Origin of the sequence: Dasania sp. GY-MA-18, from assembly GCF_024734385.1 — a bacterium.
Lineage (GTDB): Bacteria > Pseudomonadota > Gammaproteobacteria > Pseudomonadales > Dasaniaceae > Dasania > Dasania phycosphaerae.
The window spans coordinates 115,343-173,013 of the sequence record NZ_JANHAP010000005.1 but is presented as its reverse complement, the minus strand read 5'-3'; the positions used below and the strand labels follow the sequence as shown (position 1 = coordinate 173,013).

Genomic DNA, 57,671 nt, shown 5'->3' with positions numbered 1-57,671 from the left:
CGCCTCTAATAAATCCTGCGGCGTACCTACCCCCATCAAGTAGCGAGGCTTATCGGCGGGCAAGTCTTCGGTGATGCAATTTAACACCTTGATCATTTCATTTTTAGGTTCACCTACTGACAGCCCGCCTATGGCATAACCGTCAAAACCTATATCTTTTAAGCCGCCTATAGAAACCTTACGCAAGTCTTCATACATGCCACCCTGCACTATGCCAAACAAGGCCGAAGGGCTATCGCCGTGCGCCACTTTGCTGCGCTGCGCCCAGCGCAGGGATAACTCCATGGAGTCTTTGGCTTCTTTATGCGTGGCTGGGTAAGGGGTACACTCATCAAAAATCATGACTATGTCAGAGCCTAAATCGCGTTGCACTTGTATAGATTTTTCTGGATCTAAAAATATTTTTGAACCATCGATAGGTGATTTAAAAGACACACCCTCTTCGGTAATTTTACGCAACTTACCCAAGCTAAATACCTGAAAGCCGCCGGAGTCGGTTAGGATAGGCTTACTCCAACCCATAAAGTCATGCAGGTCACCATGGGCTTTTACCACCTCGGTACCAGGGCGCAGCATGAGGTGAAAGGTGTTGCCCAAAATAATCTCTGCGCCTATAGCCTCTACATCTTTAGGCAGCATGCCTTTAACTGTGCCGTAAGTACCCACCGGCATAAAGGCAGGCGTTTCCACCACTCCACGTGGAAATTTTAGGCGGCCGCGGCGCGCCTTACCGTCAGTGTTATCCAGCTCAAATTCCATAAAGGTTTTACGTTGGGGCTTATCACTCATAAGTCTTTCTCAATTGGGCTGGCCTGCGGCAATACAAACATGGCATCACCATAGCTAAAAAATCGGTATTGTTGAGCCACCGCCTCGCGGTAGGCGTTAAATACATTATCTTGGCCGGCAAAGGCACTTACCAACATAATGAGGGTGGATTCTGGCAGGTGAAAATTAGTTACCATGGCATCCACTGATTTAAATTGATAACCGGGGTAAATAAAAATTTCGCTATCACCGCTAAAGGGTTTTAACTCACCACTTTGCGAAGCGCTTTCTAAGCTGCGTACGGCAGTGGTACCCACAGCAACAACACGGCCGCCGCGCGCTCTAGTGGCCGCCACCTGCTCGCATACCGCTGCGCTAACCTCTATAGTTTCGGCATGCATCTTATGCTCGGTAATATTCTCTACCCGCACCGGTTGGAAGGTGCCTGCCCCTACATGCAGTGTTACAAAGCTAGTCGCCACGCCCTTATCTTTACACTGCTGTAAAAAGGCCTCACTAAAATGCAGCCCGGCGGTAGGCGCTGCTACCGCACCTTCGTTACGACCGAACACAGTTTGATAACGCTCGCGATCGCCAAGCTCATCCTTACGATCGATATAAGGGGGCAACGGCATATGACCTATGGCGTTCATCACCGTAACGGCATCACCGCCCTCAATAAAGCGCAGCTCGAACAAAGCGTCATGGCGGCCTAGCACCTCTACCTTAGCCAACACCTCGTCGCTGTCGGCCAAGGCTGTTAAGTGCAGCTCGGCACCCGCCTTAGGGGACTTGCTGGCGCGCACATGAGCCAACACCCGGTCTTGGTCCAGCATACGTTCTACCAATATCTCTATGCGGCCACCACTGGCCTTGCGGCCCCATAAACGGGCGGCCAACACCTTGGTATCGTTAAGCACCAGTAAATCGCCAGCCTGTAGCTGATCGAGTAAGTCGGTAAACTGGCCATGCACGATCTCGCCACTAGCGCCATAAAGCATCAGCAAGCGGCTGGCAGTGCGCTCAGCAGTGGGATAGCGAGCAATAAGCTCATCGGGTAAATCGTAGCTAAAATCAGATAACTTCATAATGAAAAGAATAAGCGGCAGCAGGCTGTGAATCAGGCGCGCAAGGGTACCGCAAAATCAGCCTGCAGACCAGAAAGCCGACCCTAACAGAGCCAGCCTATGGGAACATAGCTAAATAAACTTACTCACATACCAGCAACTACTGCTAATAGTGTAAGCCTGCTCTTTAGCCCACGCTAAACCGGCCCTGACTATAGCCTCAGCCAAACCCAGCCCGCGCAAACTCTCAGGCACAAAAGTGCGAGTAAACTCTACCTGCTCAGCGCCTAGCATACGATACTCCAGCACCGCCTCTTGGCCCTGCACAACAATGACAAAACGCTCAGCCGATGACTGATGCTCTATAGTAAACGGCTTTTCGCCTACAGCATTCTGGTTCAAAATAATTACTCCCACTCATTACAACAACTACACACTAGCTACTAAGCTGCAATATACACCAAGCACGGCAAACCCATCTATGGACCGCAGCGTAAACTAAAAAACAGCCCGCTCAAAAAACGCACACACAATAAATACTTTGACCTTTGAAAAAGCATTGTTATAATGCGCGGCTCAAAATGCAGTGCCAGTGTGATGAAATTGGTAAACATACCGCATTCAAAATGCGGCGCCTAACGGCTTGGCGGTTCGAGTCCGCCCACTGGTACCAATCTCTGTTACTATGAACCATTTTATCCCCGGATGCGGAAACCAACGCTTCGGGGTTGTAAATGATCTCTATATTATCCTCGTGCAACACCACTTCGTTTATAAAAGTTGAAAACATCCCGCGAATTTTATCGGGGGTAGTTGTGTTTTTTATAACGTCTACCAGCAAATCCCTAATAGCGTCGGCGTCATCAACTGACAACTGAACCTCGGGGGGGCGCTGTTCGTCCAACAACTGCAGTTGGCGCTCTAATTTCTTTATGCTGTCGTTGTTGGATCTAAGGCGCGGGGATATATCGCCCAGATTAAGCTCGCTATCTGGGGATTCCAATATAGCGTAGAGATTGTTGTTTTTTGCGCGGTAAGAGTTCAAGGAGTTAATTATAACTTGGCGCTTTTCGTTGCGCTCTTTGGCCCATGTGCCCGCCAATTGATTGGTGTCGTTAATTAGCTCTGTTAGATTCTCGGAACTAAAAATTCTATCCACCACAACATCGACCAGCCAGCTGTCTAAATCTGGGGCGGCGATTCTGCGATTTTCACACCCGCCTTTACGTTGAGCTGATCGGCAATTGTAATAATGATAGGTTTTGCTGCGACCTGTAGCGGTTTCAATTTGCAGGGATGAGTTACACACACCGCAGCGCAAAAGGCCTGTAAATAACCAGGTACTTTTTGGCGAGCCGTTGTTGTCTTGAGCGGGCTTTGCCTTGCTCATTAACTGCTGCACCTTCTCCCACAATTCGAGGCTGATTATGGGCTCGTGGCTATCAACTATAGTCCACTCGTCACGCGGTTTTTTAACGCCTTTATGATTTTTTCGTCCAAAAATAGTGCGGCCAATATTTTTTTCGTTACGAAGCAAGCCCAAAATGCTGGTTTTGTTCCACTCCCTGCCGCGATTTAAAAGCCCCTCGCTGTTTAAGCGCACAGCTATTGATTTACCGCCCAGCCCCTTGACGCGAAGGTCGTATATGTACTTAACAACTTTTGCTTCGTTGGGGTCGTGAACAAGTTTTTTTCGCCTAGGGTTATCGGCGGCAGGTACTGCCTTAAACCCATAGGGCATTGCCCCACCATTCCAGTAACCCTCTTGCACTATTTTTACCATTGAGCGGCGCGTATCGGCCGCTGTTTGCATGGCATAATATTCGTCTATTAGCTCTAAAAAGCCCTCTTGCAACATGCCTGCGCTGGTTTCGCTATCGATTGAGCCTGAGGCGTATTCCATGCGTGTTCCAACGTGCTCAAGACGGCGCTTATTGAGTTGTGCATCTAATCGATTGCGGGCAAAACGACTGGTTGACCAGGTAATAAAGTAATCAATAGGGAAGGTTTCGCAATAGGCAATAGCCGCTTGAAACTGGGGGCGGCTATCACTCTTGCCCGACAATCCTCGGTCTTCAAAAATTTTAACTACATCAGCGCCCAAGACTAGGGCTTTATTCTCGCACTCCGACAGCTGAGACTCCATAGGGAGCTCTTTATCTGCTTGTTTTCCGGTTGATACCCGAACATAAATAACTGCTGTTTTTCTATTCTCCACAAGCGCTTTCCTTTTCTTTTAAGCTCCTCCTTAGGCGTTGTATGTGCCTAATAGATATGCTCATTTTTAAGTTGTCGGCCACATGGGCCTGAATAAACTTGTTGCTTTTCCCTTCTAGTACCAGGGTTCTAATAACTTGGTTTCTCTGAAACCTGAGGATGAAGGAGTAGCGGGGAAAGTTAACGTGAATACGACCATTTTCCTCGTCCTCGGTGCAGTCCAGTGCCTGCCACACGGTAAGCAGCTGTTTTACCCCTACATCCTCAGCAAGCTCTATAAGCCTGCGTGATAACTGAGTGCGTTTTAACTCATCTAAAAGCTGATTTTCAGAAAGGGAGGTTTCAAATCTGGTGTAGTTATCTGGGCACACTCCCTTGGCATTTGGGGGGGGGGTGTTTCTATGCCGACCCCCCACCCCTAGTGAATTCTGCCTTATATCCCTACATCCGTTAACCGAACTGCGCTTTTGAATAGGATCAATGCTCATAAGCTCGCATTCCTGCTGGTGTCCAATGGTGTGAACTGCGCATAAAGATATTACACGCAGTTCGTTTAAAGGATGCTGCCACACCCCTTGTTTGTTTTAGGCTGCAATTAAGGCCAGTTTCGATATCACGTTGCCCCCTCCAAATACGTCCACTGTAGAGGTGTAGTAAAGTACCAGTATACTGTTTTCGTATCGCTGCGCACCTAAAGACAAAGGCCTGTGGCTGTTGTTTGTGTGTATAAAAACAGGACTAGCTTAAAAGGCCTTGGGCTTTCATCTCATCAACCAGGTGGCTAACAGGTGTTCTCATCTTGCCTAGCGGGTTAGCTTTATCTATAGCGCTGGTCAGTTTGCCCATAGCCAGGTGTGTGTATATCTCAGTAGTTTTAGGGTCGGCGTGACCAAACAGGGCCTGCATTTGCAATAAGGGTATATCATCCTCGGCAAGCTCAGTGCCGAGTAAATGGCGGGCGGCATGTGGGTGTGCTTGATCCATAGGTATGCCCACTTGGTCGGCGTATGCCTGGATTATGCGCCAACATGAGCCCCTGCGCAGGCGCCTATGTTCGCCTCGGTACTCATGTGCAGGGATAGACCTATTACGGGAGCTGATAAACAGCACTTTGTCACCATCTTCTAGTAGCCGGTCTACAGCCTGCAACTCATCATGGCCCAGATAAGCCATTAGCAAAATCGTGGCCTCATAAGGCACTGGCACTAAACGTTGGCGGCCCCCTTTTTCGGTCACTTGAATTGCGAGGCGGTCTAAGCCTTTATAAGTAAACCACTGTAGGTGCCCTTCATTTAGCGAAACCAAACCACTCACGCGAACGCCGCAGCCGACCATAATGGCAATCATAGTGGCATCACGCAGACCTATAAATGTAGAGATATCCGGCTGCATTATTAGCTTCTCGGCGCTGCCAAGAGTCATAGCTGTTGGCAGGCGGCGGCCAGCCTTTGGGTAAACAAGTTCACTTGCGGGGTTACTGTTAACTAGGCTTTTCTCTTTAGCCCAGCGGTAAAACTCCTTTACAGCCGCAACAATAGCGCGGCGGCTCCTGGGACTTATGCCTTCCTCGTGCAAGTGCAGGCCGGTAAAGGCCTCAAGCTGACTTTTACTAGCGCTTAGCAGGTCAGTCTGGTGGTTGTGAGCTAAAAACTCGCTCAAACGGGCAATATTGGCGCGGTATTTTGCCGCAGTGGATTTTGCCCGGCCTTCACTGGCGAGCTTATACGATAGCCAGTCATCAATAATGACCGGAATGTGAGAGGAAACCAATATTTCACACCTCAATAAGTACCCAGGGGAATATTTTTATGTGGAACCGTGGATAGGCCCCAATTATAACCTAACTCTTTGATTTATAAAACAATAGTTATCCACGCTTTTACTGTGGATCGCTCTAAAAAGTGTGGATACTATAACCCTTTGCAAAAAAAAGTGTGGATTTTTGGCCAAAAAGTGTGGATGCGAAAATCAATATATTTTGCCCTTTATATTTATAGTTATTCTTTTCTTTTCAATAAGTTATATATAAATATATAAAGAGAAAGGCGCGCAAAGCAAAAACGCATCCACATATTTTAAAAAAAACTGTGGATGTCAAAAACCGCCACAGGCCGCAAAAATCAAGGGCTTAGCTGACAAATCCACAAATCCACGACTTTTGGGAGTTACCCCCCCACACCTTATAAGAAAATACCCACCAAAAGATCAATAAACGTACAAGCCTAGCCAGCCACGCAACGGCAGCCGGCAGGCATAGCTAGCAGGAATAGACAGATAGAAGCCCGACCAAGCCGCGCAGGGTGAGTTAGTGAGGTGTAACGGATTTAAAGGGACGCGCTCTCAGGCTCATACTTTTGTTTTTTCGGCGCTAACCCTGCTCTTTTGCGGCGGATACCAGCGCAACTGTGTACCCTTAGCGCGGGCTCGGTAAGCACGCTGCCTGCAGGCCCCACAGCAATACACACGGCCGTTACTCACAGGCACCTTACAGCACTTATTTGCACAGATTTTTTCCATGGTTGCGCCTCCTTAGTGGTGGATGGCTATTTTGCCCCCCGCTATTTCTAGTTTCGGTTTTATCGCTTTTCGCGGATCGCGTTACTTCTCAGGGGGTGCGGGGGATTGCTAAAGCGGCAGACAAGCCTTTTTATTGCAGCAAAACAACGGTAACAGCAGCCACAGCAGGCGCTGTGGCGCTATTAATAATAAAGGCTGGTAAATGGGCGGGCAGCTCAACAACCGCCGCCCAGGGGCCAGCCAGCCCCGTTAACCTGTCGCTGCAGTGGGTGTGGTAATCATACTAACCTTGCCGCTAGAGTCAGGCATCGAAACGCTCAAACCAAACTCACGCATAACCGTTAGGCTCAGGCCCTGCATGTGCGCCACCCTGCGCTGGTGTATGGCCTTCTCAGCGTCATCAACCACCACTACGCCAGCACGGCGCAAGGCATGGCCTAAGACCTTGGATGATTTAACCGGTAGGCTATTAAACTTATCGCGCAGCGCTGGTGAGGTAGAAAAGTGGTGCATGATGTGCGTGGTGCGGATAAATATCACCTCATGAGCCTGGTCGCCATCAATAGTCACCTGCTCAAACTTATAGGGGTTGCTGTACCGGTTGGCGTCTATCTCGCCTAGTATGGTGCCCATAATCCACACCCATGGCTCGCGGTCGGCCTTGGTATCTAGCACATGGGTATTCATTTGCTTAGTTAAGTCATCCACAAAACGGCCGTGGTTGCTCTCTATACCACCAAACTCACACAGCAGGCCCCAAGCGCACATCACCGCCGCATAGTTGCGCGTCATACGCTGCGCGCCGTTATCCTCCATGTTACCGGCATTATGATTTTCACAATAAGTCAGGCATTTTTCGTACAATTCCATCACCCGCATACGGGTTAGCCCTGCCAAAAACTGCAGCCATTGCCGCACGGGGAAGCGTGGGAGCGTTTCGGGCAGCATAGGGCCTTTCTCAGCCAGCTCGGTGCGCACCACCTTGCCTAATAGCGAGTCTACCGGCACATCCTCACCCGCTAGCAGTACCGGCGCGCAAATCAAATACTCGGTCATATCTGAGCCCCGGCGGGTAACGGTGTGCTGGTAGCTCTCTTGCAGCATGGCCACCGCCTTGTCGATAACGTCCTGCTTGCGTGCTGATAGCTCTTCCCAACCTACAGGGTGGGAAGTATGGCTGACCGAGGTTAGCAACCTAAACTCGGTTTGCAGGCTCTGCCCCGACAACATAGTAAACCCTATGCTGCGCTCCAGGCGTTTAACCAATACCGACTTACCGCTGCCCTTGTCGGCCTGCAATATCATGTGCGGCCAAAACCCTAAAAAGGCCTTTAAATGCGCGCCCAGCGCCCACACCAACAGCTGTGAGGCCGCGTTGTGTTTAAAGGTCTGCTGATAGGCTGATACCAGTTTAAACGCATCAGCCGACGAGCCGCTGGGAAAAGTGAGGTTATGGTAGGGGCATTGCTTATCGGGCTCAGTAAAAAAACAATCCTTGCCTTCATTAACAATGGGCTTACAGTTTTGCCATGCCAAACCCACAAAATTTACCGCCTCACGAGCGCCTATTTCAGTAGTGCGCTCTAGTATATTGAGCATGCGTGAAAACTGCGCCGGTTTATAAATAGGGCCAAACTTTTTCCAGCGGTCGGGGTTGTGCAATTCGTCATCGTCAAACACGCGGCGCACCAGCTTAGGGCCATGCCGTGGGATCTGCACCGAAGCAGAAAAAATTGTATGTGGGCTAGTGTCTTTTTCGCCGCTCATCGTAGCCATGGCGCTGGCAATATTAATGCTAGAAAGCGCCGCCACCCTAAACCCGCACAAATCCTCGAATGACTCTTTAGTTTCGTTGGTGTCCTCGTCCCGTGTTAGCTTCACATAGGATGTAAAATCCTCCTTAACGCGGTATAGCCAATACTTACTAAAATCATGCACGGGTAAATACACGCGGCGTTTGCCACCGGGAAACTCTGGCTTATCATCGCCGCCTGGCAGCCCTGGTATTAACCAATGCTCCAACTGTTTAATAGCCCTACCCAACTCCTCGCGGCCGTGTGTCTTTAAATAATCGTTAGCGTCTTTTTGATCTATCCACTGCTCGCGCTGTATATCAACAAACAGGCAACTAATGTTTTGTGAGGTTAAGTGCTCGTGCAGCTGCCAAGCGCCGCTCATGCCGGGGCGTACGCCTTTATCGTCGGGCTGATCGTTATCAGGCAGCACAATAACCTTTTTCCCTTCCGCAAAAGACCAATCAAACAGTATATTAGTGGTTTTTCTCAGCGCGATAGCGGCATAACCTTTTAGGCCTGCAGCCTCAATACTGAGCGCATCTAGCGGCCCCTCTACAACAACAATGGTATGTGCATGTTTTAAGGCGTTATAGTTAATCGTCCAAATATGGCCGGCCTTAGGGCCTAAAGTTTTGGTTTTCATACCGCCGTTTAGGGCTTTATCTTCATAGCGGTGGTCTAGCGCTACCACCTCGCGGGTGGCAAGGTCTTTGACCACAAACACTACCGAGTCACCGCCAAAAAACTTTTCACCGGCGCTGTATTTGGGGTTGGTGTAATCACTAAAGCCCAGGGTTTTGGCTTTGATGGCAGCCATTACCACCGCCTCCGGTATCTTGCGCTCATTCATTAAATACTTTTTGGCGCGCTCGGCTTTTTCTATAGCGGCATCGGCCCAGCCCTCCAGTTGGGTGCGGGCCTTTTTTTGCTCTGGCTGCTCTACTTTATCAAACGGTATATCGAACAGTTTATGTAAACGCTGCATAGCCTCGGCTACGTCAGTAATATCTTTTTCAACGTACATTATTAGGTCTATGCACGAACCGGCTGCACCGATAGCGCCGTGGTCGACCCATTTGCGGCCGTTATCATAAACCGATAGCGAGGGTGTATTGTCATCGCGGTGCGGGCTCTTAAAATTGCCCGTGTTGCCAGGCCTCTCTAAACCCAATCGCTCGGCTAAATCCTCACAACTAATGCGCTGTTTTAACTGCTCAATGCTCGCCATCTACTTGTCCTATATCTTGTTTTAATACGCTAATCTTGCCCCCCATTGCCTTAAGCTCTGCAAAAAACGGGTCGTTTTGCAAAAGCCCGGCTAATGGGGGATTGTTTTTTTGAATCGCTGCCCAGTACGCCTGGCGCTTGTGAATGGGTAAGTCGGAAAGCACCACGCGCTCACCTTTCTGGGCCTCATGGGGGTTATAGGGTGGATGTTGTTCTAAACGGGGGAAGGGGTCTAAATCTTTTAGCCAATAGGGTCGCCTATCAGCTAGATAGTGAGAATAATTCGCCGCCCAAGCCATGGTGTTGCCTCGTTATTATGCGCTGCTGCCACAGCGTTTTTGTTTGTTGGTGGTAAACCACTTATTTACGGGTTTTGTTTATTATCAATGAGTTAGCTTGTAAATAAGTGGATCTAATCCGCTTAATAAAGTGTTATGTGCCTAACTCATCTAACCGTTTAGCTTCACTTTTTGCGTGTTCTTTTGTCTCAAACGGGCCTGCGTAGTATTCCATTGTTAGCCCACTAGAGTTGCGCTTGTAAACACACCAGCCCATTCTATCTATTGAATATTCGTATGAGTATTTCATAAATCACCTAACTATCAATTACTTAAACTATGGTGCCGTAATCAGTTACGGCACCAAAAGCACATAACAAAAACGGCCATTGGACAAAACATAAGGCGTTTTGCCTATGCAATCATGGTTATGTGCCCCGATTGTGGCAGGGCAATTTGCTGCATTCTTCACACAACTGAACAGCGCTAGAGAAAATGCTTTCAAATCTGCATCCGCAACTTGGCCTCCAATCGTTCTGTATTCTGTCTTTCGCCCATGCAATAAGATCACCAGAGTCTACTGGCGTATCGTTACACAGCCTTGCAATTTTCTGCGCATCGGCTTTTGTAATTCCTTTCAGGCTAATGTCGTGGCCAACAAACAAATGCAGGCCGCCAACACCGTAAAATTTACCATCGCTTTGTGGTGGTAGCGGCTGGTACACATACGCTTTTTGTGCTTCTGTTTCCACCTTAATCACTCCTATCGGCGCATAACAACGCCATTAAAAATCGCCCTGTGGGCTGGACTCGCTGCGCTCGCCTTTTATGGCAACGTTATGTGTCACTGGGCGGGTTAGGCAAGCACCACCAGATATTGCCCTTGCCTATAGCCACCTCAACTTTCCAGCCATTTACCAGCCCGTATGCGCTGAAATAGTATTTATCGAAAACAAAATCACCGTTGCTGTCATAGCCCCCAAACAAATACCACTTGTCAGGCTCGGGCGGTAATTCGTCTGCCAATCGTTTCCATTCACACATAACAACACGCTGTTGTTCGCCCTTCGGACCGGACTGGCCGTGTGTTTGTTCATTTGTGTCGGTCACTTTAAAATCTCCCACTTGGTTATTCCGTCATTTGCCAGCCGCAAAGCTCAGGGTTATGCCTCTAATATCGTGAATACATCGCCGCACACAGCTACGCGAGGTATGTGACCGCCAAGCGCTTCGGCATCAAACTTGGAATGCGCCCCATCTCTAAACGGCGTTTCAACTTTTCCATCCTCCCAAATTGGAGGCTGACCATTGCCGCCCGTTACAGCTGTTCTTCCAAGCTCGGCCTTGGTTTCATTTCTAGCTTTCTCGCCGTCTTTGCTTTCTCTGCGAATATCATATTCACCAAGAGGCAAAACAAGCGAGTAAACACATTCTCTTTTTCGCCAGTCTGCGCCAGTTTTAATCCATTCAAGCTCAAGCCGAGGGCAAGGCATAACAACGGCATCAAAACCGCTCCTGTCGTCGCTCGGACTCACTACATTCGCTTTGCTCATTTCGTTCTCCGTTTATGCCAAGGTTATGCGCCCAAAGGTGCCAGCGCGGGATAAATGTTGTACGCACCTTTATCGCTCGCCTTTGGTGTGCCAAACTCTTTGAACTCGTACCATCTTGCGCCATCGTCATAGCTAACTTTGTATTTGTTGCCATCAACATCAATTACCTGCGAGCAATACCAGCTAATGCCTTGCTTAAAATCAGTTGGGTTTTGACCATCCCAATCCAATGCAATAAAGTCACCTTCAAGCGGGTCATCCGGCAGAAGTATCATCGCGTTCACTTCGTTTAGTAAGTTTTTGGCTGCATTAATATTCATAGTCTTTCCTGTTCGTTCGGCGCATAACAACACACGCCATGATCACTCGTTTCACTCGCTGGACTTCGCAGCTAAAGCTGCTCGCCCATGCGTTCTCGGTTAGTGTGCTGGGTCTTGAGGCAAATCCATCCAGTGCGTAACCGTTACAACTTCATCACCGGCATCGCCGATATTTTGCAGCCACTCGCAGGTGTTGGGGTTGTAAACAACAATGTCTTTCATAGGTTCGCCGTATTTTGCAAATCCCCCATCAACTACATACGCCAGTACTGAGTAAATATGTGTTGGCAACCGGTCGTTAACGCTAACCCAGGCGGGAGTAATTACCGATTTCACCACATCAACAATATCTGTCATTTCACTTTCGAGCAGTGAGAGTTCGTGATTATCAGCAAAAAAATCAAATAGCTTCTGGTTTTTCAAATTCATTAATATCTCCAAATCGCACACTAACAATGGCCAGCAATATGACCTCGGTTCCCTCGGCATTTGTGGCCAAGGGTTATGTTTTACATCGCCACACGCTGCGCTTATAATTGCTGGCATAGAACGTGCGCGTTGCGCCAAAAGGGCGAGCGTTTCGGGTTGGGTGCGCCAAAGGAGCCATCGTAGGCCAGACCTCTCTGAGGGCGGGTTGTCCGCAAGGCAATCAAACCGATGACAGCCGGGAAAGACCGGCACCACTCAATAACAATAAAACCCTTTTTCCCTTTCATGTTCACCTCTTCTTGATTAAATGCCCTGAGCGTTATTTGACGCGGGCCACGCCCAGCAGTTTCGATACGCTCTGACCGTACAAAAAAACTAGGTATCTGCTAAACCTAGCGGGGCCTATATGTGTTCGGGGCAACTCAAGTATTGCTGTGATAGTGTTCTTAGCACTCAGTCATCCACCAAACACACAGTATCCTCATCACTGGGCGCGGTGACTTCAACGCCACCAAACATATCCATTTGCTCCTCGGTTATTTCTAAAAAGCATTCCGCGCCTGAGTCGTAATCGTGCCAAACCTGCATAGTTACAGAGTCGCCAAAGCCTGTTTTTAGCGGGGTGTCGGGGTTAAGGCCTTCTAAAACCTCAATCATTTCACCTACGGTACGCACGCCTGCGGTAGCGTCGGTATTTTTATAAATGGTCATGGTATTACCCTCGTGGTTACGCTGTGTTAGTTGTGCTAACAACATTAAAAAACCGGCTAATAACAACAGGGCTATTATTGTGCCGGGGTTAATCATTAGTGCCGCCGCTCGCTGCCTGGGTAAGGCTCGGTTTCACACCTGTCTAGCAACAGTTGCAGCCTATCGGCTAGCGCCTGTAAGTCCTCATTAGGCTGGCGCCGGTTGGCACTGCTCACCCAGCCTTTTAAAAAGGCCAGGCTGTTACGGCAGCTAACACAACCAGGTGTGGCAATAGCGGCGTCTAGCCCGCTTAGTACCTCGGCAATGGCGGCATTGTTAGCCATTAGGGGGTTGCCTCTGGCTGGCGCTCATCTTGTATGCGCTGGTAAATTTCCTCCCTATGTACTTGCACATCTTTGGGTGCATCAATACCAATTCTAATTTGGTTACCTTTGCTGGCCAGCACAGTAACGGTTACATCGTCGCCAATTTTTAATGATTCGTTTATGCGTCGGGTTAATATCAACATGCTCACTATCCTTTTTGTTTAATCGTTAGGGTTAAAATCCACACAAGCCGCCTCGCGGCTTGTGCTCGGGTCACCTCGCTATTTTCAGGCATCCCACCCGAGGAGTAGCTTGGCCCCTGTGCCGGTGTTATATCCCCACCGCCGGCTGGGGTAATGAGTTAATGCTCTAATGGGTAGGTTTCTACTTCGCTAGTATGCAGCTCTGGCGGCTGCTGTAACTGCTGTTGTGCTTGTTGTAACTCTTGGTAAGTGGGTGCTGTTAGCCACCAAGGGGTCTGGCCCATGTTGCCAAAGCGGTTGGTATAGGTAACGCCATCGCTGCGCTCTTCAAAAAAACCCCAGCCTTTAAAATGCTTGCCGGTAATAAACAGCGTCCAGGTATTGGGCTCAGGCTCTATTATTTGGTGGGCCTTGTCGGCGGGTATCCAGTTAAAAAACTGCACAAATCGTGTTGTGGTGTGCATACAGGGCCAATCCATACGCACCAGCACCCGCTCAAAATAACTGCCCGCTAGCACTAGCGATAGGCCGTGAAAGGGGTGATCATGCACCGCCCTATCGCCATCGCCACTAACAAAATGGTGCAGGTATATTGGGCACGACAACACACTGCCCAAATAAATACGGTACAAGTAGGGGCGGTCGTTAATCTCAATTAAACGCGCTGGTTTGTTAGCACAAAAACGCTGTAAAAAATTTCGCATAATATTGGCCTTAGTGGATAAGTTCGGCGCGCATAACCACATGTAATTGTGGCCAGCGGTCGCGTATGGTTTTAAAAATTTCTTTGCCGTTTCGTAACAGCTTGTACGGCTCACTCAAAAACTGCACACGGCCACTAATCACTTGCAGGGCCGCCAGATAGTTAAACTCGTCTAACAGGCAAAGGTCAGTCACCGCCAGTGGGTACTGCTCGCCCTCACAGGCGCTTAGTAGCACTTGCGCCGCAGCGCGCGAGCCCTGGGTGTTTTTTTGTTCCAAGGCAACTAAGGTGCTAACTGCATTGAGGTATTGTTCTGCTGTTACTAATTTCATTGTGCTAGCCTCGCTGTATTAAGCCATGTGCAACCAAAAATTTTCCATTTCTTCACGGTCGGGTTTTACATAAACCTCAGTCGTGGCAATACTTTTGTGTTGTAAATGCGCCTTTATGCGGCGCAGGGTTACCAATTGGTCGCCCTCACAATTGGCCAGCTGGCGCTTAGCCCAGGTGTGGCGCCACCAGTGCGGGCTACCGGTAAAATTAAACCCCGCTACCCTGCACCAATAAGCCATGCGGTCTTGCAAGTTGCGCACACTAATACCTTGGTGTTTGCGGCTTAAAATTAATGGCCTATCAGCCAGCGGGGTATCGCTCCAATCAACCCACTGGCTCATCGCTTTGTTGACTCGTAATAACTCACGCAAAGCCTTTGCCACTTTTTTAGTGACTAAAATTGGCTGTGTTTTTTTGCGTTTGTTGTGCTCGGGGTCTAGCGAGTAATAACCTACTCGCAACGACTCCTTAGCCCAGCCCACAGTTAAATTGGCCAGCACACTTACTCGCATCCCTGTGTGCCTGAGTAGCAACATCCACCAATGATCACGGTCGGCAAATATATCGGCGCTAAGCGCCTTGCTTACCCTTAGCAGGGTTTTTTCCTCTTCTACCGTAAAATAGGTACAGAAATAGTCTTTGCTTAATTGATCATTCATGGCATACCTCTCGCGGCTTGGCCTGTAACTGAATTACTCGTTAAAAATGCCTAATACTGCATCTATATCAACAATGCGTACTGTTTCATCATCTACGGTGAGCTCGTCACCGGCATAGCTGTTGACTAGCACAACATCACCTACCTTAATGGCAGGCTCTATTAGCAAGCCTGCATCGCTTAGGCGACCAGGGCCAACAGCTAGCACCTGCATCTGATTAGCTTGCTGCTTAACGCCTGGCGATAAAATAATGCCGCCTGGTGATGTTTCTGGCTCAGGTAAGGCTTTAACAACGGCTAAGTTGCCTAGGGGTTTAAAACGCATTGTCGGTTCCTTTTTTGGGGTAATGGTTGAGTTTGATGTTTTGCAGCGCTCGTAGTTGGTCGCGGCTGGCAAGTGCTAACGTGGGTATAAACGCCACCTGATAACTAACCACCCGGCCATTTTTTATAATGCGGGTCTGTGGCTCTATGCGCAGCGGCAGCCATTGCTTTAAATCAACGGCGTGGCGTGGTGGCAGGCTGGCCTCTACAATATTGTTGCCTGCTCTTATGGTCATTAGCGGGGGTTGAGGGTCGCCAGTAAATGACAACGTAAACTCTAAATCGTGGCTAAGACTAACCACCTCGTTGCTACGCAAGCTCATAGCCTTAATAGGTAGCTGGGCTTTTTGATACTGCCGCGCAATACCGTTAAACGATAAAATCTCTGTGTGTTGCATGCTTCATTCCTTGTCTATTATTTTCAATCAATCCACTAGTTTTGTGGCGCATGAATTAACAACCTTTATGACCACCAACTACAAAGGCGTAATTACCGGCGGCAGTTTCGCCAGTTACCTAACCTTTTGCAACATAGCTGTTGTGTTAGATCCGTTTTTAACACTGGTTTTATCATTTATTTCTAGCGCGCGGTCGTAAAGTTCTTGTGCTAAAAACTCAGCTAACAAACCTGGCCGCAACTGCACTGGCTTGCCCTGCAGGTTGTCGGTAACCGCTGTAATACCGTGCTTAGTCAGGCAGGCAGGTAGTGGCTTACTCATCTTCAACCACCGAAGCTAAGCGGTTTAAAAACTCAAGGCCGGTGCGCAGTGATTGGTGCAAGCGCTGCTTAATGGCTAGAAATTCGGTGGGTTCTATACGCCTATCGGCTAATGCACGGCTCACCTCGGCGGCAGTTAGACCTATATCGGCATGCCAGTCGGCGTAGGCTTCTAATAGTTCGGTGTCGCTAATGCCGCTAAAGTCGCCCAGGTACACCACGCTGTGGTTTAGCGCGGCGGCATACTGTTGCAGGGTGCGGTAATCCTGGGTAATGGTTTGCACATAAACAGAGTCTACCAAGCCATATTTATGGTTAGTGCAAAGCGGGTTAACTTCGTTTAATAAGGTGTGCGCAGCTTTGCTTATATGATTGGTTTGCAGTTGCTGCGCGATAGCGTCGGCTTTGCCGGGGTATTCATGCACGGTAGCCTGGGCGGCGCTCATTAAGCCAAAAACCTCGGGCATAAATAAATTAAGGCTATAAGTTGCTGCGGTTTCGCTAACAACGGTGGGGTGTAATGTGCCCATGTGATGCTCTCCTTTTACGTCACGTTGTAACTAGGAGGCGGTGCGGTAGGCTTAACTCGCGGCTAGGGGTTGTGTTACCCTTCGCCGCGAGGTGTTGGTGTCCAAGCCTGTTGTATGCGCCTGCCAGCGCGTGCATCGCCTCAGGTTGGTGGCCCCTTGCTGGGGGCTGCCAACCACCTATCTATTTAACGGGCTGCTACCTGCAGCTCATCACCAATGGGCGGTAAGCCCAGTTCCTTTTCTTTTCTCGCCAAACCATCCTCTACCAAAACACGGGCCATTTGTGAGGGCTTGCGCCGCTCTCGCGTGGCAATGCGTGCTAGGCGCTGGTTTAATTCAGCACTAGCCGGGCGAAAAGACACGACATTGGGCTGTTGCTTAGTTTCATTTTTCACGGTTTAATCTCCCAAGAATGTAAACATTACATTCAAAAGTTTATATTTGTAAACTTTGTTTATTAATATAAACATAAATACAAGGATGTCAAACAAAAAGTTCAAAAAAATGAATATTTATTCTCGCATAGAACATATCCTAGGGCCTAGAAAAATTACCCCTTGGGCTAAATCGCTAGGCCTGTCATCTGGCATGGCCACAAAAATTCAAAATAACGAGCTGCCCGGCACCGATATACTCACCCTAATCTCACGGGCCGAAAACGCCTCTATAACCTGGTTAACCACCGGCCGTGGAGCCCCTTTTATTGTGAGTAACAACGACACTCCACCCGAGCTGATAGACAGCCTGAATGCACACCTAGCTGATAGCGACAACTGGCAATTAACCCTGCTTTACAGTAACAACCTCGACCAGGGCGCGGCCATACTGCTAACACAACCCATGCAGTACCTTTACAAAAAAAAGACCTTACAACTGCAACAGCTAGAAATACTGCACGGCCCCTGGTGTGCTGAGCTGATCAATTGGTTAGAAAAATACCCTAACCAGGTTTGCGGGCTTAATGTGCCCGCCGAGGTTCTGCAGGCCATAAAGGCTGGGCGTATGGGTAGCTACGCGCTGCTAGGTGGCAGCAAAAGCGAGGGCCTTATTACCCGCTATAAGCCCGACCAAGGGGCATGGCGAACGCGACCATTAGTTGTAAGCGTGAGCGGCGATAATGCTATTTGTGATAGCCCCAACGAGGTGCAGCTAATGCGCCAAATTATTGAGGGAGTAGAGATTGCCAGCGAAAAAGAAGGGAAAAAACTAAGCGCCGAACAACGGGCCAGGGTTATTACCAGCGCCTGGCGTAACGCTATTAAAAAACAACAGGGCGGCCAGCCCTTTGATGTGCAGCTAATTGATAGTTTAATAGAGGTTTTATAATTACCGAGGGTTAATAGATGGAGTTAATTAATTCCAGTTGCGGCGCCAAGCGCGCCTCGCTAAGCAAAACACTGTTAGGCAAGGATGTTATCAAGGTGGGTAAACAAAAGTATGTGTTGGCCGAGGATATAATAAAATCAAAAATAACCCACAGCCAAAACGAAATATCAGCCCTAAGAATGCTGGTAATTATTCTACTAAGTATTACTGTGGTGGGCCTATTGCTAGCCATACCCCTGTATTTTATGGGCAAAAAAAAGCGCGCCACCGCTGCTTTTAAAGCAAAAGATGGCACCAGCTTTTCGGTGATGTCGAATAGTAGTAAGGAAACCGCCGTGTTGAATAAATACTCTGCCCTAGGGGTATTTGATTAATCCCCTAGCGCGGTTATCTCGGCCTCGGTAACCACTGCAAACTCCTGCCCTACCCCGGCCATTAATTCGGCAGGTATAGGGGTGCTTTTGGTGGCTATTTCCGTTTCCCAGTCGGCCTGGTAGCCATCGTTACCCTTAATAATCTCCTTGCGCACCTCGGCAAACATTAATGCCTGGGTTGGCTGGGTGATAATTTCTTGCAGCCGGGTGGGGCCAATAAAAACGCTCACAAACAGCGAGGTGGCATGCGCTTGGTTTTGCGGCATCAATTCAACTTGTATGGTGCTGCGCTTTAAATCTATTGCTAAAACTTTGTGTGTATATTCAATCATTGTTAAACCTCTTTTAGCCCTCGGCACGCAAACCATGCGCTGGGCTTGCTGCTATGGCCTTGGTTGTTATCGTAGTTAATAGTTAGCTCTTCGCCTGCGGCTATAGGGCACAGTGCGTAAAAACGAATGACCCCGGCGGCTATGTCGTTGCTGTAGCGCATATTGGCTTGCTGGCTGTGGTTGTAAAAGGCGCCGTGGCCACTGGGTAGCGCATAATTATCATCCCAGCCAAAAACTTTATTGGCGTAATCAGGGTTGGCCATCAGCTGCCGCATGGTAAGCAGCTTAACGCTGCAGGCCTCAACACAATCGCCCGCTGAGTACGTTTGCCTGGCCATAACCCCTAAACCTTTGTCTGGCAGGGGGATTAGTTGGTTAACCTTCATATTCTAGCGTCATGGTGCGGGTGCCTGAGGCATCCCAGCTAGATGGTGTAACGCCAGCAAACCAAAAGTCAGTTACCGAGGAGCTATACGTACCTGCAGGGGCAGTAACCCAACCCCAGCCTTGAAAGTAAGCGCGTTTAATCCAACCAACTCTATTTCCTGAAAGCGATATATTCATGCCACCCCCGGTTCCATAACGGCGCCACACCGCTTTTATGGTCACTCCTCTATAAGTTGTATCGTTAATGCCGCCAAAGCCATTTGATGAGTCGGTGCTGCCATCAGAGTAGCCGTAAAGCGTGGCGTTTTTGGCAACGGCATACTGTCCCAAGGTAACGGTGAAATTCTCTTGAATAATATTAGGGGCCACCACTAGGCCACCACCGGTTTTATAACTACTGCTGCCACCACTATTGTTAGCTTTAACTCTAAAGGTATACGTAGCAACCGTGTTAACGGTAACGCTGGTGCTTGTGCCCGCAAACGTGCCAACTGTTGTCCAGCTGCCGCTATTAATTTTTTGCTCTAAGGTGTAGTTTGCTGCCCGCAACGCTGCCGCCCAACTAACCGTCACATTATTGCCTACGGTTGTTGCGCTAGGGTAGCTAATAGTAGCTGGCGTGTCGGGCGTGCGCAGCCACACCTCCACCCCATTAGCGGTAACCTTTGAAAATTGCTGGGCTGCGTCGGTAACATTCCAGGCGCTGGTCGCTATGGCTACGCCGTCGGCTTTTAGTGTCATACGCTGGTATCTATATCCAATTCGCTGCCGTTAACGGTAAAGCGGTTGTTTATTAGCTCGTTAATTTTGGCAATAATGGCGGCATGGCCCGCTATGCCATTCATGTCTAGGCGGCTGGTACCAAAAGTGCCGCTGGTTATTTTGCCTGCATCTAAATTGGGTATGCGCCCGGTGCTAAACGAACCAGTGGTTACTTTGCCAGCATCTAAATTAGGTATGCGGCCAGTGGCCAACGTGCCGGTAAAATTAGCGCAATCTAGGTAGTAGCTAGGCAGCTGATTGTTAAGTTTGTCAGCGGTAACGGCGTTGGCAACCTTAATAGCAAACTCGGCTTCAAGCTCGGCCCACGCAGTGCCGTTCCACTCCTCCCAGCGTTTATTAGTGCGGTTATACTGAATAAAACCGGCGGGTAAGTTGGTGGCGCCGGTAAAGTCCATTTTGCCCAGTTCTTCATCCCGTGATTTAAATAAGTCTTTAAAGTTGGCGTATGCGCTGCTGAGTGATGGTAATGACCAATCCATATTAGTACCCCTTAACCGACCAGGCACAATCGCCAGAAACGCGATTGCCTTGGTTGTCGAATAAATAAATAAAAAATTCTGTGGGGTATGGTGCATCCACAAAATCATAAATAGCAGTGATGGCTGTAGTGCCCTTGGCGGTTAGTGTTATTGATTGCACATCAATAAATGATTGTTCAAAGCTCACCTGGGTACCGTTGGCATCGCCAGCCAAACAGCTTGCCGTGCCAGCATCATTAATGAGTTTTTTATCTAGCCGGGTTTCTATGTCGATAAGCTCCACCAGGTCGTCACCGCCAGCGCCAGCAATATCAATATGCACTTTTATATACCTAAAGTTGCTGGCAAATACCTGCTCTGCACCGGGTGGCGCATCGGTATAGCTCACGCCGTCGCTAGAATAAGATAACTGCATAGTGAGCGTTGCCGAACCGCTAACCATTACATAAGTGGGTGAGGCGGTAACTAATGAGCCCTCGATAATAGAGCCGTAATCGATAACTTTTTCGTAGCTGCCTGTGTTAGTAGATGGCTGCATATAATAAGGGTAACCCGCATCCACTTGAGCCTGCGGCGAGGCCCAGCTGCGGCTATCAAAGTGGGCTTGGTACGTTTCGCTGGCATCCACAGGCATTATAAGGTTGCCGTTATCCATCACTATGCCGTTAGTAATACTGCCATCCCAGCTGTTTGCGTTTTCAGTGTAGCGGGCAAATAAAATGTAATCAGGGGGTTGGCTAACAAAGGCTGCGGTGCTGGCCTCGGCGCTGGCATTACCCGCCGAATCTACCGCCAATAACCAATAAATATAATTACCCTTAACGCTTTCAAACAAAGTGGTAAACGTGCTGTTGCCAGCCTTTTCAGCAAAATTTACAGCGGTAGCAAACGTGGCACCTTTTAGTAAGCGGTAGTGGTCTATAGGTAGTGAGCCAGCTACCGAGCTGTACTTTAATAACACGTTATTATCAATAACCTGGTTGCTCACCGAGGGTTTGTTGGGCGGTGTTGGGTTAACCTCTACTGCACCGGCGGCGCTAGCGTTTTTGGCTATATCTATAGCCTCAACAGTAAAACTCTTAGCCCCCTGCCAATTAACTACTTGGCTAAAGGTGGTCGATGTAATTTCGGCTATCACCGAGCCCCCGCTTTTTATGCGATAGGCCGATAGCGCAAAATCGCTGCTTACTTCCAACCAATCAAACACCACGTTGCGGTCGTCGTAACGGCTGGTCACTACCGGTTGATCGGGCGGGTTAATCGTTAGCGTAGTGCTAACGGGGGTAGAGTCGTTGCCCGAGGTGTCGCTAGCTACCACCCAAAATGTATGCTCGCCAGCGGCTGCAGTTTTCCACACATATTCCGTGGCCTTGGCACGGATTAATAACACGGCATCGGCAAACGTGTCGCCCACATAAAAAGCGTATTCGTCGCGGTCTAGGTCGGGTATAGGGTCTATAGTCAGCACCACACCGGTGTCGGGGCGAATAGCAGCGGCAAAGTTTTCGGGGGCGCTGGGTGGCGCTGTTTTGCCTAACACTTGGTACAAGTTTGACTCAAACCAAGGGCTAACTAACCCTAGGCTGCTAATAGTGCGCGTGCGCGCTTGGTACGCGCCGGGGCGCACATCGTAAACATCTATGGTAGGCGAGCTGCTGGGGTTGCCTGCGCTAACATAATCGGCGTCATTAGGCCCCTTAACCTGCATTTCAATTAGCGCTATGCGCGGCTCGTTGGGCAGTTCTGCCGATATGGTCAGGGCTGCTTTTACCACTACGCCATCGTGGTACAAGTATTCTTGTAGCACACAATCTATGGGGGGCAGCATTTCACCGGTGGGCAATAAAGTCTCGGGGGCGGGGTCAAATAATATACCCTGCTCTACGCGCAAATATTTATTAGGGTCATGGCGGGTGGCGGTAACACTAAAAATATTGGCGCTATTTTCAACCACCAAGTTAACCCGGTACTGGCGCGGCTCTATAGCTGGTGATGAAAGCATCCAAATAGCGCCTACTTGCGGCAGTTGGCTAAAGCTGCCGTCTACCGTCATCACACCGCTACTAAAACTTTGGCAGGGCAGCTGCTCTATACTGCCATCGGGCAGCACCACAGCTAGCGTGTAGGTGGCCACCGCAAAAAACAATATGGGCGGGCTATCAAAGGTAACCGTGTTACTAGTGGCCAGCTTTATACGGCCGCCCAGGCGCTCGCCGACTATTGAGGGGTCGGAAACTTTGATAATAGCACCGGGGCGCAGGTCGGCGTGATCATACGAGCAACGGTAGTTTAAAGTTTCTATTTCATTTTTTTGGGTGTCCAAGTGCCAGCGGCCAAAGCGCTGAGCCTGGCCCCGCGAGGTGCAGCCATAGGCCACAATATCGGCCGTGCGCCAACCCAGTTGCGCTATGCCCTCGGCATCTTGCACCACCTCTATGGTGGCACGGCCGCCGTCAGCTGGGTCGTTCCAGGTAACCAGGGCTACGGTTGCTCTATCGTTTAGCGGTTTGCCTGAGTATTTAAACTCGCCCCCAATTACATTAGCTGGGGCAACCAATTTAACCGCATCGGCGGGGGCATCCTGAGTGGCGACTACTACACCCGCCCCCCAATACACCATGCCCCTAAAGGTAGAGGCTAAATTGTTAAGCACGGCGTAGGCCTCACGACGGGTGTTTAGTACACCATTAAACGTAAAGCGCGGCTCCTGGCCGCCAAAGCCATCGTCGACCAGCTCGTCGCAATACTGGGCAATTTGATACAGGCCCCACTTATCAACGCGGGCGCTATCCACATAATCACCCAGGCCGTAGCGCTCGTTGGTGAGTAAATCGTAAAACACCCAGGCGGGGTTATCAGACCAGGCTAATTTAAAGGTGCCATCCCACAAGCCGGTATAGGCTCGGGTAGCGGTGTTGTAATTGCTAGGCACCTTAATGATTAGGCCGTAAACGTCATAGCTGCGTTTGGGTATACTAGTGCCAAACTGTTCGGCATCTATGGCTATGCCTATCACAGCGCAATCAGGGTATGAAAGCTTGGCGTAGGTTAATTCTGTGTAGCTACTAAAAAAGGTTTTGTCGTTAATGTGGGCCTCGGGGTGGTCATCCGAAACTCGCTCTAACCGCACATTCCACGGCGCCCCACCCACGGGCAAGTCGACCACATATTGCGTTTCGTAGGGCGCAACCGTTTTGCCGGTAATCGTGTCGTTGAATACCTCAACCCAGCCACCGCCACTAGATTGGATTTTTATTTTTATTTCAACACTATAGCCTTTTAAGTCGCCTGTGCCTTTGTCTTGGTAAGTTAGCTGCGGTATGCGCAATTTTACCCTTACCGCATCTAGGTCGGGGTCGGTAATAGTGCGCGTAACCGCCGTGGCCTTTGTTACCTCGGCCTCTACTGCTATCTCGTTTTCTACTGCCCCAAAACCAGGCATATAAGCCTGGTCTGGTGTGCCGTCGCGGGTTTGCACAGTTACCCCGCTAAAGTTGTAGCTGCCATTGCTATTTTGCAAAGGGGTGTCGTTTAGGTAAATGCTTTTAGCGCCGTTAACCAGGCCTTGTATTTCACCCTCGCCAATCAGGTCAATAACCTTGGCTATTGAATTGCTAAACAAGGTGTTGGGGGCCTCTTTGGCTACATTGCCAGAGCCGCCCCCTTTGCCTTTTTCACCAACAATTAACATCGCTTTGCCCATTAGGATGTAAGCCCCGCTGAAATAGGTATAGAGCCAACACGTATGCGGCCGTAAATAATGGGTATAGCCTGGCCTTGCTCGGTTGAGTTAAGGGCGCCGTTAAATATATGCGATTGGCGGCCCTCTTCGTTGCGCTCTTCATAATTGGCTACTTTGGGTATATTGGTAGCTGCATAAACAGCTACTAATAAAATAACACCGTACACCACCCACTCAGCAGCGCCTTGCACCTCGGGCACTATGTGAAACTCTTTTTGCTGGCCAAAGCTAATGTCTAAGCTGCTGCCGGTAATGGGTAGGCCATTATTTTTGTCGCCGCGTAGCAGCACAAAACTGCCATCGCGCAGGGCTTGCTCAAAACCTTTAACCTGGCTACATAAAGCCCTTATGGCCTCCGCGGGTGAGCTAACAGCCAACTTAAGGCTGTCGTGGCCCAACTTTTTAAGCGCGCCATGCAGGTAAATAGTAATCATGCGTGCTTATGCCTTAACCATAGGGTGATATATTTGCGCCATGGGTACAGAGGTACGCGGCAGCTTAGCCGGCTAGGGTCGTAACCCTGCGGCCCGCCAAGCTGGTGTAAAATGATACCGCCCCCCATATACACCCCACCGTGGTTGATAACAGGCGACTTTACTTGTGCTAAAAACACATCGCCGGGTTGCAGTTCGTCCTCGTCGGGGTTGATTACAAAAAAGTTTTCATCGCCAAAATACTGGGCATACATATCGGCCTGGCCATCCAGCCACCACTCCCACTGGCGGGGGTAGTCTTTTAATACAATGCTTTTTTCTAGGCGGTAATAATCTCGAATAATGGAATAGCAATCGGTAACCCCATGACGAAACGGCCGCCCCAGCAAAGGTGGGATTTCATCTGTGCCCCACCAAAACGGCTCTAACGCTACACCGCCCTCACTAACAATAATGCCCCAAGGCACGCCCATACTTTGCTGGCCACGCATATCGGCCTCGCTGGGGCAAGCTGGCCCATTGGGGTGGCTGTGTATTACCGCTTGCACATCGCTGGCCGCCATGGCGCTGCGTTTAATTTTAAAAGCGCGCTCAGGGGTAGGTGATAGGTTTTTTTGCGGCACATAGTGACCGCCAATAACTAGCCCGCACGACTCCTGTGGGTAGCAAGCCTCGGCATGTTGTTTGGCGGTTTCAATCACAAAAGCAGAAAACATTAGCGCACCTTAGCCACGCCTGGCATGGCTCTAGTAGGTAGTGTGGCGGTATTGCCAAAACGCTTGCGGCAGTCGCTTAAACGCTGGCCGCATTTGTCATCGGCAGGGTTGCTGGTGGTAGCGCCCTGCTCGTTAAAATAACTGGTGCCCGCATAGGGGCAGGTGGCTTTGGAATAATCAAAAACATTATTTACCCAGCGGCGGTAGCGGTGGGTGCAGGTTTCGCGCAACACTTGCCGCCGGGGTAGCTTTACGCCCTCTTGGTCTAACACTGAGGCTAATTGCCAGTTAACCTCGGTACTGGTTTGTAGGGTTTTGCGCTCTATGCGGTACTCTTCTATAGGAAACACTGCAGTGGGGTCGGGGTTGCTGCCATTATCTAAAAATTGGGCAAAGGTGCGCAGGCGCCTAACAATAGCCCCGCGTAAATCGTCTAACCCTATTAGCATGGTGACAAACTGTGAATCAATATTGCTGGCTTTGAGTTGCGGGGTGGGCAGTGAGCCGCCACCACTCCACTGAAAACCGCTAGCCTCTATGGGCAAAGGCAAATAGGTGTTGCTATCAAAAACAACGGCAGTGCCGTTAAAGGTGCCCGAAACAAACCGCATTAACGAACCACCCAGCTCTGTGGCGTCAATTTCAAATAGCGTCACTATCACGCCGGGTGAGGGCTGCTGGCTAGTAGAGGCAATAATGTCGCTCATAAGTCGAACACCTCCCGAATGCTAATAGACAAGGTGTAAAGGTTGCCCTTTTCAGGCTTGGGGCCATTAAGACCTTTACACACCCATTTGCGGCTGTTGAGCTCGCCAGGGGGCGTCCACGCAAAAGCGGTATGGCCACCGCGCTCGTCCAAAAAATCCTTCAATTGGTCGGCCTCGGCTTTGCTAATAGCGACCCAAACTAGCTGCCAGTGTGTTTTGTGGCTGTTGAGCCCTGCGCCGGCTCGCTGTTCGTAGCCATCGCCAAAGTCTGCCACTAGGGTTTCGTATTCTGTTCTGGGCGCGCTGCTATAGCTGGGGTCTATGGCGGGTAATGGATCGGCCATTTATAGCTCCTCCTGCCTGTTGAGCATGCCGCCAGGGCGTTGCTGTTGGCGCACAAATTCTGCAAACAGGGGCTCTACTTGCGCCTTAACCTCGCGGCCTATATCACCACCCGCTTGTTGGCTGTCGTTGCTGCTGCCCTCAACGGTTACATTAATCTCGGGAGCAAATACCACTTTGCTGCTGCCGCCTTGGATTGTGGGTTGGGAACTTAAAAACTGGGTTAAATCTTTGTTTTGCCTAGGCGACAAAACCCGTTCGCCCTCATCTAGCAGGAAGGTGGATTCACTAGGCACATAATCCAACCCGCCATGCGCAATGCCCGCAACGGCCAAGCCTTGGGCCACGCTATTGGTGGCGGTTATACCTGCGGTTGCCGGCGCAGAGTTTGCCCCATAAGAGGCCAGCGATACCATCGCCGCGGGGGTTGCCCAAGCAGAGGCCACAACACCAGCAGCCGCAACTGAGGCGGCGGTTTCGGCAGCCAAAGCGGCCTCGCCAAGGGTGGAAAGAAGCAGTTTTTTAACCCCAATTTCTACCAGGGTAGAAATAATGGTTTTGCCTAAATCGACAACGAGGCCACGCATAGCCTCGCCAAAATCCTTTTGGTCGATAATGGCTGTGGCAAAGGCATCACCCACGCCAGCGCTAAACCGGTCTAGGGTGCGACCCCAAAGCTGGGCAAACTCACTAGCCGATTGCTGCTGAATCTCGGCCAGTTTGGCGGCGTGATCTAGTTTTAATTGGGTTTCTAGCTCGTCATAGCCTCTAATCGTTTCGATTTTTGCCTCACGGGCGGCTTGTAAAATGGCCAGCTCGTTGGCGTAGCGGTCGCGCTCTTTCTGCTCGGCGCTACGGTGGGCTAAGGCTATGTCGTCTATTTCGGTTTTTAGCTCGTCACGCTTGCGTTGCAACCTGGCTTCGGCGGCCGCTTTTTCGCGCTGTAGCCTGGCCTCGGCCAGACGCGATTCGCGCGCTTGGGCGGCGGTGGCGGCGGCGTTGTCGCGGGCGGCGGCGGCTGATTGGCGGCGCACATCGGTTAACTGTATTAGCTCGTTGCGCTCTAGCTGTGCCGATTTAACCGCTGACTCTGAGGCGCTGATAGCTATTTGCTCACGGGCGGTGATCGCGTCTATTTCATTGTTAATATTTTGCAGCGTTTCTTTGCTGCCGGCGCCAAACTTTATTTTTAAACTTTCCATGCCAGCAAGTAAGTGCTGGCCCAGGCGCTCGCTACTAGCAATTACCTTAATCACCATTTGGTCAAAAAAGGCTATCACTTGGGTAAAGCCCGCTTTGGCGTTAGCGGGGAAATAAGCGAAGGTTTCTTTGGTAATATCAATAATTGCGCGCAGGCCAGAATCTATAGCGCTAAGGCTTTCATCGGCAGCATAGGCTACACCACCTACTTGGGTTTGGCTTAGGCCTAGGGCCTCTATCCACATTTCGGTTTGTATAACCAGCTCGTCCATTAGCCCACCCTGGCCAACCAGGTCGGTTAGCTCTTCTAGGGATTCGGTAATGGAGTGGATCAGGCTTACAGCCAGGTCGGAACCACCCGCCTCGCCTAAAGTAAAAAATAGTTGATCCCAGCTATCCTTAAGGTTTGAGATTGCGCCACCCAGGGTTTCCATTTGCCTATCCATGCCGCCAGCAAAAGCGGTATCACCTATATTTTTTAAGTAGGCTTGTATGGCATCGCTATCTTTTTTTACTTCGGTGGTAATGCCTTTAAAGGTAAATTTTATGTTTTCGCCTTGGGCATTACTTTTAATGCCAAACTCTTTTAAGCGCTCAAATTCACCCACCGAGGCATCGGCTACGGCCTCTATTAACTGATCAATATTTTTGCCCATGGCGGCGGCGGTGTTGCCGTAAGAGGTAAGCGATTCTTTGGAGGGGTTAAGGCCAAGGTTATCTAGCTTAATAAATGCGCTAACCACCTCTTGTAGCTGGAAAGGGGTTTCTTTGGCAAAGTCGCGCAAAAACTCAAACTCATCGTTGGCCGCTTGTTGTGAGCCGGTAACCGTAACCAGTTGAGCATTTAATTTTTGAAACTCTTTATTAACGCTGATTAGCTGTTGCGCAAATAAACCCAAACCGGCCGCGCGCAAAACAGTGTTTAAGCCGCCCATGCGGCCAATCAATGAGCTTGAGGCGCTGCCTAGCTGATTAGCCTCGCGCCTGGCTACGCCCGCATGGCGACTAAATACTTGGGCACCGCCGCCAGCCAGTACAAAGCGACCTCGGGTTTCGCCTAGGTTGCTGTTAATGTCTTTAAACACCTTGTTTGAACGGCGGCCACCTTGCACTAGCTCGGTGTCGTCATAATCTATGCGTATACGGTAAGCTTGTTCACCCACGGCACAACCCTCTAATGGCGTTAACGGCGGCCTCTTCCATTATTTTCATATCACTCCACAATGTTTGGCGCTGCTCATCAGTAAGCCCTGGCTGCATTTGTAAATCATGCCAGGCGGCGGTGTAATCTAAGCCTATGGGGCCGGTAAATTTACCTATGGCGCCGCGCCGCCACTGGGTTTTTAGACCCTCAAAAAACAACAGTGAGGGCACCGTACCTGGCCACATTAAATAGGGCTTGCTGGGCTCATCGTTTAGCGTTGCGGCATCACTAGGGCTAACCCCAAAAGCTAATAAGTCATCGTTTAATAAGTCGGGCGACGAATCTTCACCTACTAAAAGAGCCGCCGCCTTGCTTAGTTTTTTGCGCGGGCCAGCCCATTCATTGCCCGGTAATAATCGGTAACTATGGCTGTACGAATAAACGGCACTTTTAGCACTTTGTTAAGGTTGGTTTTATTAAAGGCCATAGGCTTGCCGTTTTTGTCGTCAACGCCATCCCAACCTTTTAGTATTTTTTTACAAAAGGCTATGTCGCTATCAACAGTGCCAGCGGCGGCCCGCTCTTTGTCGATTTCGTCCTGGTCTAGCACGGCAAAGGTGGCGGTAAAGCCTACCCCCTCTTTAAAACCACCCTTGTAGGGCTGTTTTATCACTACTGGCCACTCAAAATCTGAACATACTTCGTCTAGCTGAAATTTCATGCACACCTCTAGGGCTTAAAAGTAAAACGGCTAATTGTTAGTGATAACGGTTATTTTGTGGTTAATACAAATTCGTCATCACCGGCGCTGTCGGGTATTAACGACAAACTCATTTCTAGTGTCACGGTGCCCTTATCATCACCATATTTGGGTTGCAGCAGCTGCACTTTTGGCGCATCTATCTGCAGAATATTACCCGCTACCGTGCCGTGGATGAGCTGCAAGGCATCGGCAACATTATTTTTAGCTTTGGCAAACCAGTCGTAAGTGCTCACCACGGGCGAATCGATAACCACAGAGCCGGCTGGCTTGCGGTCAACAATGTCTACGCTCTCGCCATTCAATGCGGGGCGGTGGGCAACGTCGTTGGCCAAGTCTATGGTTAACTTGCTCATAACCGCTGATTGACCATGCAAGGTAAAGGCGGTGTTGCCATCCTCTATAGAGATAGGATTAGGTACGGCTGAAAAATCAGGTGAGCCTTGAGGCGCTGCGCTAACATCTACAAACAAACCGGTAAACGAAAACTTAGCGACGGGGTAGCCTTGCGAATCTAAGGTAAACTCTACTGTACCGCGGGCGCCCAGTAAGGCATGAAGGTTGCCATCTTGGTTAAAGTATAAGGTTGCCGACTCGTGGCCATCGCTAGCCAGGTTATAAGTTACATCGCTAACGCCAATCGTTTCTGCCATGCCGCAAGCGCGCGCCAATACCCCCCAGTTGGGCGGCGTGGTGGCGGTACCTGAGCCAGCCAGCGCCACCTCTACTTCTAGCTTTACATGAGTGCCTACATGAATTTGCGCATAGTTACCGAAGTTGGGGCGTATAATTGGGTTTTCTAACAGCGCGCCCTCTATGGGTGTTACCTCAATGCTGCGGCATACCACTGCATCAGTGGCCACCACAGGCAGAGCATCATTACCATAAGTGCTTTCAATTTTAGCGAGTAGTAATCGCTTTCTAGTCTTTTGTCCCATGTTGCTCTCCCGCCTTGTCGGCTATTGTTGGCTGCTGCGGCTTTTCGGTTTTTTTAACAGCGGGCTTAGTGCGGTGCAGCAGTTTAATGCTGTCACTTTTGCCTTTGCCGTCGTCCTGGTAACGTCCACCTTGGCGCATAATAAAATCCTCAATACTCTGTATAAAAATCTCAAAAAAATAGCTGTGTTAGTCTGCAGGCATTAACCCGCCCTGCAGGCGGTGCTGCCACAACACATCAATAACGTCACCGGTACCGCCCACTACCCGCGCCTCAACTTCGGCGCCAGGGAATAAATTAATATTGACCTTGCCCGGCGAAGTGAACGACTGCAGTACCTCCTCGGTGGCGCTGCTTACATCAACCAGATTAACGGTGTGGCCGTTAAAGGCACCCTCGGTGCGAAAGTGGGCAGCGCCGGTTTTAAGGGTGGCCAGTTTGCTGTCACCGGGGCCAGCATTATTGAGTAATGATTTTAAGCTCATAGCGATATCCTTAATGTAAAACCACATCGGTAACGATGGGGCTTAGCCATTCGTTTGCGTTAGCAACAGCAAAGTTGGTTTCGGTTATGGGGGTAATGCGGGTGTTAGTCAGCACGGCTGCTATTACTGTAAATGTAATGTTTTGGCTGGCATCAGGGGTGGTGCCGTTGCTGGCGGTAATGGTGATGTTAATAACATCACTTAACACGGCCGCATCAACTAGGCTAAGCGCGCCGGTGTTTGCATCCAGTGTGCATTTTGCTGCATCAGCGCCGCTTAGCGTGTAGGTGATAGGCTCGGCGCCGCTTAATGCAGTGAAATAGCCTAGGGATATAACACCCTCAATGATGTTTACAGCCGCATCGGCTGGCATGGTGGGAGCTGTACCGGGGGCGTTTATGTCATACGGCACAAGGCTGATATCACCCCATGAAACGCCGTCAAAAATAGCAATCTGTAATATATGGTTGCCGATTGATAAATCATGCACCGAGCCATCAGGGTTTAATAATTTACCATCGCCGCCTTGCGTCCACTCGCAAGCGAACCAATCGCCATCGACTGCACCAGAACCGTATAAAACCGATACGCCCTGTTGCCAAGGTTCACCCGCTGCCTGGGTATATTGGTGTGCTGGGGTTATCTGCAAACTGACGCTATCAGCAACGCTATTAGCATCGGTAATCACAAAATTATAGGCAGTGTTAAACGTCCGTGTTTTGTCATCCCATACCATGGGGTTTGGCGTTACAAATGTGTATTGCGCATCCGCAACGACCTCGGTTAGCGTTACTGCAACGCCGTCTAGGGTTGCGGTATACGGGCCAGTGCCGTTGCTTATATTTAGCGTTACTACGTCACTAGGTGCGGGGGCTGAATCGCTAATTGAACCTATTATGCTGACCGGCGTAGAGACTGTGCCTATGGCGAAAAATAAACCCAACAACGATGTAATCGTGTCACCGTTCGCATCAATTGTAGCCGTGTAGCTCTCACTATTTGATGCAATCACATAGTCTTTAAACGACCACGCCCGAATATTCGTGTTTAACTGATTGTCATAATAGCTGTCAAAATTTGCAGAGTGCGCGGATACACCTATGTTAGGCATACTACTATTGCCCGCAGCGGCCACTAAACTAATCCCTAATGCGCCCGACGCGTTTAAAATATTGCCGGATGCTACAACACTGCTCGCGCTAGGCGCTGGTAAATCATAAACATTGATTACGGAGCCATAAGGGCTTGCTTGCGGCGCGCCTTCCATTTCAGCAACGTATAGCAGAGCATTGCTTGCGGGATACGATGTTGTAAACGTTGTAGCCCCAGCGCTTAATTGCGAGCCATTAAAAACACCCACTGTAATATTTGCCCGCTGGCCGCCTTGTGTACTACCCGCTGAATAAATGATGTCGGCATTTTCAGCGCCTACGGCGATAATGCCGCCACTATTTGCATTAGGGTGCCGTGCAATAATGACGCACAAGTATAACCTGTTAGCTCCCGCTGCTGTTAGCGTAATCGCTGGGAACGCATCAGCACCGTAGTCGTAAACAATATGCTCATCAATTAGTGTTGGCATCAGGGCCCCCCTACATTGTAGGCGTGGCCTATAGGCTGTGTACTAACAACCAAGTCATTAACATCTATATACCCATCCACATCAACATTGCCAAAATGCTCATTCCAGTCAGCCATGTTGTCAAAAAATGAAATCCAATTTATGCCGCTACCCATTTTAGCAACCGGCATACCTATATTGCCGTTTACATCATTAAAGTGATCAGCGGGTACGGGAACACCTGGTGATAGGTTGCCGTGGATGCTCTTATTAGGGAAGTCGGTTTCTTGTTTTACGCCATCAAACCATACCTCAAACACTCCATCATTTGAGGTAGCGTTTGTTGCTAACTTAACTCGGTATTCCAGCGTATGCCATGGCCTTGCTGTTGAAACAAAACGCCCAGGATTTGTGATCCAGTCTATATCTCCTACCAGTGCCTGCATATAGCCTGCTTGCGCAGTATGCGGCAACGGATTTCCGTCGATATACGCGCCATAATTTAATCGCGGTCCACCAGCGCTGCCATTATCACGCTCTGTTGCATCGCCATCGTTGGCCCCAAAAACGGCATTTACATGTATGCCATACGTCGGCGAGCCAGCAAAATTGGCAACAATATAATGGGAGTTAGGTCTATTCTCTGACCAGTTTCCCGTCACATGATCAGACTGCGTAGGGTGAGTATTTTGCCACAGCCTGAGCCACTTCCAATATGGAAGGGATAAAGCGCCATCACCAAATTTCCAGTTGTCAGGAAACTTAAACCGATAACGAATATACAGTTCAGTAAAGCCTGTAAGCATATTCCCGGTTAAATGCTTAGCCATTGTTATTGTGGGGTTTGATGTAGGTGTTGGATCATACGTTAACCGCATGGCATTAGATCCAGCAACGCCAGCGCCTGCTATAACATCAAGCGAGCCAGAGCCGCCCACGTTTACAGCTGTCATTCCTGGGGGGGCGTTGCTGCTATTCCAATATGGCACGCCGCCTTGCGAATACCCTGTCGCGTCAGAAAAATCAGTTTCAAAAACTATTACCGGTAAAGTTGGGCAAGCCTGCCCCACAGCAACCAGTGTTCCACCTTGGCAGCGGATCAGACTCATCGATGTTACTGCTATGTTTTTTGCAGAAAAAACTGAGCTGGCAGATAAAAACAGAGTGAACAACACAAAAAATTTAAAATGACGATAAATATTAATCATTCTTACGCCCCCTCAAACTTAAGCGTAAAACCAACCCAGCCCACGGGTACATCGGCTTGTGATGATTGGGTAAAATCGACGAGCTGCATGCCATCTAATGTGGCGGGTAAATCGCTGCGGCGAACCATGCTAACCACTTCGGCTAGCATATCGAACTCGCCATCTTCTACAGCCTGGCCAGGGGTTTCGCTGTTTACTTCAAGGCGACCTACAACCATGCAAAAATGCCGGCCATCGGCAACAGGGCGGCCTAGTGGGTAGCGATAGTCGCCACCTTTTTGGCTGATAACAACAAAAATACCAGCAGCCAACTGGGCAGGGTTTGCGCTGTGTATCAAAGTGCTGTCGCGGCTAACTGTGCGGCCTGGTGCTGCAGCACTTAGGGCTACCACTAAATCGTTCATGCGCTGTTTTAAATCAACGTCCATGGGCAGCCTCTCTAAAACCGGCAGCTATGCCCTGGGCGGCCAACTCCTGTAAGCGTGATTTTTTTTGCTCTAGGGCTGGTTCCATGTGTGGTTGTGCGGGCGTGCCATGGCGCAAGATTTTTCGTTGAATTAAAAAGGCTACTGATTCGGGCGTATCGCTGTGTATGCCTTTAACCTTCATCCAATCAAGTATGCTTTGCAGGGGGGCAAAGCCGCCTGGGCCAGTGCCTTTTTCTACCGCGGTGGCATGTGTAACGGGCGAAACAACCTCATATAATGACGGGCCTAAATGCTCTGGATGAATGGCGTTGGTTAGCGTACTTTCGGCCTTAGGTGCCAATTGCTTTGCAAGGTTGGCAACTTCTAAAACACCGCGAGCCAGCTTAGCGTCAACGTGCTTGGCTATCGCTGCCCTAACATTGCCAAAAGTGTTGGCTAGCTCGGGGGTATTGTGGGCTATGCGCGCCTTCATGCTGCTAAAAACTCAATCATTAGATTTTGGTAAATCTCGGCGGGTGAGCCTTGGCGGTCGCGGCCCACCCCTGGTTTAACGCTAACGGCTGTTTTTAAGCGTTTAATGGCTAGTTGCTTCATGGCCTCGGCGGTGGCGCGCAGTATTAATAGCTCCCGGTCGCTTTCGTTAATACTGCTACTGCCATCATCGGGCAAGGTGTGCTGGCCGTAATAAAAAAAGCCATAAGTTGCGCCCAAAACTGTAATCATGGGGCTGGTAGGTGCAAAACTTAGCTCTAAGGTTTTGCCGTTGCTGTCACCTATCACAGTTACGGTAGGTAAGCGCCGCGGGTAAGCACCATCCCAAGGGTTATACCTTGCTCTGGCATCCATGCCCCAGTTTGACAGTTTAAAATCTTCTAGGTCAGCTGGCGCCGGGTAGCTGGCTACCCCTGCTATTAATGCAAGTGAGCCCGACAAGGTTCTAGGCCTAGCACGGTGCATATCGCTAGCAGCAATGGTTAGCATGCGCCAAAAAACATCCTCGGTTTGGTTAGCGTCAGCTGTAGAAAAAAAACTCTCAGCATCACTTAATGCCAACCGTAAGTCGGCAACAAGCTGAGTTTTTGTCATAGAATCTGGCATTAGCCGTTACCTAAAAGATTGACCACAAGGGCCATTGATCCAGAAATAAACGCACTGAGTAGTAACACCCGGCCATTTTGGTTTTCACTAACCGAAACCTTGGTGCTTGCCTGCGAAATAGCGTTAGAGTTTGAGCGCGCAAAAAGGGTGTTAACATGTTTGCTTAGCGCTTCGTTTTGTTTTAATAAATGCTTAATGTCTGTTTCTGATCGTGCTAGCGACTTCTCAACATCCATAAGCTTGTCGCTCAAATGAGTAACATGGCTGCTAAGCCTGTCTACTGCTGCCGCTACCGGGTCGCTCACTGTGCTCTCCCTAGGCGTTAGTGTCTCTGCTGGCTAACTCGGCCTGTAATATCGAAAGGGCGTCGGCATCTTCGCCGTAAATAATAAGCGATTCGGCTAACTCTTCGTCGTCAAAGTCTTTGGCATCAATGGCTATTGATTGTAAAAATGCCTGGCGGTCACGGGCCGCTTTTTCTTGCTCTAGTACGACCAATACAATCTCGTTAGCGGCGTGATCTAGTAGCTGTGCTTGCAGCTGCTCGTCGCTCATGCCTACAACACTTTCGCGCAGGGTGTCGGCCAGCGCTATAGAGTCACGACGGGTTTTTTCTGCCACTAGCGCGGGCGCTAATTTTTGCGGTGGTTTGTTGCTTTGGTAGTGCGCAAACACGGCTTCAAATTGCTCAGGGCTTAAGCCGGGCAATTGTTCAATTTCTAAATCTTGTTTTTGTTTAACAAAATCGGCCACAAAGTCGGCAATGCTTAAGTTGTCGGCCTGCGCTTTTGGGGTGGGTTTTTCGCCCAGGTAATGAGACTCTACAAAGCGCCCTTGACCTGGGTAAATGGTGTACGGGCCACAGTGCATAGTTGCTGTAGTGTTATTAACAACGTGTTTTTTAGTCACGGCGCAAACCTCTGCTTGTCAAAAAGTCGTGTGTAAAAAAGCCAGCCCCTAAGGGCTGGCAACCCTAGCGCTGTTAACGGCCTGCGGCTGAGTAATACAAAATTGACATAAAGCGGTTGCGTAAAGGCTCGGGTACTTTTAAGGCGTTGTACTCTTCGCCATACTGCTCTTTTGCACCTATAAGCTGGCCTTGGCTGTTGCGAGCCTCTTGCACTTCACCCATAGAGAAGGGTTTGGCAATGGTGTAAGCCAAGGTGTTGGTTTGGCCTAAAATAATACGTTCATCGCCCAGGTCTATGCCGGGTGCATTTGTGCCTACCGCTGGAATATTTTTAACCGCTTCCAGGTCACCCGCTACAGATACGCGGCTGTCGTTACGCTGGCCGGCTGCTGTGTACTGCTCGGCGTCAGTACATTCGTTGTTGAGTATTGAGCTCATCAACAAAAACTCAGGCTGCACAAAACGCTGCTGGCTCATTTGCGCCTTAGCCGCGCCCACAGCCTGAATTAGCGTATTTAGGTGCTTGGTGCGGGTAGTGTTGGCGGGTAAATCCGAATCAACTTTTAATAAGTTGGTCGCGTAGCTATAACCCACCGTATTAGTGCCTGTGTTGGCGGGAGTGGCTGGGTCACCTAATTGGTCGACCAGCTCTATATAGCCTAAGTTGTAGTTAGCTATGCGATAGTAGGTACCCGCCGATTGGGTGCCGGTACCATCCCAGGGCTCAACAGGTACGGAATTTATGGTAATGGCAATGGGGTTTTCTGTATTGCCTATTGTATTGCCCTGCAAGTCCACCGTGGTGTGTTGGCGAACAATAGGGAAATTAGCTGTTGTGATTAGCGAGTTACTGCCATCTAGCTGGCTACTAACATTCTCAGCAGGTACGTCAATTGCTTGGTAGGCATCGGCGTTGCGCTGAATCTCATTGGCCAGGCGCTGGCAAATAAGCTCACGCATAAAGCGTGAGGCTGTTGCTAAGCTTTCGGCAAAGGCATCGAAATTAATGCCGGATGAGCGGGTAAAGTGCATTACCTCGTTGCTCACATCAATGGCGATTTTCATGGCCTGAATATAAGCATACGCCATTTTTTGGCTAATACCGGCCTTGGCTATAGCGCCGCGCTCGGGGGTAATGGCGTAGTTGGTAATATTGCTAACATCGCGTACCGTGTAAGGTATTTGTGTGGTAGCGGTTGCAGATGGGTCAACAAAAGTGGCCACCAACTGCAGTATGTTTAAGTCTGATAGTGTTTCGCGTATGACTTCGCGCTGATAGCCCACCGGTAAATCGGTATCAGAAATATTAGAGGCACCGCCTGCTGATAAGGTTTTAGCCATACTGTGCATAGCACCGGCGTGCTGGGCGTCATACAGTGCTAGCACATCACTAACAAAAGGGCTGACCTTTTCACTAAGCTTGATCTGGTTGGATTGATAAGCGCGGGTATGTTTAAGCTTTTCGCGTAAAAAGGTTTCCACCTTGCTGCCGCTATCGCCGGCCGCATCAGCCAGCTGCACCGAGCCCATAGGGCCGCTACCTAAGGTAACGCCCATTTCACTCAGTTTGCGCGCAGCCACTAAGGCGTTGCGCTGGGTAATTTGCAGCTCGGCTAGCGAGGTAATTTGGCCCTCGGTCATTTCGGCGGTGATGAGGTCTTTAACCGCGTCTTTTAGCTCTTTGCGGTCTGACTCTTCCAAACCTTCGGCGGCGTCCACTAGCTCGCTAAAGCGTTTAATATTACCTGCGGTGGTGTCGGCCAGCTTTTTGGCGGCCTGCTCGCGCTCTTTGTCGCGCCTATCCAATAGGTCGTTTAAGCTCTCCTCGGTTAAAGCCTTGCTATCACCTGCTTTACCTAGTGCGCTAATTGCATTGGTAAGCTCTGATAGGTCTACCGATTCAGCATTGCTGCCTCCCAGTTTTTTGCCATTATCGACAAAAGCATCAACCAATAATAAAGCTTGGGCCTCTTCGGTGCAGTGGCTAAGCGACAGCTCGGCTAGGGCATAAACTGCCGACAAAACAGGTTCTGATAAATTAAAACCCATTAACTTGGTTTTTAGCTCCGCGAGTAATTTTGCGAATTTCATGGTGCTGCCCTCTTGCAGGTGTTGTAAACAATTATCTAAAACAGTTAGGTGGTTGCCCTCGGCCTCGGCCAATTGCACTTTTTGTAGGTTTTTAATATGGCCGCGCACTACTAGTGCTGCGCCCAGCATGGTGGGGCCGTGCTCTTGTTCAAACTCGGCGTCTATATAGTTGTCGATATATTCTATGGATAAATATTTGTAGCCCTTGTTAGTAACAGCATCGATACCATTGGCCAGCCATTCAACCTCGCCCTGTAGCACATGCCCTGCGCCCCTAGGGCTAATAAATAAGCGGGTAAATGTGCCGCCAGCGCCTTTGCCGTTACCGTCGTGGGCAACGTCCAGCATGATATCCTGGCCAAAAGTGCGGGCTTCAAAGTTTTTAACCATGCTTTGCAGCATGGCTAAAGTAATAGAAAAACGACCATACCTAGGATGGCTAAAAGTACCTGTGCGGGTTATATCTACCACCGAATTGCTGGCGCCTTCGGCCAGCTGTATCTCGGTTGAAATAACGCGGCGCGACTTGCGATTGCTGCCGTCTGATAGTGCAATTACAGTATGGTTTTTACGCAAAACTATATCCCTTAAACAAAAAAGCCGGGCAGCAAAGTACATGCTGGCCCGGCTTTTTTAATACACCATGATTGGGTAGGCTGAATTATTTATTATTTAATGGCGACAAAACAAGGGTGGGGTTTGTCGCTAAAGGCGATTAAAGGCTATCACTATTCTTTATATTAACGGCTGTAGCTGATTGGGGCGGGCGTCCATTTTTTGCAGTGTCTGCACAATACTTCACCTGTAAGCAGATTGGCTATTCTGCCTCGTAAGTGCTCGCCATCAAAAATAACATACTGGCAATGGGTGCAATTTACCTCGGGTAAGGGCTGCTTTATAGGGGTAATATTATTGCCCTGTTGTTTCATCCTTCACCTCTTTGTATTCGTCTGCTAACTCAAAACGGATGCCGTTATCACCAGGATACTCGCTACTGTGATCAACTTGGCCGGTAAATATCTCATCGGGTATGCGCTGGGTAAACGCATCACAGGCGTGTGCACCCCAATAGTGTTTGCATGTTCGGCACTGGTTGCTTTGGCTCATTCATCCCACCGCTGGTAGTTTTTGAGGGTTTCAGTATACGCTTTTACAATACTGGCGGGTAACAGATTTTCGCGGCCCATAGCCATAAAAGCGGTGACCTCGGCAAATAGTTCGCTGTGGTTAGTGGCGCCGTACTCTGATACGGCAAACCAGTCTACATCGGTAGCGCCCTGCGCTATGAGTTGGCGCTGCCAAAGCTCGGGAATGTTTCGCCCCTGGTAATATAAAACATGCCCTGCCTCGTGGGCGGCAACGGCAAACACGGGGTTGTCGGCTATAGATGAGGCTGACCAGCGTGTGGCCGCGGCTAATTTCTCTCTGTTTTTTATTGCTACATTGCGTAAGTGGCCATCATTGCTAGCTATACGTTTGTCGTAAGCTGCTAGCTCTTTGTCGCGCTTAGCCAAGTAGGCCAAATGCTCTGCTGGCTCGTTTTTGTAACCCTTAGTAATATAAGATTTTTTAAAAAACAACTCATCACTTTTGGGTGTCCACTGCGTCCGTGGGTGAGCATACCCCCCTACAGCACCTTTGGGTGCGCGAGCAAACCACTGTATGCGCCCCACGCTGTTATTGAATAAGCCCAGCACTTTGTCTATGCCTGCAGCTAACGAATAAGCTGAGGCTGAGGTGATGCCGTCGACATTAACCAACCCTAGCGCATACTGGCTCAAATGGCTGCGCAATTGTTCGAGGCTATTTTTGAACGGAAGCGTGGCCCTGGCTGAAAAAGGGTTAATGCTGGCGGCGTCGATAACTTTGCGCGCCACCGCGCCCACCTCACGCGGTATGTTGGTAAAGGTGGTGGTGTTTACCCCTTTGCCTAGGTAGCGGTTTTTCAATACGCGCCACGGCGTTTTAATTTCGTTGTTAGCAAGCACGCCTGCTGCAAAGGCGCGCTGCTTATTAACACCCAGCACACCCGCTTGTACGTTGTAAGGTTGTGTAGCTAGCCACTCGCTAGCACTCTGCTTGCCAGCCTTGTCGGCCTCGCTCACTTCGTCCTCAAACACGGCCACCTCATAGCTTATGGTGTTGGGGTGGGCGGGCCATGGGCTTTTTCCCTTGGGGTAAACGCCAGCACCTAAGCCGTAAATATTAGCCTTGGCGTGTAAATCACAAATATCGGTTTCGGGGTGGTTGGGGCTAAGTAAAAAACGAGTGCCTATAACTCCCTCAACATCAAAGGCGGCATTTTTAAACGCGGTGCCATGAGCGCGGTTAATTTCGGTGCGGAATACGCGGCGAGCATTATGGTAGGCGCTGCCCTCACCGGTCATTAATTGTTGGCCTAATACCCGGTTAATTTTACCAGCCTGGGCCTGCTCCATTTTGCTGTTTAGGGCGGCTGGTACCGGCTCACCCGTGCGCAAAAACTCCTGTGCGGCTTCGCTGGCGCTTTGCCCTTGTATGACGGCGTTTTGAATGGCGCGGCCTACCGCCTCTTTGGCGCTATTGTTAACGCGCCATAGGCGGTCAGATAGTTGTAATCCATCGGCGGCCACAAAGTTGCGTGCCACCTTTACCGCCTCTTTTGCGGCTGCGCTTACCCGTCTAACGCCTAGCTGCTCGGCAAATGGATCTACCCCTAAAGCGGCTACCTCTTCCATGCGCTCAAATAGGGCTGTGTCTTGTGCCTGGCGCAACTGTTTTAATATCCGCTCACTATCAGCTAAAAGGTTGCGCATAGCGGTTAAACGAACACTGCCGCTGCCGTCGGCATAGCTATTAACTTTTGCGCGCAACTCGTCCACGGCACGCTGATAAATGTTTTTTAGGTCGTTTAGCGCTGCGCCATCAGCAATGGTGGTTTGCGCTTGAGCGGCTTGGGTGGCGCGTTTTATTTTTGCCTTGGTGGCGAGTCTTATGGCCATTAGCTACTAATCACCCACAGAACTTCCTCGCCTTTATCCAGGGCGCGCTTAACCAGCTTAAATAAATCGTCACTGGCGCGCCCCCACACCTTGCCCTGGTGGTTGGAGTGGTACGCACAAAGTGGGCAGCCGGCAGTGTCGTCTACATCATTACCCCCGTGGGGGCGCACACCGGTGAAGCGCACGCCGTCACGCACTATGCTGAGGTCGTCCTGGTTGTGCAATAGCAGCATGTCTTTTTGCCAGCGTGTACTGCGAGTAATTGATACGTTATAGGCGCCCTCAGGTATGCAGGTTTGCCCTGGCACTTTAATACCAAAGGGCTGTTTTTTATCCTCTAACACCCAGCAAAAACGCTTACCGCCATTAATAAATAGGCGGCTCTCGGTATAGTTGGGGGGGTAGGATCTCAGCTGGGTAATTATCATCTAGCGCCCTCCCATAAACCCTTTAAGTATACCGGCAGGTGCCACAGAGCCTAACGGCTGGCCGATAGAGGCCGCATATCGCGCTTTTTTCTCGTCTGTGCGCAAGCCAAAATAGCCGCGCAATAATATGGTAGGCGTGGCTATAAGGGCGGTGACCAACTCCCAGTTATCACCCGCGCTTTTTAAGGGGTTGTCGCTCATAGCAACAGCCCACGCAACCGAAAGTGAAATAGGGATAATTGAAACCACCACCGCCCAGGCCATCATTAAAGCTATGCGCGGACGTAGTGTGCTGCCTTTGGCGTCGGCTTCGGCGTTGGCTTGCTGCACGCTAGACCAGGCGTTAACCTCGGAAATCTTAAAATCAATTTCTTTTTCGTAAATGCTAGCCTGCACCTCGGCTGGTAGGGTATCAACCGCCGCTATAACGTCGCGGCCTGTAGCTTGGTTGCCTAACTTTTTATCGTCGGGCAAAAACTTGTTAACCAGGCCTACCGCAGCACCAACACCAGGGTTAACGGTGGCGGCCACATCCAGCGCGGCAGAGAGTATTGTCTTTAGGTTCATGGCTTACGTCCTCGTGTTAATGGTGGTGGCGCTTTCACCCTTGCGGCCGTTGCCGGGCGTAACATTTACAGTGGCGTTGCCGCTTTTGGTTTGGTCGTCGTCCTCTTTGTCATCGTAAATATCGGGGTAAGGATCAGCTTTGTTGAATTGCTCTTCTAGTTTGGCTCTTACCTCTACCGGGTCAGCCCCGGCGGCGGTAAACACCATATCTTGAGGAAAGCCCAGGGCTTGTAATTTAAGGGCGTAATCAGCGCGCTGGTTACGGGTTTCTGTTTTGCGCTCGGCAAACACTACGCTAAAGTCGTAAGCCAAGGGGTTTACACCGTGTAATAGCAGGTCTAAATAAAAACCACGCTGGTAAACACCAGATTGCACATCCTGTGCGCCGTCTATCTCTTCGTAGTAGTCACGCTTTAAATCCTCTAATACATCGCGCGGCAGGTCACCCACATAGCCAAATAGGCCTTTAGGTGCTGGGGAGCCCGAAAAAAAGGAATCTATTAATAGCTCCACATCGGCTATTTGCTCTAAATTGGCATCGCCGCTAATGGCTGTTACTGTGCCCTCGCCCGATACAAAAAAATCTGTGGGTATTTCGCCCGATTCGTTGCGCACTTTTTCCTCGTAACTTTTTGCAGCCTCGGGCGTCATGCCGCGCAAATTGTGCGATAACTTCTGGGGCGCGCGCACCCGCCGCCTAATAACTAGATCCTCTTCGGTCATCATTAATTTTTGCCACACTGGGCGCGAGGCATCCAGGTATGGCCTGCCCATGGCCCCCAGATCATCGTAGTTGTCGGGATCTAGGCGGCCTATGGTTAGGCCCCATGAGGCAAATTTAGCAACCACCCGCGAGCTCATAATGTCTAGCTGGTGGTAGGCGTTGTTGTGATCTTTAAAGCGCCCGCTGCCATCCACTTGCGGCACAATGGTTTCGGATGGCATGCGTACGCCAGCACCTATGCGGCGCTCGCCGTTGACCTCTTCTAGCACCCATTGCAACGCTAGGTTTCCCTCCATCACACAGCCGCGCGCGTCACTTTGTAATTTCTCCCTGCTGTTTAGCTCTAGGCGTTGTACAAAATTTTTAAATAGCCGTATAACGGTGGAGTTTTCTTTGCCCCCCCAATGCAGCTTTAAGCCGCCCTGGGTGATATCCCTTGCCATTTTCTTATGAATTTTTTTAACTCGGCCATCGGCCTTATCCATGTGGCGAATGTCTAACACGGTGGCGCGGCGGTTAAAGTCTACGTTCATTTGCTGGTAGAGATAGCGCTGGCTGTTTTCGGGCGTGGCTACTTTTCCTGCTGCGTAATCTCTAGCGGCGTTGGCCTGTAGGGCTTCGGCGTGTAATGCCCCTAACTCGCCGCTGTCTGTGCGGGCGCGCCCTAAAAAGGCATCAATTTTTTTTGCAATTTTGTTAGCCATTTAGGCCTCCCAGTTGGCGCAGGTTATTGCTGCCTAGCAGCTGCTGGCGAGTTCGTTCTAAGGTGTTAATTTCGGTGGCATAGCTGCTTTCACCGCGGGTGACCAGCGCCCAGGTGCCAGCCATGTCGGCATCAAACAAATCGTCACCAATAAGTTTTTTTACCATCTCATAGCTGTTATAGCTGCCGTTTTTTACGGGTGTTTGTTTAATGTTAATTAGTTGTTTTTGGAGGGTGCGCATATCGTCGACAAGCGGGTCGCCGCCCTCTTCGTTGTCGATGTAGGGCAGTACGGCAAAGCCATTTTGGTAAGTGGCGCGCACGGCCTGCGCCATTTGGTGTTTAATCATGCCCTCAAATCGTAGTGGTGCAAAAGCCCAGTCCGTCCAGGTGCTGGCGGTGGATTCGCCACCGCCCACAGCCATGCGGGATATGGCGGTTAGCCCCTCAGTAAACAGCCTGTCGTTTAGCGCGGTAAGCAGGCCTATGCCAAAGGCGTCGCCCATGGCGTAATCGGGCATAAAATAACGCCATAGGCTTACCAGGTCGTGCAGTATTATTTTTTCGTCGGTACCTGGCGGCCATGTTTTGCAAAATATGGTGGCTATGTGGTTGCCTATCATTTCTTTAACCACCAGCGCTGAGCGCGACGAGCTCGCCGCCTCACCATGGCCGGTGTGGTCGTAACCAAACGATAGCAGGCCGCGCTTTTTGTAAACCGCCATTATCTCTGGCTCTACTAGTTTTACACCAGCCATGAGGCCGCGCTGCAGCGCCTGCCTTACCCATTTTTCCCAAATCAAGTTTTTGGCTGCTATGTTTTGGCATAGCAGCTGCCGTATATACTCTTCGCTAGATAGCTGACCCTGCATTAGCGTCATAAAAGACTCTTTAACCACGCCCAGCTCTATACCTGTGTAGCAATCGACCACGGGTAGAACATGAAAATCGCCAGAGTCGATTAAGTCTGAAAGCGTATCAGCCCCTTTGAATACACCGGTAATGCGAATTATTTGATCGTTAACCGAATCTTTATCAGCCCCCAGCCTGTCGGTTGCCCCCATGGTGAGTAAGAACCGTGAAAATAAGCGCTCTTGCGGTAAATCGTCCACCTCTTCTATGCTGGCAATGGTTAAATCGTCGCCGTCCACCTGGCCCATAATGCCGTAAGCCTCGGCTTGCGAGCGGTTGGCAAACTGATAGTAACTATCGGCCATTTGTTTGCGGCCACCTTTGGTGTTGATAAAGTTTGACAATATGGGGGATCGGCGAATGGCATCGGTGTGGTAATTTAGATTGGTAATACTTTGGCTTTCTGTAGGGGCGATAATGCCTAGCGATTGGTCGGCGTTACAGGCCATGTACTCTAAAAACCATAGCTCTTTTGTGGATGTTTTACGGGTACGACGGCACGAGTAATCAACGGTAAATAGGTGTTCGTCCATTTCCACCATTTTGAGCACTTGCATGGGGTCTAGGTCGGCCCCGTGTATATGTTTATGCCATAGTGGGTGGTTGCCTTTGTAGCGCAGCACCTCGCGCTCGGCAACATTTTGCAGCTCGGCGCGCTGGGCGGCATTAATCCGGGCTGACATCGATTACCCCCTCGTCATCGTCCAGCTCTTCCTGTTGGTATTCCTGCAATACTTTATCGTTAACCAGCCGAGCTTTGCCGCGGCTAACCAGACTTTTAAGATGGCTAACCTGGTCTAGCATTTTTTGCTGGTAATCAGCCGAGCGTTCTTTATCAACGGCATCACCAGCCAATTGGCCGGCCATGATGTTTTGATCAACGTGTATTTTGGGTGTTAGGTTTAGGTCAGATAAGGTCATGCTGTTTTTTTGCATAAACTCCATCATTAGTTTAAGCAAGGGGTGCGCCTTTACATCCATGATGTAAGCCTCCCTATCCTTGCTGCGCGGATCTTTTACAAAACTAATATCGCCATCTTTAGAACTTACATACGCAGGCGAGCGCAGCGTAGGGCCGTCGTTAATAACCTCCTGCATCATGTCGCCCAGAACGGCGGTTACAGTGGCCTGGTTAACTATATGTATATCTTCCAGGTGTGATGGGTCACCCGACTTTACGGCGGCCAAATACTTAAGCATTAGCTCTGAGCGGCGCAGGCAAGCTGGTTGCTGGCGGCAAAAATCATGATCTATATCGCAGGTTTTGCAGTGTGCGTACTTGCCAGGCTTGGCTGGAAAGGCAATTGCTGTTTTAGCATGAGCGCCATTTTTTAAGCCGTTAAACCGTATGCGCAGCATTTGCTCGGCTGTGGGGTAGCCTTCGAGGTTGGCGCTAGCTGCCGCCTTGCCCTCAGGGGTTTTAGGGCCGGTGGCTTTTACATGCGCCTGGAATAAGTTTTTTTCCCACCAAATTTGACTGAGCTCTGCCCCGCATAATTCGCAGTCGCAAAAATACTCATAAGGGAAGGCTAGCCCGGGCGCATCAACAACACGGCCAGGCTCCGACTTAAACGTATGCTCACAATCCGTACAGCGAAAAGTCACCATGCGGTCTGCTGGGTTGTCTGTAGCAATAACTGAAGGGTTCGCCATTAGACCATTGAAGCAATCAACAGGGCGACATAACAAGGGGGGGAATTGTCGCAAACCTCAATAAAATCAAGGGTTACGCAGCTTTTTTAAACCTCACAGGGAGGGCTACCACCAAGGTTTTAATGGTTCGCAGTAAGGAGGGCTCGGGGTACCATTCTACACTGCATCATCCCAGCACCAACAAAACTCCTTTAGAGCTAAGCTAATGCAACGCGGGCTCGGACCCGGTTCGACCATTTGTGCTTACAGCACAAAGGGAACGAGGAGCGTAGCGACGATGCCTCGTTAGAGGTCGTAGCAGCCTCAAGCTGCTACGATTAGTCCGCCCACGAGCAGCGCGCACCAAACTCAATTAGAACTCCACCTAAAACAACTTCCAGTACCAATAAAACTCCTTAATAACTACGCTAATGCAAAGCGGGCGAGATGGCCAAAACATTGCGCGGGCCACGCTGACCCGGTTCGACCGTTTGTGCTTACAGCACAAAGGGAACAAGGAGTAAAGCGACGATACCCAAAGTATTTCATGGGGCACGCTGAGCCCCGAAGGGGTTAAAACAGCATCAAGCTGTTTTAATTACAAAATGCGAGAGCATTTTGGTCGCCTGTTCTTTAAAGGCGCCTCGTAGAGGTCATAACAACCTCAAGTTGTTATGACCAATCCGCCCACTGGCACCACTCTTAATCTTTGCCCAATATCGAAGAGCCCACAACACCTTACTATGAAATCGTTTTATCCGGACAAGCGAAAAACACCATCGTGTCCGACCACTTGCACTCACAGCACAAAAAAGCGATAAACGCTCCACAGAATACAATCACCACAAAGCGCTTACCCCCCCATTAAGCAACCACCCAACATTAAAAACGAAAAAATTGAACACCTATTAATAAATCTTGGTGGCCAGTTTTAAAAGAAAGGTCGTGATACGCCACAACTTGCTGCTAGCAGCCTTGACATCACAAGACGCTAGCAGTCTAGTGGCAAATCCTTTGGCCATCTCCAGCAGCAATACTGACCGTCTGTAGCGCCTCAAAAACTGGTGAAGCCCATTAATTCAACATTACAAACACTCACCAGAAAACACTCTGAGTAAAGCAAACACTTAATAGATATATTTAACCGAAGCACCTGCCCACTTGGGCTTCCCTTGTGCCTCCTCGTTACACCCGCAGACGGTAGACAAATCGAAGCCTATAACATTGTAACGCTCATCAGTTACGTTTTTAATAAAAGTCGACACGATCCAATTGCCCTCTGAGCTAACCCAGCTGGCGCGCACATCTGTCACCGTCCAGCTATCAAACTCGGTTGAGTCAAAGTTAGATAAATTTGAGTATATGCTCGACTGATAACTACTATTTAACTGCAGAGATAGTTCACCTTCAAAAACATCCTCTATCGTATAATTAATAAAGGCTGAAAATGATTTTTTAGGCGAGAATGTTGGTGTAACATCAACTAATATTGAACCATCACCAATAAGATTTAAATCTTCAACGTTCGCGTCGATATATGCAGCTGTTAACATGACATCAAGATTATCTATTGGCGATGTAATTACCTCCACCTCCACCCCTTGCACAGTGGAATCATTATTGGTGATAACATTAGCCAACCCCGTCCATCTGGCAGCCTGGTAATCTTTATAATCATAGTAATAAGCCGCGCCATTAATCCGAACTGTATTCTCTAACCACTCACTTTTAATCCCTAGTTCATAAGCATGAAGCACTTCTTTTTCATAAGGTGCTAACTCAGGCGTTAGAGCGTGATCACCAGAGTTGAAGCTTCCGGCCTTAACACCACGATTAAACCCTGTGTAAATCAGCATATCGTCATTAACCTGCCAATCTAATTGTATTTTACCCGTCCATAGATTTTCACTATTGTCATCTTCGATATGATTTTCAAATACAGCAGGTGAACCTCCATCGCGATCGGGAATTTCCCAACCATTAGGATCAACGTTAGGAATAGTAAAGTAGACATCAAAGGTATAATCTTTGGACTCGTTAGTTCCACGTAAACCTGTTGTTAACTTAAGGGTTTCTGTTAAATCGAACTCCATCTGACCAAATATCGAATAAGATTTCGTTTCTAAATATGAAACCCTAGGCTGCTCAAAATCTGCAGGAAATCCTGAAGAAGAGTTTTTTAGTGCACTTAAGCCACCAATACTTAACGCATCAATATCTAGGTAAAATAAACCTACCATCCACCTCATTCCATCGGCTTCAGAGTCGCCACTTAACCTAAATTCTTGTGTAACAGAATCTATATCGGCCTCACCAAGATAAGTAAATTGACTTTGCGGGCCAGCATCTAAGTCAAGCGTAGTAAACTTATCATGATGCTTGAAATCTGTTATCGCCGATAATGTCATCCCATCTGGTAATTCAAGATAGTAATTGACGGTACCACCATAGGTCTTATAGGTATTTATATCATCAAAAGCATAATCACTTGAAGTCGTGAAATCATTACCATCAGGATCTAAATATCCGTATAAGGTTCGACCAGCAGGCCGTACATTATCACTATCGCCATCTAACCAAGCATCTACCCCCACACCATTCGGCCCAATAATTTCACGGGTTTCATTAGGACCAATTCTGAATGTATTAAGAGTATTGCCATTAGCATCAACCTGGGCAATAGTAGGAGTTGCTTGATAGGGACCTGTTGACTGTTTAGACTCTGAATAAAAACCAATCAGACTTAAATCCGAATTATCATTAACAGCAGTAACTAACTGTCCCCTAAGCGCCCAGCTTTCATCGCCCCCCAAATCATCGCCAGCACCAGGTAAATCAGCACCGCCGTTACTTAATGGCGCGGCACCATTACCACTGGTAGTATAAGTTTTTTGAGGGTAGTCATTCTCTAAATAACCATCATATTTAGATGTAAACCCCGATAATCTGTAAGAAATATCATCGGTTACAGGGCCAGAAATAGCTGCTTCAATTCGCTTTTTATTATAATCACCCACTTCAGCTTCGATATAACCACTTAACTCCTGGGTTGGCCTATTACTTATGTAATGCACTAAACCACCCGTGGCATTACGGCCAAATAAAGTACCTTGCGGCCCTTTTAATACTTCTACCCGTTCTATATCAAAAGTTGCAAAGATAGAGCCTTGTTGAAAAGATACATAGCCTTCATCTATATAAACAGCATTTGGTGATTCAACGTGGTCATTAAAGTCATTTTGAGTAACACCACGAATAGAAAATTGTTGTTGCTGACCAGCAAAACTACCAGACAGAGACACACCAGGGGTGAAGCGCGCTATATCAACACTATCACCCACACCTAACTTCTCCAGTTGATCAGAAGTAAATGCAGTCATAGAAATACCCACATCCTGTGCCGATTCAGCTTGTTTCTGTGCTGTAACCATTACCTCTTCAAGCAGCGATGCGGAATTTGAATACTGACTAAACCCTATAAGCGATGCCACGCAACAACATAAGGCCTTCTTAACAAAAACGTGATTTTCTTTTAATCTAGATACATGATCTTTATTAATACTTATATTTTTATACATAATATTATCCCTAAATAAACCATTAACATTAAACTAAACAACAAACACAACTACCCACAAAAAACTTATACAACGACAGTCCTTTCACGAAAACATGAAAGAGAAAAATAATAGATAGAAAATGATAAGATCATGGTTACAATCGCTGCATACTGACTTAACCATATTGATGAGTTCATCAAAAACACACCAGTTAACGAAGGTATAACCCAAGCCATTCTAGAAAAAAGCCCAACTGAAAGGCCTGTTTTAATAGCAAATCGACTTACTATACCGTTAACAACGCCATACATAATGACGGATAAAACTAAGCCAATCAGCGTATTCGCTGAACCATAGTTAACCGCTAAAGTAGCGCTTATTAGCAGCCATATCATTGCGCTGCAGAGCGACCACCACGTCATTGTCAATGAGCTTTTATTCATCCTAGCGTGCTCTGGAACCGCTGAGTATGAATAGTCTGGATCTACTTTATTATCTGTTATTAATATAGCCATAATAAGAACCTACTTATTGATGTTATTTTTTTTATTCACTTTGAGGTATAAACTGTTATGGCGCATAATAAAAAGTAGTAACCCCGCATAAGGCAACAAAACTGCGTTAACTTAAACAGTACGCGCTGCCACATGCTAGGCATATAATCTGCAGGGTTATTATTTATGCACCATTCAATATTGTGATTTTATTCATTTTGAATTAAACGATAGCAATTGGACTCTTCCAGCTGTGCCCGCCAACCAGGCCGAACGACTAATGTCATGGTAGGCTCCTCGATTAACGCAGGACCTTGAATGCAATCTCCGGCCTTCAATAAAGGTCCCTGATAAACTGGCGCATTCATCCAGCCCCCGCTATCGTCAAACAACATATCGCGCGGACCTATAAGCGCTGCCGAACAATCACCATTACCCGGTACAATCTTCGGCTGGGCTGGCTTGGCCACATGAGCAGTCATAGTGCTTTCTAGATTGACCAACTCCACCGGATTCATCGGCTCCGCATAGGAGTACAGACTTTTGTGTCGATCATGAAAATCAGCCAGTATTTTATCCAAACCTTTATCATCAATTTTGTCACTGCTAATATTGACCGTGCATTCATGAATTTGCCCCACGTAACGCATTTCCATGCTACGCGCAACGGTAATATCAGCTTCTTTGAATCCATCAGACAAAAGATTCTCTCGACCTTGCTTTTCTATATTCAGAAAACTTTCATTCAAACTATTAATGTCAGCGCCCGTATCTAAACGCATAGGGTTTGTTGCCAAATAGTTATACTTAACATCAGAAATAGTCTGACCAAAGGCACACAAACCTGAAGCCACCTTTGGAACTAATACTTCTTTAATGCCGATTTCTTCAGCCAGGGCAGCTATATGCATACCCGCGGCTCCACCAGCACAAACTAGGGCAAAGTCACGCGGATCATAACCACGCTCAATAGAAACACGCCGTATGCCGTTTACCATATTAAGATTAACAATCATGCTTATACCGTAAGCAGCTTTTTCTACAGTAATACCCAACGGGTCAGCAACGTGCTCGCGGATAGCATCTTCAGCCGCCTTACGATCAAGTGATATGGTGCCGCCTAAAACCGCATCGGGGTTAAGGTAACCCAACACTAAATTAGCATCGGTTACTGTGGGCTTAGTGCCACCCTTGCCATAACAAACAGGTCCAGGTGTAGCACCGGCACTTTCTGGCCCTACTTGTAACATCCCGAATTCATTGACCGAAGCTATGGAGCCGCCACCAGCACCCAGTGTTTCAACTTGAATCATAGGCACGCCAATTCGGTAACGCAGAAAGTCTATATTTTTATTGAGATTGGTTTGTCCTTCATAAGTCAGCGTGATATCGAAAGACGTTCCCCCCATATCGACGGTGATAATATTGTCAACACCAAAGGGCGCCGCACTAAAAAGACCAGCCTGCGGAGCAGAAGCAGGGCCAGAGTTAATCGCATTAACCGCACGGCCTCGCATAGCACTGCCAATCGCTAAACCACCATTGGACTGAAAGTAGCGCACGGGATACTTAGCACCAAGGCCGGAAAAGAAATCATCAATTTTCTCAACATACTTAGCCATTACTGGGCTTAAATAAGCATTGATAACTGTAGTAGAGGTTCGTGTGTATTCGCGCACCTGAGGATAAACTTCACTTCCTGTGCAGATAAAAACACCCGGCAACATTTCTTCGAGAATCGACTTAGCGCGCTGTTCATGCGAAGGGTCACGTACTGACCACAAAAACGAAATAGCCACGCTTTCAACGTTTTGCTCTTTAAAATACTGTCCTGCTTCACGAATAGCTTGTTCATCCAGAGCAATTTTTTCACTGCCATCAGACAAAATTCTACCCTCAATTGGACGACGAAGGTGACGAGGCACCAACATCTCAGCAGGAGGATAGCTAGCGTCATAACGATAGCCTTCTTCTTTATGACCTAAGCGAATTTCAATACTGTCCTCGTGACCGCTAGTACAAAGCAAGCCCATTTTTACGCCCTTTTTTTCAATCAGGGCGTTAAGTGCAACAGTAGTACCATTTATACATAAATCACATTGAGCGATAATATCCTCAATGCTTTTATTTATATCTTGGCTAATTTGCTCAAGCCCCGCGCGAATTGCACGCGTGCCATCCTCGGGTGTGGACGGGCTTTTATATAACCGCACACCACCATCAAGATCTGCCAAAACAAAATCTGTAAATGTGCCACCTGCATCGATGCCAAGACGATATTTACTACGCATATTATTTACTCCTAAAATTTCAGTCTCGGACAACTAAGCCCGCTTACCCAGTTTTATAGTGGCCGCTTTATCAACAACTAGCGAGACGGGATCAACAACTAAGCCATAATCTTCTGCCGCGCCCATGATAGTCACCAAACCATTTTTTATATCCAGTAACACTGCCTTTTCTGGGCGTTCAAAAGGATTTCCGAAGCCGCCACCACCAGGGTTATAATTGGCAGCACGCTCACCAGGCTTGATTGTCGTTATGACATTTTCACGATGATCTTTTTTACCATCAGCACGAGTAACTTCTAGCCGACCTAGCTTTGGTTCAAGCAGGCCGTTCACTGCACCAACAGCTCCCATAGTGGCTAACTGGCGCCCTTCGCCAAAACCAATTACAGTCATCTCATGGTCGATAGGCTCTACCTCCCAAACTGTGCCACTCCCTCCGCGGTAATATCCAGCACCACCGCTATCTTGAATCAGACCGTAGCGATGGATGATGATGGGGTATGAGTATTCGAGCAGCTCAACATCGCCCGAGCTCAATGCACCAAAACAACTTAATGGCCCGCAAGAATGCCAACCATCCATATTTTTAGTAGCTCCGGCGCCCGATATAACCGAAGCCAACACCATGGTGACGTACTCCTCACCTGAACGATTATCTTTGCCGGTAATATTGATGCCGCTGGCATGTCCCCAAGAAGCGGCGACACGATCAGGTGCCGCCTGCTCTAAAGCTACACGCACCGCATCAGTAAGCGTTTCCATAGGGGTAGTCGTACAGTTAACGTGAGGAGCTGGTTCCTGCGCATTACAGAGCGTGCCTTTAGGCCCTAGATCTACCGTTACACAGCGATAAAGCCCTTCGTTATAAGGTGGCGGCACTTCAGCAAACATCATCAAGCCAAGATAAATACCCGACATGGTATTACCTTCATAGGAATTGATGAAATAAGGGACTTGAGGGGGGCTTTGCACCGCTATATGCACTGAGTCTCCTACTACTTCTATCTCAGTTTTAATGGTAAGTATGCCAAAACCATGGCCGGCATCTTCTAAATGCGCCTCGCCGCTGTAGACTCCATCCGGTATCGAACTAATCAACGCTCGCATATGGCGGTCAGCCATATTTTTTAATTCTGCAATACAATCACGAACTGTTTTTACGCCATATTTATCTAACAGGGCCATTAAGTTGCGTTCGCCAACACTGCAGGTACCAAACTGAGCATTGAGGTCGCCCTCTTGATCACGTCTAGCTCGCATATTGGTCAACAAAAGGTTGATCACATCTTCACGTCGCTCACCTTTATCCCATAACTTAACCGGAGAAATTCGTAAACCCTCTGCATAAATCTCTGTAGCATCTGGGTTATATCCGGCAGGCACTGGTCCGCCAATATCAGTGAGGTGACCTTTACATACAGTCCAGAACACCAGCTCACCTTGATAAAAAACCGGCTTATACATGCAACAATCTAAAATATGGCTACCTTTATAAGCAGGATCATTGTGATAGATTACATCGCCTTCATGAATATCATCACCAAAGTACTCAACAATGGCTTTCATTGCAGGTATTAATGACCCCAAATGAATGGGAATATCTTGCCCCTGTAAAACCATTTCAGGTAAATGATCAAACAGCGCATTACTATAATCATGCGCCAAATTAAACACACTTGAACGCCCTGTTTTCTCTAGGGTCATGGTCATTTCCCGCTGAGTGGTCTCTAAAGCACCACGAACCACCGCTAATGTTATCGGGTCCACTACTGGATCACTTGTTGCGCCTGAGCGATTAGACATACTCTTACTCCTTTTCACCTTAATACAAAAACTGTTTCTGAATCATTAAATCTATTATCTTCGAAACACCCGACATGATGATTTAATATACGTATGATTCGATATTTACTATTGCCCCAGAGTGATCAACTTATTGTTAATTTGCGCACATAGAGATAAATTAATAAAAAAGACTTATTAAACTTAATTTTTATATACTCTTTTCAATAGCAATATTAAAAATATCGCATAAAGAGAAGCGAACTAAAGGCCAGTGAGAGAAGTAAAAATAAATTTTATAAAAATAAGAAAATAAATAGATAATATTGACACGACTAAAAACAAAACTTTGTCACATTAAATAAACATCAACAACCAACTATTCTTTAGAAAAAGTTAACCAAACAGTAAAAACCCCCATCAAGCCACCAAAACACCCTAAAAAAACAGTCCATAATGAAGCAACAACAATATCAGGTAGATTTAACCCATCAGAAGGAAAGCTACCCGTATAAAATATGGCCAACATCATTGATACTCCGTTAAAATACGGTAATGTTCCACGCTTAAGATAATCTGATAAGTTTATGATATAAGCCATAAATGCCACCCCCAAAAATAGCGCTACTATAGACGAAATGTCAGACTGACTGATCAAACTAGGTAAAAAATCGAAAACAGGTATCGATAACAAGGTTATAGCTGTTAAAACAACCCCTAAAGAAAAGGTAGGAATTATTAACTTCAAGCAAGAAACATTAGCACCAAACAAAAAAAATTCTGACCAAACAATAAATGAACACCACAAAGCAAAGCTATACTCTCCTAGCCATAAAGCCAATGGCATCACTATCGCCACAGTAATCGCAATAGCCAGCCACATAGGGATAGTTTCGGATTTAGTGACCTTATTGATAACACAACTCCCGAATAGAAAATGCATAGACTATAACAGCGACTTAAATAACAACTTTACGTTTTATAAAAAACAGTGTTCGAAGAACTAAATTTCTTCGAACACTGAAAACTAGCTCTATAAATACCTTAGAAGTTATAACGAACAGAGGCGCCAGCCCATCGCGGCTTGCCTTGCGCCTCTTCGCTGCAACCACAAACTGTTGACAAATCAAAACCTATAACGTTGTAGCGCTCATCAAAAACGTTATCTACAAATAAATCTAAGGCCCATACACCATCATGACCCTCCCAACTTGCGCGAATATTGGTCACAATCCAGCTATCAAATTTGGTTGAATCGAAGTTTGAAAGGTTAGAAAACACACTAGATTGATAGCTACTGCTAACTTGCAATGCTAGGTCACCATCAATAACTTCGGGGAAGGTATAACGCACAAAAGCAGACACTGTTGTATCAGGTGAAAATGTCGGTTTAACATCAATTAAAATAGACCCATCACCAATTAGATCTAAATCTTCAACATTGGCATCGATATATGCCGCTGTCAGCATAATATCTACATTTTCTATAGGTGATGTATTAAGCTCAAATTCAGCACCAGTCACTGTAGAGTCATTATTGGTGATGATATTACCTAAGCCCGTCCAGCGCGCGGCCTGATAATCTTGATAGTCATAATAATAAACAGCACCGTTAAAGCGAACCTTGCCATCCATTAAGTCAGATTTGAAACCTATTTCGTAAGCATGCAGTACCTCTTTATCATAGGAAACCGTGTCTAGTGTCAGCGTTTGATCACCGGAGTTGAAACTACCTGCCTTCACACCGCGATTAAATCCTGTGTAAACAAGCACATTATCAGCCACCTGCCAATCAAGCTGAATTTTACCCGTCCATAAGTTTTCATCACCATCATCCTCAATATGAACAATGCCATCACCTGATGGAATATCCCAAGCTAAGGGGTCATTATTGCTACCAAAATACCAGTCGAACACATAGTCTTTGGATTCTTCAGTATTGCGAATACCCGTAACCAATTTTAAGGAATCTGAAATATCAAACTCGATTTGACCAAAAAGAGAGTATGAAGTGGTTTTTAAATCGGATACTCGCGGGTTATCAAAATTCGCTGGAAATCCTGAGCTTGAAGTCGTTAAGGCACTAAAGCCAGCAATACTTAGCGCATCAATATCTAGATAATAAAATCCAGTTACCCAGCGCATATTGTTAGCCTCGCCACTCAATCGAAACTCTTGTGTTACTGAGTCAATATCAGCTTCGCCAAACCAGGTAAATTGATTCTGCGGACCCGCCTCAAGATCTAAAGTGGTAAATTTTTCGTGATTCTTAAAATCAGTAATTGATGTAAAGGTCATACCATCATTAAGCTCGACACTGTAATTAACTGTGCCGCCGAAGGTTTCGTAGGTATTGACATCATCAAAAGCAAAATCACTAGAGGTTTTGAAATCATTACCATCGGGATCTAAATAACCATAGGCATCACGCCCTGCGGGCCGGGTAGCATCGTTATCGCCATCAAAAAATATATCTACCGGTACGCCGCCAGGCCCGAATGCCTCGCGTGTTTCAGTTGGTGAAATTCTATAGGTATTTAAAGTATTGCCATTAGCATCTAGCTCAGCGATAGTCGGCGTGGACTGATACGGCCCTGTAGACTGATCAGACTCTGAATAAAAACCACTTAATAATAGATTTGATCTATCATCAATATCAATTGCCAGCTGCGTACGAATTGCCCAACTTTTATCACCACCCAAGTCATCACCAGCCCCAGCAAGGCCCGGACCATTACTTAAAGCTGGCGCAGAATTATTTGTATCTTTAACATATGTTTTATTGGGGTAGTCGTTTTCTAAATACCCATCATGCTTACTGACAAAACCAGAAACTCGATAAAGAATGGAGTTAGTCATTGGGCCTGAAACAGCCGCCTCTAAACGCCTTTCGTTGTAGTCGCCCACCTTAATATCAAGATAACCTTCAAACTCTTCAGTTGGTTTATTGCTAATAAAGTGAACCAAGCCACCGGTTGCATTACGGCCAAATAACGTTCCTTGCGGGCCTTTTAAAACCTCAACCCTAGCAACATCAAAAGTGGCAAAAATAGAACCTTGCTGGAAAGCGACATAACCTTCATCAATGTAAACGGCATTTGGGGACTCTACATGATCATTAAAGTCATTTTGGGTAACCCCCCTAATAGAGTACTGCTTTTGCTGTCCCGCAAAACTACCCGACAATGACACACCAGGGGTAAATGCAGCCACATCGGTACTATCATCAACTCCTAGCTTGCGCAGCTGATCACCAGAAAAACTTGAGATAGCAATACCAACATCTTGCGCAGACTCTTCCCGTTTTTGCGCTGTAACCCTAACCTCTTCCAACAAAAAAGAACCTGAAGAACGCCCCTCTTCTGCAGATACCATATGACTATTTATTCCAACCACCGCTATACCAGCAAGCAAGGAAGATTTACCTATGTTATGCGGCAGCGAAACACATCTATTCTTTTTCATTATTAAATCACCTATTTTTATAGTTATTTTA

Annotated in this window: 60 protein-coding genes, 1 tRNA gene and 2 pseudogenes (1 of these 63 cut by a window edge); 3 read left to right on the top strand and 60 right to left on the bottom strand. The window is 48.4% G+C overall.

The window, feature by feature from the left end:
* The 3 genes from tgt to NO559_RS07950 all read right to left on the bottom strand — a co-directional run.
* Positions 1-759, bottom strand: the 5' portion of a protein-coding gene (tgt, locus tag NO559_RS07960) for a tRNA guanosine(34) transglycosylase Tgt (RefSeq protein WP_258331352.1). 381 nt of this gene lie to the left of the window's left edge; the window shows 759 of its 1,140 coding nt (coding positions 1-759); it begins with the start codon at positions 757-759; the stop codon falls past the left edge of the window.
* A gap of 26 nt (positions 760-785) precedes the next feature.
* Complete coding sequence (queA, locus tag NO559_RS07955) at positions 786-1,856, bottom strand: tRNA preQ1(34) S-adenosylmethionine ribosyltransferase-isomerase QueA (RefSeq protein WP_258331280.1); 1,071 nt, start codon at positions 1,854-1,856, stop codon at positions 786-788.
* A 111-nt stretch (positions 1,857-1,967) separates the two neighbouring features.
* Entirely contained in the window at positions 1,968-2,237 is a 270-nt protein-coding gene (locus NO559_RS07950) for a GNAT family N-acetyltransferase (RefSeq protein WP_258331279.1), read from the bottom strand.
* 186 nt (positions 2,238-2,423) lie between these two features.
* Here NO559_RS07950 and NO559_RS07945 point away from each other — a divergent pair.
* Positions 2,424-2,508, top strand: a tRNA-Leu gene (locus NO559_RS07945).
* Between the two features lie 498 nt (positions 2,509-3,006).
* Here the strand turns inward: NO559_RS07945 and NO559_RS17025 are convergent.
* The 21 genes and pseudogenes from NO559_RS17025 to NO559_RS07845 form a co-directional block, all read right to left on the bottom strand.
* Positions 3,007-4,053: pseudogene (locus tag NO559_RS17025) on the bottom strand (recombinase family protein); the annotation flags it as partial.
* Positions 4,043-4,540 carry a hypothetical protein gene (locus NO559_RS07940; protein WP_258331278.1) on the bottom strand — a complete coding sequence of 166 codons (498 nt, stop codon included), beginning with the start codon at positions 4,538-4,540 and terminating at the stop codon, positions 4,043-4,045. The pseudogene NO559_RS17025 and the gene NO559_RS07940, both read right to left, overlap by 11 nt.
* A 250-nt stretch (positions 4,541-4,790) precedes the next feature.
* Entirely contained in the window at positions 4,791-5,822 is a 1,032-nt protein-coding gene (locus NO559_RS07935) for a tyrosine-type recombinase/integrase (RefSeq protein ID WP_258331277.1), read from the bottom strand.
* 996 nt (positions 5,823-6,818) lie between these two features.
* Positions 6,819-9,593, bottom strand: coding sequence for a toprim domain-containing protein (locus tag NO559_RS07930; RefSeq protein ID WP_258331276.1), 2,775 nt, complete (start codon positions 9,591-9,593; stop codon positions 6,819-6,821).
* Positions 9,580-9,891, bottom strand: a complete 312-nt coding sequence (locus NO559_RS07925) for a hypothetical protein (protein WP_258331275.1) — start codon at positions 9,889-9,891, stop codon at positions 9,580-9,582. Before NO559_RS07925 ends, NO559_RS07930 begins: the two co-directional genes overlap by 14 nt.
* Positions 9,892-10,298: 407 nt before the next feature.
* A complete protein-coding gene (locus NO559_RS07920; RefSeq protein WP_258331274.1) occupies positions 10,299-10,622 on the bottom strand; it encodes a hypothetical protein in 324 nt (107 codons plus the stop codon).
* 85 nt (positions 10,623-10,707) lie between these two features.
* Positions 10,708-10,980, bottom strand: a complete 273-nt coding sequence (locus tag NO559_RS07915) for a hypothetical protein (RefSeq protein ID WP_258331273.1) — start codon at positions 10,978-10,980, stop codon at positions 10,708-10,710.
* Positions 10,981-11,033: 53 nt separating this feature from the next.
* Positions 11,034-11,423 (bottom strand): hypothetical protein, encoded by a 390-nt coding sequence (locus tag NO559_RS07910; RefSeq protein ID WP_258331272.1) that lies wholly within the window; start codon positions 11,421-11,423, stop codon positions 11,034-11,036.
* Between the two features lie 23 nt (positions 11,424-11,446).
* Positions 11,447-11,743: a hypothetical protein gene (locus tag NO559_RS07905; RefSeq protein WP_258331271.1), complete on the bottom strand. Its 297-nt coding sequence runs from the start codon at positions 11,741-11,743 to the stop codon at positions 11,447-11,449.
* Positions 11,744-11,842: 99 nt separating this feature from the next.
* Positions 11,843-12,172, bottom strand: coding sequence for a DUF551 domain-containing protein (locus tag NO559_RS07900; RefSeq protein ID WP_258331270.1), 330 nt, complete (start codon positions 12,170-12,172; stop codon positions 11,843-11,845).
* Between the two features lie 453 nt (positions 12,173-12,625).
* Entirely contained in the window at positions 12,626-12,979 is a 354-nt protein-coding gene (locus NO559_RS07895) for a hypothetical protein (RefSeq protein WP_258331269.1), read from the bottom strand.
* Positions 12,979-13,206 carry a hypothetical protein gene (locus NO559_RS07890; RefSeq protein ID WP_258331268.1) on the bottom strand — a complete coding sequence of 76 codons (228 nt, stop codon included), beginning with the start codon at positions 13,204-13,206 and terminating at the stop codon, positions 12,979-12,981. Before NO559_RS07890 ends, NO559_RS07895 begins: the two co-directional genes overlap by 1 nt.
* Positions 13,206-13,391, bottom strand: a complete 186-nt coding sequence (gene csrA, locus NO559_RS07885) for a carbon storage regulator CsrA (RefSeq protein ID WP_258331267.1) — start codon at positions 13,389-13,391, stop codon at positions 13,206-13,208. The genes NO559_RS07890 and csrA overlap by 1 nt, the downstream gene beginning before the upstream one ends.
* A gap of 158 nt (positions 13,392-13,549) precedes the next feature.
* Positions 13,550-14,095, bottom strand: coding sequence for a hypothetical protein (locus tag NO559_RS07880; RefSeq protein ID WP_258331266.1), 546 nt, complete (start codon positions 14,093-14,095; stop codon positions 13,550-13,552).
* Positions 14,096-14,105: 10 nt separating this feature from the next.
* Positions 14,106-14,426, bottom strand: coding sequence for a hypothetical protein (locus NO559_RS07875; RefSeq protein WP_258331265.1), 321 nt, complete (start codon positions 14,424-14,426; stop codon positions 14,106-14,108).
* A gap of 18 nt (positions 14,427-14,444) precedes the next feature.
* Entirely contained in the window at positions 14,445-15,086 is a 642-nt protein-coding gene (locus NO559_RS07870; protein ID WP_258331264.1) for a site-specific integrase, read from the bottom strand.
* Positions 15,087-15,119: 33 nt separating this feature from the next.
* Positions 15,120-15,410: a co-chaperone GroES gene (locus tag NO559_RS07865; protein ID WP_258331263.1), complete on the bottom strand. Its 291-nt coding sequence runs from the start codon at positions 15,408-15,410 to the stop codon at positions 15,120-15,122.
* On the bottom strand, positions 15,400-15,807 hold the full coding sequence (locus tag NO559_RS07860; RefSeq protein WP_258331262.1) for a hypothetical protein: 408 nt from the start codon (positions 15,805-15,807) through the stop codon (positions 15,400-15,402). Before NO559_RS07860 ends, NO559_RS07865 begins: the two co-directional genes overlap by 11 nt.
* A 114-nt stretch (positions 15,808-15,921) precedes the next feature.
* Positions 15,922-16,128 (bottom strand): hypothetical protein, encoded by a 207-nt coding sequence (locus tag NO559_RS07855; RefSeq protein ID WP_258331261.1) that lies wholly within the window; start codon positions 16,126-16,128, stop codon positions 15,922-15,924.
* A complete protein-coding gene (locus NO559_RS07850) occupies positions 16,121-16,657 on the bottom strand; it encodes a phage regulatory CII family protein (protein ID WP_258331260.1) in 537 nt (178 codons plus the stop codon). The genes NO559_RS07855 and NO559_RS07850 overlap by 8 nt, the downstream gene beginning before the upstream one ends.
* Before the next feature lie 185 nt (positions 16,658-16,842).
* Positions 16,843-17,052, bottom strand: a complete 210-nt coding sequence (locus NO559_RS07845; protein ID WP_258331259.1) for a hypothetical protein — start codon at positions 17,050-17,052, stop codon at positions 16,843-16,845.
* Positions 17,053-17,161: 109 nt separating this feature from the next.
* Between NO559_RS07845 and NO559_RS07840 the strand changes: the two genes are divergently transcribed.
* Positions 17,162-17,983, top strand: coding sequence for a hypothetical protein (locus tag NO559_RS07840; protein WP_258331258.1), 822 nt, complete (start codon positions 17,162-17,164; stop codon positions 17,981-17,983).
* 17 nt (positions 17,984-18,000) lie between these two features.
* The gene (locus NO559_RS07835) at positions 18,001-18,357 is read left to right on the top strand and encodes a hypothetical protein (protein WP_258331257.1); all 357 of its coding nucleotides are present in this window, start codon (positions 18,001-18,003) and stop codon (positions 18,355-18,357) included.
* Here the strand turns inward: NO559_RS07835 and NO559_RS07830 are convergent.
* From NO559_RS07830 to NO559_RS07655, 36 genes and pseudogenes are all read right to left on the bottom strand, one after another.
* Positions 18,354-18,689, bottom strand: a complete 336-nt coding sequence (locus NO559_RS07830) for a hypothetical protein (RefSeq protein ID WP_258331256.1) — start codon at positions 18,687-18,689, stop codon at positions 18,354-18,356. The genes NO559_RS07835 and NO559_RS07830 overlap by 4 nt on opposite strands.
* Before the next feature lie 2 nt (positions 18,690-18,691).
* Positions 18,692-19,075 carry an SET domain-containing protein-lysine N-methyltransferase gene (locus NO559_RS07825; protein ID WP_258331255.1) on the bottom strand — a complete coding sequence of 128 codons (384 nt, stop codon included), beginning with the start codon at positions 19,073-19,075 and terminating at the stop codon, positions 18,692-18,694.
* Positions 19,065-19,817, bottom strand: a complete 753-nt coding sequence (locus NO559_RS07820) for a fibronectin type III domain-containing protein (RefSeq protein ID WP_258331254.1) — start codon at positions 19,815-19,817, stop codon at positions 19,065-19,067. Before NO559_RS07820 ends, NO559_RS07825 begins: the two co-directional genes overlap by 11 nt.
* Positions 19,814-20,338, bottom strand: a complete 525-nt coding sequence (locus NO559_RS07815; protein ID WP_258331253.1) for a hypothetical protein — start codon at positions 20,336-20,338, stop codon at positions 19,814-19,816. Before NO559_RS07815 ends, NO559_RS07820 begins: the two co-directional genes overlap by 4 nt.
* Position 20,339: 1 nt before the next feature.
* Entirely contained in the window at positions 20,340-24,041 is a 3,702-nt protein-coding gene (locus NO559_RS07810; protein WP_258331252.1) for a host specificity protein J, read from the bottom strand.
* The gene (locus NO559_RS07805) at positions 24,041-24,514 is read right to left on the bottom strand and encodes a hypothetical protein (RefSeq protein ID WP_258331251.1); all 474 of its coding nucleotides are present in this window, start codon (positions 24,512-24,514) and stop codon (positions 24,041-24,043) included. The genes NO559_RS07810 and NO559_RS07805 overlap by 1 nt, the downstream gene beginning before the upstream one ends.
* Positions 24,511-25,230, bottom strand: coding sequence for a C40 family peptidase (locus NO559_RS07800; protein ID WP_258331250.1), 720 nt, complete (start codon positions 25,228-25,230; stop codon positions 24,511-24,513). The genes NO559_RS07805 and NO559_RS07800 overlap by 4 nt, the downstream gene beginning before the upstream one ends.
* The gene (locus NO559_RS07795; protein WP_258331249.1) at positions 25,230-25,937 is read right to left on the bottom strand and encodes a phage minor tail protein L; all 708 of its coding nucleotides are present in this window, start codon (positions 25,935-25,937) and stop codon (positions 25,230-25,232) included. Before NO559_RS07795 ends, NO559_RS07800 begins: the two co-directional genes overlap by 1 nt.
* A complete protein-coding gene (locus NO559_RS07790) occupies positions 25,934-26,281 on the bottom strand; it encodes a phage tail protein (RefSeq protein WP_258331248.1) in 348 nt (115 codons plus the stop codon). Before NO559_RS07790 ends, NO559_RS07795 begins: the two co-directional genes overlap by 4 nt.
* Positions 26,282-28,642 (bottom strand): tape measure protein, encoded by a 2,361-nt coding sequence (locus NO559_RS07785; RefSeq protein WP_258331247.1) that lies wholly within the window; start codon positions 28,640-28,642, stop codon positions 26,282-26,284.
* Positions 28,635-28,880: pseudogene (locus NO559_RS07780) on the bottom strand (DUF1799 domain-containing protein); the annotation flags it as partial. The pseudogene NO559_RS07780 and the gene NO559_RS07785, both read right to left, overlap by 8 nt.
* A gap of 116 nt (positions 28,881-28,996) precedes the next feature.
* Positions 28,997-29,344: a phage tail assembly chaperone gene (locus NO559_RS07775; protein WP_258331246.1), complete on the bottom strand. Its 348-nt coding sequence runs from the start codon at positions 29,342-29,344 to the stop codon at positions 28,997-28,999.
* A gap of 50 nt (positions 29,345-29,394) precedes the next feature.
* Entirely contained in the window at positions 29,395-30,321 is a 927-nt protein-coding gene (locus NO559_RS07770; protein WP_258331245.1) for a phage tail tube protein, read from the bottom strand.
* Positions 30,305-30,460, bottom strand: a complete 156-nt coding sequence (locus NO559_RS07765; protein ID WP_258331244.1) for a hypothetical protein — start codon at positions 30,458-30,460, stop codon at positions 30,305-30,307. The genes NO559_RS07770 and NO559_RS07765 overlap by 17 nt, the downstream gene beginning before the upstream one ends.
* A 48-nt stretch (positions 30,461-30,508) precedes the next feature.
* On the bottom strand, positions 30,509-30,805 hold the full coding sequence (locus NO559_RS07760; RefSeq protein ID WP_258331243.1) for a hypothetical protein: 297 nt from the start codon (positions 30,803-30,805) through the stop codon (positions 30,509-30,511).
* Positions 30,806-30,815: 10 nt separating this feature from the next.
* Positions 30,816-32,387, bottom strand: a complete 1,572-nt coding sequence (locus tag NO559_RS07755) for a hypothetical protein (protein ID WP_258331242.1) — start codon at positions 32,385-32,387, stop codon at positions 30,816-30,818.
* Positions 32,387-33,574 carry a hypothetical protein gene (locus NO559_RS07750; protein ID WP_258331241.1) on the bottom strand — a complete coding sequence of 396 codons (1,188 nt, stop codon included), beginning with the start codon at positions 33,572-33,574 and terminating at the stop codon, positions 32,387-32,389. Before NO559_RS07750 ends, NO559_RS07755 begins: the two co-directional genes overlap by 1 nt.
* 2 nt (positions 33,575-33,576) lie before the next feature.
* Positions 33,577-34,002: a hypothetical protein gene (locus NO559_RS07745; RefSeq protein WP_258331240.1), complete on the bottom strand. Its 426-nt coding sequence runs from the start codon at positions 34,000-34,002 to the stop codon at positions 33,577-33,579.
* Positions 33,992-34,474, bottom strand: coding sequence for a hypothetical protein (locus NO559_RS07740; RefSeq protein WP_258331239.1), 483 nt, complete (start codon positions 34,472-34,474; stop codon positions 33,992-33,994). The genes NO559_RS07745 and NO559_RS07740 overlap by 11 nt, the downstream gene beginning before the upstream one ends.
* The gene (locus NO559_RS07735; protein WP_258331238.1) at positions 34,471-35,100 is read right to left on the bottom strand and encodes a hypothetical protein; all 630 of its coding nucleotides are present in this window, start codon (positions 35,098-35,100) and stop codon (positions 34,471-34,473) included. Before NO559_RS07735 ends, NO559_RS07740 begins: the two co-directional genes overlap by 4 nt.
* The gene (locus NO559_RS07730) at positions 35,100-35,405 is read right to left on the bottom strand and encodes a hypothetical protein (protein ID WP_258331237.1); all 306 of its coding nucleotides are present in this window, start codon (positions 35,403-35,405) and stop codon (positions 35,100-35,102) included. Before NO559_RS07730 ends, NO559_RS07735 begins: the two co-directional genes overlap by 1 nt.
* Positions 35,406-35,415: 10 nt before the next feature.
* Complete coding sequence (locus tag NO559_RS07725) at positions 35,416-36,009, bottom strand: hypothetical protein (protein WP_258331236.1); 594 nt, start codon at positions 36,007-36,009, stop codon at positions 35,416-35,418.
* Positions 36,010-36,082: 73 nt separating this feature from the next.
* Complete coding sequence (locus NO559_RS07720; RefSeq protein WP_258331235.1) at positions 36,083-38,677, bottom strand: phage protease; 2,595 nt, start codon at positions 38,675-38,677, stop codon at positions 36,083-36,085.
* Positions 38,678-39,010: 333 nt separating this feature from the next.
* A complete protein-coding gene (locus NO559_RS07715; protein WP_258331234.1) occupies positions 39,011-39,208 on the bottom strand; it encodes a hypothetical protein in 198 nt (65 codons plus the stop codon).
* Positions 39,205-41,082, bottom strand: coding sequence for a hypothetical protein (locus tag NO559_RS07710; RefSeq protein WP_258331233.1), 1,878 nt, complete (start codon positions 41,080-41,082; stop codon positions 39,205-39,207). Before NO559_RS07710 ends, NO559_RS07715 begins: the two co-directional genes overlap by 4 nt.
* Positions 41,082-41,510, bottom strand: coding sequence for a DUF5675 family protein (locus NO559_RS07705; protein WP_258331232.1), 429 nt, complete (start codon positions 41,508-41,510; stop codon positions 41,082-41,084). Before NO559_RS07705 ends, NO559_RS07710 begins: the two co-directional genes overlap by 1 nt.
* Positions 41,511-42,077: a hypothetical protein gene (locus NO559_RS07700; protein WP_258331231.1), complete on the bottom strand. Its 567-nt coding sequence runs from the start codon at positions 42,075-42,077 to the stop codon at positions 41,511-41,513.
* A gap of 3 nt (positions 42,078-42,080) precedes the next feature.
* Positions 42,081-43,505 carry a hypothetical protein gene (locus NO559_RS07695; RefSeq protein WP_258331230.1) on the bottom strand — a complete coding sequence of 475 codons (1,425 nt, stop codon included), beginning with the start codon at positions 43,503-43,505 and terminating at the stop codon, positions 42,081-42,083.
* Complete coding sequence (locus NO559_RS07690; protein WP_258331229.1) at positions 43,498-45,099, bottom strand: hypothetical protein; 1,602 nt, start codon at positions 45,097-45,099, stop codon at positions 43,498-43,500. The genes NO559_RS07695 and NO559_RS07690 overlap by 8 nt, the downstream gene beginning before the upstream one ends.
* On the bottom strand, positions 45,083-46,069 hold the full coding sequence (locus NO559_RS07685) for a hypothetical protein (RefSeq protein ID WP_258331228.1): 987 nt from the start codon (positions 46,067-46,069) through the stop codon (positions 45,083-45,085). Before NO559_RS07685 ends, NO559_RS07690 begins: the two co-directional genes overlap by 17 nt.
* Positions 46,070-47,175: 1,106 nt before the next feature.
* Positions 47,176-49,626, bottom strand: coding sequence for a TonB-dependent receptor (locus tag NO559_RS07680; protein WP_258331227.1), 2,451 nt, complete (start codon positions 49,624-49,626; stop codon positions 47,176-47,178).
* 65 nt (positions 49,627-49,691) lie between these two features.
* Positions 49,692-50,123 carry a hypothetical protein gene (locus tag NO559_RS07675; protein WP_258331226.1) on the bottom strand — a complete coding sequence of 144 codons (432 nt, stop codon included), beginning with the start codon at positions 50,121-50,123 and terminating at the stop codon, positions 49,692-49,694.
* Positions 50,124-50,311: 188 nt separating this feature from the next.
* Positions 50,312-52,426, bottom strand: a complete 2,115-nt coding sequence (locus NO559_RS07670) for a hydantoinase/oxoprolinase family protein (protein ID WP_258331225.1) — start codon at positions 52,424-52,426, stop codon at positions 50,312-50,314.
* Positions 52,427-54,196, bottom strand: a complete 1,770-nt coding sequence (locus NO559_RS07665; RefSeq protein WP_258331224.1) for a hydantoinase B/oxoprolinase family protein — start codon at positions 54,194-54,196, stop codon at positions 52,427-52,429.
* A 358-nt stretch (positions 54,197-54,554) separates the two neighbouring features.
* Positions 54,555-55,058, bottom strand: coding sequence for a DUF1097 family protein (locus NO559_RS07660; RefSeq protein WP_258331223.1), 504 nt, complete (start codon positions 55,056-55,058; stop codon positions 54,555-54,557).
* A gap of 161 nt (positions 55,059-55,219) precedes the next feature.
* Positions 55,220-57,640 carry a TonB-dependent receptor gene (locus NO559_RS07655; protein ID WP_258331222.1) on the bottom strand — a complete coding sequence of 807 codons (2,421 nt, stop codon included), beginning with the start codon at positions 57,638-57,640 and terminating at the stop codon, positions 55,220-55,222.
* Positions 57,641-57,671 lie beyond the last annotated feature (31 nt).

Bases quoted from the DNA above. Each gene is read 5' to 3' on its own strand.
- queA (WP_258331280.1), bottom strand. From the start codon at position 1,856: ATGAAGTTATCTGATTTTAGCTACGATTTACCCGATGAGCTTATTGCT.
- NO559_RS07940 (WP_258331278.1), bottom strand. From the start codon at position 4,540: ATGAGCATTGATCCTATTCAAAAGCGCAGTTCGGTTAACGGATGTAGG.
- NO559_RS07930 (WP_258331276.1), bottom strand. From the start codon at position 9,593: ATGGCGAGCATTGAGCAGTTAAAACAGCGCATTAGTTGTGAGGATTTA.
- NO559_RS07925 (WP_258331275.1), bottom strand. From the start codon at position 9,891: ATGGCTTGGGCGGCGAATTATTCTCACTATCTAGCTGATAGGCGACCC.
- NO559_RS07910 (WP_258331272.1), bottom strand. From the start codon at position 11,423: ATGAGCAAAGCGAATGTAGTGAGTCCGAGCGACGACAGGAGCGGTTTT.
- NO559_RS07905 (WP_258331271.1), bottom strand. From the start codon at position 11,743: ATGAATATTAATGCAGCCAAAAACTTACTAAACGAAGTGAACGCGATG.
- NO559_RS07900 (WP_258331270.1), bottom strand. From the start codon at position 12,172: ATGAATTTGAAAAACCAGAAGCTATTTGATTTTTTTGCTGATAATCAC.
- NO559_RS07895 (WP_258331269.1), bottom strand. From the start codon at position 12,979: ATGATTAACCCCGGCACAATAATAGCCCTGTTGTTATTAGCCGGTTTT.
- NO559_RS07890 (WP_258331268.1), bottom strand. From the start codon at position 13,206: ATGGCTAACAATGCCGCCATTGCCGAGGTACTAAGCGGGCTAGACGCC.
- csrA (WP_258331267.1), bottom strand. From the start codon at position 13,391: ATGTTGATATTAACCCGACGCATAAACGAATCATTAAAAATTGGCGAC.
- NO559_RS07880 (WP_258331266.1), bottom strand. From the start codon at position 14,095: ATGCGAAATTTTTTACAGCGTTTTTGTGCTAACAAACCAGCGCGTTTA.
- NO559_RS07875 (WP_258331265.1), bottom strand. From the start codon at position 14,426: ATGAAATTAGTAACAGCAGAACAATACCTCAATGCAGTTAGCACCTTA.
- NO559_RS07870 (WP_258331264.1), bottom strand. From the start codon at position 15,086: ATGAATGATCAATTAAGCAAAGACTATTTCTGTACCTATTTTACGGTA.
- NO559_RS07865 (WP_258331263.1), bottom strand. From the start codon at position 15,410: ATGCGTTTTAAACCCCTAGGCAACTTAGCCGTTGTTAAAGCCTTACCT.
- NO559_RS07860 (WP_258331262.1), bottom strand. From the start codon at position 15,807: ATGCAACACACAGAGATTTTATCGTTTAACGGTATTGCGCGGCAGTAT.
- NO559_RS07855 (WP_258331261.1), bottom strand. From the start codon at position 16,128: ATGAGTAAGCCACTACCTGCCTGCCTGACTAAGCACGGTATTACAGCG.
- NO559_RS07850 (WP_258331260.1), bottom strand. From the start codon at position 16,657: ATGGGCACATTACACCCCACCGTTGTTAGCGAAACCGCAGCAACTTAT.
- NO559_RS07840 (WP_258331258.1), top strand. From the start codon at position 17,162: ATGAATATTTATTCTCGCATAGAACATATCCTAGGGCCTAGAAAAATT.
- NO559_RS07835 (WP_258331257.1), top strand. From the start codon at position 18,001: ATGGAGTTAATTAATTCCAGTTGCGGCGCCAAGCGCGCCTCGCTAAGC.
- NO559_RS07830 (WP_258331256.1), bottom strand. From the start codon at position 18,689: ATGATTGAATATACACACAAAGTTTTAGCAATAGATTTAAAGCGCAGC.
- NO559_RS07825 (WP_258331255.1), bottom strand. From the start codon at position 19,075: ATGAAGGTTAACCAACTAATCCCCCTGCCAGACAAAGGTTTAGGGGTT.
- NO559_RS07820 (WP_258331254.1), bottom strand. From the start codon at position 19,817: ATGACACTAAAAGCCGACGGCGTAGCCATAGCGACCAGCGCCTGGAAT.
- NO559_RS07815 (WP_258331253.1), bottom strand. From the start codon at position 20,338: ATGGATTGGTCATTACCATCACTCAGCAGCGCATACGCCAACTTTAAA.
- NO559_RS07810 (WP_258331252.1), bottom strand. From the start codon at position 24,041: ATGGGCAAAGCGATGTTAATTGTTGGTGAAAAAGGCAAAGGGGGCGGC.
- NO559_RS07805 (WP_258331251.1), bottom strand. From the start codon at position 24,514: ATGATTACTATTTACCTGCATGGCGCGCTTAAAAAGTTGGGCCACGAC.
- NO559_RS07800 (WP_258331250.1), bottom strand. From the start codon at position 25,230: ATGTTTTCTGCTTTTGTGATTGAAACCGCCAAACAACATGCCGAGGCT.
- NO559_RS07795 (WP_258331249.1), bottom strand. From the start codon at position 25,937: ATGAGCGACATTATTGCCTCTACTAGCCAGCAGCCCTCACCCGGCGTG.
- NO559_RS07790 (WP_258331248.1), bottom strand. From the start codon at position 26,281: ATGGCCGATCCATTACCCGCCATAGACCCCAGCTATAGCAGCGCGCCC.
- NO559_RS07775 (WP_258331246.1), bottom strand. From the start codon at position 29,344: ATGAAATTTCAGCTAGACGAAGTATGTTCAGATTTTGAGTGGCCAGTA.
- NO559_RS07770 (WP_258331245.1), bottom strand. From the start codon at position 30,321: ATGGGACAAAAGACTAGAAAGCGATTACTACTCGCTAAAATTGAAAGC.
- NO559_RS07765 (WP_258331244.1), bottom strand. From the start codon at position 30,460: ATGCGCCAAGGTGGACGTTACCAGGACGACGGCAAAGGCAAAAGTGAC.
- NO559_RS07760 (WP_258331243.1), bottom strand. From the start codon at position 30,805: ATGAGCTTAAAATCATTACTCAATAATGCTGGCCCCGGTGACAGCAAA.
- NO559_RS07755 (WP_258331242.1), bottom strand. From the start codon at position 32,387: ATGCCAACACTAATTGATGAGCATATTGTTTACGACTACGGTGCTGAT.
- NO559_RS07750 (WP_258331241.1), bottom strand. From the start codon at position 33,574: ATGATTAATATTTATCGTCATTTTAAATTTTTTGTGTTGTTCACTCTG.
- NO559_RS07745 (WP_258331240.1), bottom strand. From the start codon at position 34,002: ATGGACGTTGATTTAAAACAGCGCATGAACGATTTAGTGGTAGCCCTA.
- NO559_RS07740 (WP_258331239.1), bottom strand. From the start codon at position 34,474: ATGAAGGCGCGCATAGCCCACAATACCCCCGAGCTAGCCAACACTTTT.
- NO559_RS07735 (WP_258331238.1), bottom strand. From the start codon at position 35,100: ATGCCAGATTCTATGACAAAAACTCAGCTTGTTGCCGACTTACGGTTG.
- NO559_RS07715 (WP_258331234.1), bottom strand. From the start codon at position 39,208: ATGAGCCAAAGCAACCAGTGCCGAACATGCAAACACTATTGGGGTGCA.
- NO559_RS07710 (WP_258331233.1), bottom strand. From the start codon at position 41,082: ATGGCCATAAGACTCGCCACCAAGGCAAAAATAAAACGCGCCACCCAA.
- NO559_RS07705 (WP_258331232.1), bottom strand. From the start codon at position 41,510: ATGATAATTACCCAGCTGAGATCCTACCCCCCCAACTATACCGAGAGC.
- NO559_RS07700 (WP_258331231.1), bottom strand. From the start codon at position 42,077: ATGAACCTAAAGACAATACTCTCTGCCGCGCTGGATGTGGCCGCCACC.
- NO559_RS07695 (WP_258331230.1), bottom strand. From the start codon at position 43,505: ATGGCTAACAAAATTGCAAAAAAAATTGATGCCTTTTTAGGGCGCGCC.
- NO559_RS07690 (WP_258331229.1), bottom strand. From the start codon at position 45,099: ATGTCAGCCCGGATTAATGCCGCCCAGCGCGCCGAGCTGCAAAATGTT.
- NO559_RS07685 (WP_258331228.1), bottom strand. From the start codon at position 46,069: ATGGCGAACCCTTCAGTTATTGCTACAGACAACCCAGCAGACCGCATG.
- NO559_RS07680 (WP_258331227.1), bottom strand. From the start codon at position 49,626: ATGTATAAAAATATAAGTATTAATAAAGATCATGTATCTAGATTAAAA.
- NO559_RS07675 (WP_258331226.1), bottom strand. From the start codon at position 50,123: ATGGCTATATTAATAACAGATAATAAAGTAGATCCAGACTATTCATAC.
- NO559_RS07665 (WP_258331224.1), bottom strand. From the start codon at position 54,196: ATGTCTAATCGCTCAGGCGCAACAAGTGATCCAGTAGTGGACCCGATA.
- NO559_RS07660 (WP_258331223.1), bottom strand. From the start codon at position 55,058: ATGTGGCTGGCTATTGCGATTACTGTGGCGATAGTGATGCCATTGGCT.
- NO559_RS07655 (WP_258331222.1), bottom strand. From the start codon at position 57,640: ATGAAAAAGAATAGATGTGTTTCGCTGCCGCATAACATAGGTAAATCT.